The organism is Lactiplantibacillus sp. C232 (genome assembly GCF_023806725.1).
In the GTDB taxonomy this organism is placed as follows: Bacteria; Bacillota; Bacilli; order Lactobacillales; family Lactobacillaceae; genus Lactiplantibacillus; species Lactiplantibacillus plantarum.
Genome location: NZ_JAMSKZ010000014.1, coordinates 1 through 57,671 on the forward strand (window position 1 = coordinate 1; position 57,671 = coordinate 57,671).

Consider the following 57,671-nt stretch of genomic DNA (forward strand, 5'->3'; position numbering starts at 1 on the left):
CTCGCTTTCAATTGGTTTTGGTCGACTTGATTGTAGCACAGGACGATATGTCCTTTTGTTGTACATAAAAATAGTGTTGATGGATTTTATCCATCAACACTAAATATCATAGACCCCTAAATAATAGGTCATAATCAGCCAACCAAGGTCGGGACTATGCTACGATAAATTTAGATTGAATCAGCGAGGTGAGTGGATGGAGTGGCAACAATTATTAATGGAAAATACGGCGTTGATCAATGCACAGGTTGTTCAGATTGGGCTGGAACGGGAAGGCCAGCGGGTAACGGTGACCGGTCATTTGGCGGATACGGCATTATCACCAACACTTATCAGCGAGTTGTCCGGCCTGCAACGGGACTTTGCGGAGACACAGTTGGAGTTAGTCACCCAACCGCAAGCAAGTGCGGTTGCTGCGTTGCACGCCTTAACGATGCTCACACAACAAGTCCGGCAAAGGCTTCTGCCTGAACTGATTTGGCCGCTAAGCATGCCGCCCACACTTCCACGAGAAGACCGGGATATTCCAATCGCTAAGTTGGATGCGGCCGCTGTCGCCTATCGACAAGGACTTGCTCACCGCTATGGCCGACGACGTCAAATGTTGTCAGGTGTTCACTGTAATGTGAGCTTGGCGGCTAGTCTGATGATGGGATTGTATCAGGCCCAGACAGATAGTCGTGATTTCACCACCTTTCAAAATCACTGTTACCTGCACATTGCGCAGAATTATTTGCACTATCGCTGGCTACTGACGTATCTTTATGGCTGCTCACCATGCTGCTGGCCACAGTCTGGTCTTACGCCACCAGCCCAGCCCGTTCGAAGCTTACGCAACAGTTCTAGCGGGTATACCAATCGGCCGGGTGTTACGGTCTCGTACGCGTCGTTAAATGATTATTGTCAAACACTGCAAGCGGCCGTTGATAATGGAAAATTAAGTGCGACCAAGGAATTTTACGGTCAGGTTCGGTTGCGTCATGCTGGTGGTCATTCACAACTATGTCAGGATGGGATTCAATACTTGGAATTACGTAACTTAGATCTGAACCCATGGGCCGGTGCGGGCATCGATCTGTCCCAACTGACCTGCTTAACGTGGTTCGTTTTACTGATGCTCTGGTTACCAGTGCCAGCTAGTACGGATAATTGGATTCAGGCGGGTCAGCACGCCAACGAACAAGTTGCCATCGAAACCCCTATGCAAGTGACTCGACAGCTAACTGAAGGCGAACAACTAGCTGACGCGCTACAAACTATGGCTACCAGTTTACATCAACCACACGCGTTGCAAGTCGCCCAACATATTTTAACTAGTCTGCACGACCCGGCCAACACACTCGCTGCCCGCTGGGAACAACAAACAAACGATTCGCTCGAACGTGCAACCCAACTTGCACTCCAGCTGGCGACGACACCACATTTTAATGCTTGAATATACTGAAATCGGCGTACACACATGTTGGCACGTTAGGACGCACATCGGCTGACGAACAACAAACCAACTAATAAGCACGTTTAAACCATGACTAACGTCAAATAACGCGTCGCATGTCAAGAATGATAATTTTTGAGACGATTATTTGCGCGGAAACTGAAATTGCGTTAAATTTGAGCTATACTATTACTACCACAAATATTAGAAAACCATTAGTTATCGAAGGGGTGTTTTACGTGCAAGTATTATTTCATGATCAAGCGTTAGACTTAGTCGGTGAACCGTTACAAGATGGTGACCAGTTACCGAAGTTCAAAGTGTTCACTACCCATGATGAAAAGATTAAGACTAAGGACTTGCTAGGTAAGCCTGTCTTGTTAAGTGTGATGCCAGATATTGATACGCGAGTTTGTTCTATTCAAACAAAGAAGTTCAATCAACAGGCTGATAAGTACCCCCACGTTCAATTTTTAGCCATTTCCAATAACGCGGTTGCTGACCAAGCTGGTTGGTGCGCTAAGGAAGGCGTTAAGAACTTAACGGTGGCTTCCGATGAAGAACTATCCTTTGGTTACGCCACCAATCTATACTTGCCCAACAATGGGACGTTGACCCGGGCGATTTATGTCGCTGATGCGGCCGGTAAAATCGTTTATCATGAAATCGTGCCAGATGTTAGTCACGAGCCAAATTACGTTGCGGCACTGGATGCCTTAAAACAATTCGAATAAGGATTGACGGCACTCAGGAAATTCATTACAATAGTGACAACCAGCAATGAGCAAGAGAGTAGCGGTAAACAACGTCAACAGAGAGAGCGTGAACAGTGAAACACGCTTGTCGGTTTTAGCGTGAAGGTAGCTTGCGAGCTGCTATTCTGAACTGTTTTAGTAGGAATAGCCGGACGGGATACACCGTTCGTTAACAACGATGTTTAAGCTGTAAAGCGATCACTTGTGATGGCTTTAAAATTAGGTGGTACCGCGAAGTCCATTCGTCCTAGTCTAATAGGATGAGTGGGCTTTTTTAGTGCCAAAAGAAAGGATGTGCCCCAATGTCAGAAGAACCAACTACTGATATGCCAACTAAGTATGATCCGACCGCCGTGGAAGCGGGTCGTTATCAGACTTGGTTAGACCAAGATTTATTTAAGCCTTCGGGCGACAAGAAAGCTAAACCCTATTCAATCGTGATTCCACCGCCAAATGTTACGGGTAAGCTGCATTTAGGCCACGCTTGGGATACCACGTTACAAGATATTATTATTCGTCAGAAACGAATGCAAGGTTTTGATACTTTATGGTTACCAGGAATGGATCATGCCGGCATTGCCACGCAGGCAAAGGTTGAGGCCAAACTGCGCGAACAAGGGATCAGCCGTTACGATCTTGGTCGTGAGAAGTTTGTCCAACAAGTTTGGGATTGGAAAGACGAATACGCGTCGATTATCAAACAACAGTGGGCTAAGATGGGACTGTCATTGGATTATTCTCGTGAACGGTTCACCATGGATGATGGTCTGTCAGATGCGGTTAAGAAAGTCTTCGTTGATCTTTACAACAAGGGCTTGATTTATCGTGGTGAATACATCATCAACTGGGATCCTCAAGCACGGACGGCTTTGTCTGATATCGAAGTGATTCATAAGGATGACAAGGGTGCGTTCTACCACGTCAAGTACCCATTTGCTGACAAAGACTATACTTTCAATGGTAAGCATTACATTGAAATTGCCACGACTCGTCCTGAAACCATGATGGGCGATACCGCCGTTGCGGTTAATCCGAGTGATGACCGTTACAAGGAATTGGTTGGCAAAAAAGTCATCTTGCCATTAGCAGAACGTGAAATTCCAATTATCGCCGATGCGTACGTTGACCCTGAGTTTGGAACTGGAATGGTGAAAATCACGCCTGCTCATGACCCGAATGACTTTAAGGTCGGCAACCGGCATGATTTGAAACGGATTAACACCATGAATGATGACGCTTCAATGAACGCCAATGCGGGTAAATACGAAGGTATGGACCGTTTTGAAGCACGTAAAGCGATGGTCAAGGATCTTGAAGATCAAGATTTGATGATTAAAATCGACCCAATTGTGCATAGCGTTGGGCATTCTGAACGGACTGGCGTTCAGGTTGAAGCGCGGCTCTCAACTCAGTGGTTTGTTAAGATGAAGCCACTAGCTGAGCAAGCGTTGAAGAATCAAAAGACTGATAATAAAGTAGAATTTGTGCCTGATCGGTTTGAAGACACATTCAATCAATGGATGGAGAACGTCCACGATTGGGTTATCTCACGCCAACTCTGGTGGGGACATCGGATTCCAGCTTGGTATAACAAGACGACCGGCGAAACGTATGTCGGTGTTGATGGACCAAAAGATCCAGAAAACTGGGAACAGGATCCAGACGTGTTGGACACTTGGTTCTCAAGTGCACTTTGGCCATTTTCAACGATGGGCTGGCCAAACACTGATGCGGAAGACTTTAAGCGCTACTTCCCAACGGATACGCTGGTTACCGGCTACGACATTATCTTCTTCTGGGTATCACGGATGATGTTCCAGAGTTTGGAATTTACTGGCAAACGGCCATTCAAACACGTGCTTTTACACGGTTTAATTCGTGATGAACAGGGTCGCAAAATGAGCAAATCACTCGGTAACGGGATCGATCCAATGGATGTGATTGAAAAGTACGGGGCCGATGCATTACGGTGGTTCTTATCTAACGGGTCGACGGCTGGCCAAGATGTGCGGTTCAGCTATACGAAGATGGATGCTGCATGGAACTTTATTAACAAGATTTGGAACGCCAGCCGTTACGTTATCATGAACCTGGGCACCATGGACAAACCGGAATTACCAGCTGCAAGTGACTGGACGTTAGCAGATAAGTGGATCTTGAGTCGTTTGAACGCGACGGTCAAACAAGTGACGACTACCTTTGATAAGTTTGACTTTGGTGAAGCTGGTCGAGCCTTGTACAACTTTATCTGGAATGACTTCTGTGACTGGTATATCGAAATGAGTAAGGAAGTCTTGACCGGTGATGACGCTCAAGCCAAGGCCAATACCCAAAACGTGTTAGCCTATGTCTTGGATCAAATCTTACGGTTATTGCACCCAATCATGCCATTTGTGACCGAAAAGATTTGGTTATCAATGCCACACGTTGGTGAATCCTTAGTAGTCGCTGCTTATCCTGTTGACCATCCTGAATTTGATGACGAAACGGCGGAAAGTGATATGGCCTCACTTATTGAATTGATTACGGCCGTTCGGAGCATTCGAGCAGAAGCTAATGCGAAGATGTCATCAGCCGTGGATCTATTAATTAAGACGGACAACACTCGGTTACAAGCTGTTTTCAAAGCTAATGAAGATTATATTCAACGGTTTGCACATCCGAAGACACTGTCAATTGGCGCCGACGTGGTTGCACCGAAGTTAGCCATGACACAAGTGATTAGTGATGCGGAAGTTTACATTCCGTTAGCTGAACTTGTTGACCTCGATGAAGAAGTCAAAAAACTTGAAAAAGAACAAGCCAAGTTTGAAAGCGAAGTCGCACGGGCGACGAAGAAGTTAGGTAACGAACGCTTTGTTGCCAATGCCCCTGAAGACGTCGTTAATAGTGAAAAAGAGAAGTTAGCGGACAATCAGACAAAACTAGCTGCCTTAAAGCAACGTTTAGTTGATATTAAGGCTGAAGCTTAATTTGCGATAATAGTTAACTGAAATGTGTGTTACTGGTAAAATGGTAATCGTCCCGTTTTGGGATGGTTACCATTTTATTATTAAAACGTAAAATATAAGGGCTCATTAGCTAGAAGTATGGTGAGCAAACGGCCAAATGATGATTCGCGCGGTTTACAGGAAGGAAGACCAACATGATTGACACTTATTCAGCAGCATTAGCCTTTATTCACGGCCGGACTCAGTTCAAAAAAGCCCCGACACTCAGTCGTATGCGCCAATTCTTACATGAATTGGGTGATCCACAGTTAAAGGTGGCCGGCATTCACGTGGCGGGGACCAATGGCAAGGGGTCGACGGTTGCGAATTTACGCGAATTATTTATGGCAGATGGGCTAACGGTGGGAACTTTCACGTCGCCGTTCATTGTTCGCTTCAATGAACGGATCAGTGTTGACGGCACCCCCATCAGCGATGAAGAACTTGTTGGTCTGGTGCAACAGATTCAACCGATCGTTGCCAAGCTTGACGCGACATTGGCAAGTGGGGGCCCCACAGAATTTGAGATCATTACCGCAATGATGTTTCTTTACTTTGCTGCTCAGCCAATCGATATTGCCATTATTGAAGTTGGGTTGGGTGGGTTATACGATTCTACCAATGTTTGGACACCAGCCGTTAGTGTGATTACTACGATCGGTTATGATCATATGCAAATTCTAGGTAATACATTGACGGCGATTGCGACTCAAAAAGCAGGTATCATTAAGACGCAGGTGCCGGTAATTGTTGGTAAATTACCGGCTGAAGCACAGCAAGTGATGATTGATACCGCCATGAGCAAACGGGCGCCGTTGCGGACGTTGGGAGTTGATTTTACAACCAAATTATTACCGCCCCAAGGCTGGCAAGAACGGTTTAACTTTGACGGGTTAGAGGCGCATTTTAAAGACTTGACAACTCCGCTACTGGGAGACTATCAAGTTGATAATGCGGCCGTTGCAATAGCGGCGTACCTAACTTACCACCAAGCGACTCAGCTACCCGTGGTCACTAGCGACGTCAAAGCGGCTGTGGCAGCAACACAATGGCCTGGCCGTTTCGAACGCTTGAATCAGGACCCACTGATCATGATTGACGGTGCGCACAATGAGCCGGCAGTAACTGAATTAGCAGCTACTTTGAGTGAGCGATTTGGACAGCAAACCGTTTATGTCATCTTTGCGGTCTTAGCGGATAAGCAGCATCAACAAATGATTCAGACCTTGGGCGCATTACCTAATGTTCAATTACGGTTGACACAATTCGAAGGTCCGAACGCAAAACGTCCAGCGACCGACCCGACGATGTTGGCACATGAAATGCCAAATGGCCGGACCGCTGAAGTATTTGATAATTGGCAAGCTGCCTTGATGCAGACACTCCAAGAAATGTCGAGTGATGATGCGTTACTACTAACGGGGTCGCTGTACTTTATTAGTGACGTACGGGCTTATTTCAAGGATGGCAGCGACTCAGAAACTGATTAGGGGCTGACACGGATGCTTAGAAGACAATTGCGCAAGAAATAATACTGCGTCCCTGGTACTGATATTATCAAAGATGATTGTGAGTTAACTGAAAAAATTGCGTTAAAATGTCGGTGAATTAATGGTTAGCCGGTCACTTTACGAAACTACTAGGTAGAAAGGGTGGTTTCAATGACGATGATCAGCGAAGAACAAATACCGACAGCACAAGTTCGTGAATTAATGCAAGCCTACTTTGGGACGTTTTTACCCAACGACGCGGTGACTAGCGCGATGCAGGCCTTTGAGCGTGAGTACCCGATAGAGGACGCTATAGAGTGGTTACATGAGTCGTCTGAAAATCCGCGCTGGCAAGGTTTAATCGTGGCGCTCAGATGTGGGCAACTATTACCCCGGCCAAGTCGATTAATTTTGGGGCAGGTATATGGTAGTGAACAACTGGGAGCCGTTTTAGCACGGGACTTTGCCAACTTAGAGCAGGAACAGTTGCAATTGTTATGCTTAGATACGAAAAATCAAGTGATCAAACGCCAGGTCGTCTTTCAGGGCACGCTCAATAGTTGTCCGGCTCAACCGCGGGAAATTATTAAAGTTGCCCTAACGACACCGACTGCCCGGGTCGTTATTGCACATAATCATCCGAGTGGTGATGTGACGCCGTCAAAAAAAGACGTTGAATTTACCAAGCGGTTACAACTGGCTTGTGAACTGATGGGGTTACCGCTCTTGGATAGCTTTATTATCGGTGTAAACGATTACTTTAGTTTTGCCGAGCAGGGCGTGTTAAATTGTAATACGGATTCGTAACAGAATGTGGTAAAATAACGGGGTTAGGACCGATAATTTAATCGGCCTGATCGCGTTTTTTTGTTAAATTTTATCTAAGTTAAATAGTGGGACTGTATTTTTCATTAATTTACGGTATGCTAGGACTCAGGCAATGCTTTTTTAATGCAGTGCGACTATGCTATAATACTTACTATTATGACTAAATAAAAAATTAAATTTGTTAATGATGAAGGGATGAATGTAGTGTTCGGATTTGGGACAAAGAATATCGGGATCGATCTCGGTACGGCCAACACAATTGTGTACGTTGACGGCAAGGGCATCGTATTACGTGAACCATCCGTAGTTGCGAAGAACACGAAAACTGGTGAAATTGTATCAGTTGGTTCAGAAGCACGGGATATGATTGGGAGAACCCCAGCAAGCATTGTGGCGATTCGGCCAATGAAGGATGGCGTTATTGCGGACTACGATACGACCGTTGCGATGATGAAGTACTTTATTCAAAAGACACTCGGCCGCTCAAATGGTAAGCCATACGTCATGGTTTGTGTACCAAGTGGGGTTACCGAAGTTGAAAAGCGGGCCGTTATTGATGCAACACGGGTTGCAGGTGCGCGGGATGCATATGTCATTGAAGAACCATTTGCAGCCGCTATTGGTGCAGGGCTTCCAGTCATGGATCCAACTGGGAGCATGGTCGTTGATATTGGTGGTGGGACTACCGATGTTGCGACAATTTCCTTAGGTGGAATCGTATCAAGTCGTTCAATTCGAATGGCTGGCGATAAGATCGATGACTCAATCATTTACCATGTTCGCCAGAAGTTTAATCTTTTAATTGGTGAACGCACAGCCGAACAACTTAAAATCGACTGTGGCTCAGCTTCTTTGGAAGCCGCTGAAGACTTGGAAGGGTCAACGATTCGTGGACGAGATCTTTTGTCGGGCTTACCAAAGACGGTTGAAATCTCATCTGTAGATGTTTCAGAAGCCATCCAAGAAGTGGTCTCTGAAATTATTTCAGCCATTAAAGAAACCCTTGAAGAAACTTCCCCAGAAATTGCCTCTGACGTAATTGACCACGGGATTGTTTTGACCGGTGGTGGTGCCTTATTGAAGAATCTTTCCGAAGTGATTGCGGACGAAACCAAAGTACCGGTTTTCATCGCTAACGAACCGCTTGACTGTGTTGCAGTTGGGACCGGTGAATCACTCAAGAGCATCGACGTTATGAAAAAGCGATAACAGGTGAGCGGGAAGACGTCTTCCCGCTTATTTATTGTTAAATCATTGAATTTTCGACCGGGGGTTCATTATGCAAAAGTTTTTTTCTAACCGAAAACTAGTGATTGCGATTGTCGTGTTCATTATTAGTTTCGGCTTGATGAGTGTCTCAGTAGCCATTCGTGATAAGAAATCGACACCACCATTGATCCAACAATTCGGAAACGATGTGGCTGGTGCGGTTGACCGGGTGATTGCTTGGCCAGTCAATGGCTTACAGAGTGCGACCAACTCAGTTTCTGACTTGTTGAACACCTATCAAGAAAATCAAAAATTGAAGAAGCAAGTTGACCAACTGGCGCAGGCCAAGGTTAGTGCCCAGACGACGCGTGCGGAAAACAAGCAGTTACGCAAGCAGTTGAAATTAAATAATTCGTTATCTGATTATACGACGGTGACCGCCAATGTTTTGACGCGGACACCATCATCTTGGATGAACCAACTCGTGATCTCTAAGGGTGCGACATCCGGTGTAAAGAAGAATATGCCTGTCATGTCACAAAAGGGTTTAATTGGCCGGGTCGTGGAAGTTAACCAAACGAATTCTAAGGTTGAATTAATTTCTAATACGAGTTCGTCTTCGAATAAGTTTGCTATTCAGATTACGAATAGTGCTGGTAAGACTGTTAACGGGATTATTTCAGGTTATGATAAGAGCAATAATCTTTTAGAGATGGGTTCCGTGACGTCTAACGTTAAAATCAAAAAAGGCGATAAAGTCGTGACGAGTGGTTTAGGCGGCAATACGCCGAAGGGACTTTATGTCGGCACGGTTGCTAGTGTCAAGCAGGATGATTACGGGCTAGCATCCGAAGTGGAAATCACACCCGCAGCGGACCTTAGTGACTTAACAGTTGTGACGGTCGCTGAACAATAGGGAGGTGCAACGGTGCGTTACTCAAGATTAAAAATCATCTTTCCAATTGGGTTATTTGTTGCACTCTTTTTAGACGGCTCGGTGTCAAATGTTTTTGCCGGTAAACTATTTAGTTACCCGTACGCCAGTGTCTTACACCTAGTTTTACTGTGGATTGTCTTCGCTGTCTTTTTAGATGACCGTGATAATCTGTCGGTTGGAATTTGGTCTGCATTCGTGGGCTTGGTGTTTGACTGGTACTATACTGGGATTTTAGGCGTTTACATGATTGGCTTACCGTTGGTAGTCTATATATGTCGACAAATCAAGCCATGGATCGACCTGAACTTTTTAACGTTACTGATGATCTATATTATTAATTTGACCATTTTGGAAGCATTTACGTATATTTGGTACACGATGAGCCATGTGATCTCTAGTGGGTTAGCAGACTTTGCGGTGTACACGCTAGGACCGACGATTGCGGTCAACCTAGCCATCTTTGTCATATTATATTATCCAATGCGTCGGTTATATCTGAGTGTTAATTAGTCGGCAGAAAGGAATTCTAACATGCAACAGAGTGTAGTTTTAAAGGCCAGTAATGACGGCTATGAACTGATTTTACGGCAAGAAGCAAGTTTCGATGATATTATGATCGACTTGAAGGTCTTGTTGGATCGGTTGCAGGCTGATAATACGACTGATAAACAAATCTCGTTTGACCTGGATACGGCTAGTCGACTACTGACTGCGGAACAAAATCAAAAAGTGACACAGTTGATTCAACGATATCCGTTATTCAGTATTCATAAGCTAACGGCAGATGTTATTTTGACGGCGGATGCTTTAGCGATGATTGAACGTGATACGGTGCATCTGGTTAATCAGATTATTCGCAACGGTCAGGTCGTTGAGATTACGGGGGACGTGTTGTTCTTCGGTAAGATCCATGAAGGTGGGGTGCTCCGGGCGACGGGTAGTATCTTTGTGATGGGTGAGGTAAACGGTGCGCTTGAGGCCGGTTATCCCGATCACAATGATGCGGTGATCGTTAGCCCCTTAGCGACCGTCCCGCGGGTTCGAGTCGGTGAATTGTTAGAATTAGTGGACCTTGAAAAAGTTGTTGATGGGACGAACGTCGTCTATATTAATGACATTCAAGCGTTGGACTACCAGCCGCTCCAGCAATTAAAACGGGTACGACCGAAGCTATTTACTCGAAATGGAGGACGTGTTTGATGGGAAAAGCAATTGTCATCACCTCTGGTAAGGGTGGGGTCGGCAAAACGACCACTACGGCCAATTTAGGGACGGCCCTTGCTTTGATGGGCAAGAAAGTTTGCTTAGTTGATTTAGATATTGGATTGCGGAATTTAGACGTTATTTTGGGTCTCGATAACCGGATCCTTTATGATATTGTGGATGTAGTTGCCGGTCGTGCTCAAATACGGCAGGCGTTGGTCAAAGACAAGCGGTTTGATGACTTATTGTTTTTATTGCCAGCTGCACAAAATGCGGACAAGGATGCATTGAATCCTGACCAAGTTCGGGCAATCGTAGACGAGTTGAAACCAGATTTTGATTACGTTTTGCTCGACTGTCCCGCCGGAATTGAACAAGGTTTCATGAATGCGATTGCTGGTGCGGATGCGGCTATTATCGTCTCGACACCCGAGATTTCAGCAATTCGTGATGCGGATCGGGTCGTTGGCTTATTGGAACAATATCCGTTAGCCGAAGCACCTAAGTTAGTGATTAATCGAATCCGGACGCGCATGATGCAAGATGGTGAGACGATGGATATTGATGAAATTACGCATCACTTATCGATCGACTTGCTAGGAATCGTTTTCGATGACGATGCCGTCATTCGGACTTCAAATAACGGTGAACCGATCGTTCTTGATCCTAAGAATCCAGCCTCACAAGGCTACCGCAACATTGCCCGCCGAATCGAAGGTGAAACGGTGCCATTAATGAATTTGGATACACCTAAACCGGGTGTTTGGTCACGAATCGCCGGAATTTTTCATCGTGGCAAGTAAAAAAGGCTTGACGGTTGATTAATTTTCGATTAGTATGAACTCAACATTAAAAAACAGGGAACAGAAGAGTAGTTGTAAGGACCTTGCCGAGCGAGTTATCGATGATGGGAAGATGACCAAGGATTACAACGAACCACATCTGTGAGTTGGACAGCTGAAGTTAGTAAGCTGTTTCGGTTGGCCTCGTTAGCGGCGGAGTTTAGTGATAAACTCGTTGAGATTAGTTGTGTGAGCAACTAGTGAATATGAGGTGGAACCGCGATTAAATCGTCCTCTTAGGCATGCTGGCCTAAGGACGATTTTTTTATTATCACAAAACTCCCTGAGGTAATAACTGTGAAGTTATTACGAAGTGAGGTGGCACCACGGATAACCGTCCTCTTGAGTATTCGACTCAAGGGGACTTTTTTGTGTACTTGAGTCGTGACCGATTAGTGGACGCAGGACAATGTGACCTGTAAATTTGGGAGGGAAAGTACATGCAGTATATTTTAGAAATTTTGCCATCATTATTATCCGGTGCCGTTATGACACTGAAAATTTTCATTTGGACCCTGATTGGGTCGCTACCATTGGGGTTAGTTGTTGGTCTGGGATTAATGTCTAACTTCAAGCCGCTGCAATGGTTATTGCATTTCTACGTTTGGTTAATGCGTGGTACCCCGTTGTTACTGCAATTAATCTTTGTCTTTTACGGCTTACCGTTGATTGGGATTGTTTTTCCACGGTACTACGCCGCGTTATTCGCATTTATTCTGAACTACGCGGCCTACTTCGCGGAAATCTTCCGTGGTGGGTTACAGTCGATTGACAATGGTCAATATGAAAGTGCACGGGTCTTGCGGCTGAGCTACTGGCAGACGATTCGTAAAATCGTTATTCCCCAAGTGATCAAAATTGTTTTACCGTCAGTTGGCAATGAAGTCATCAACTTGGTCAAGGATTCATCGTTAGTTTATGTCATTGGTCTCGGCGACTTGTTACGTGCCGGTAACGTTGCGACAGCGCGCGATGTTACTTTGGTACCCTTAGTATTAGTCGGAATCATTTACTTAGCACTGACAGCCGTAACGACTTTTGTGCTTGGACGAATCGAAAAACACTACAGTTACTGGAAATAGGGAGGCCATCATATGTTAGAACTAAAAAATATTACAAAAAGCTTTGGTTCACGGACAATTATTAAGAATTTGAATTTAACCGTTAAGGATGGCGAGATTCTAAGTATTGTGGGCCCTTCAGGTGCTGGTAAGACAACGTTATTACGCTGTATTACGGGGCTTGAAAAGGTGAATGCCGGTGAGTTCTTAGTCGACGGCCAACCATTTGACCCCTATACTAATCGGAGTAACGATAGTGTGATTGGTGTTGTATTCCAAAATTTTGAATTGTTTCCCAATTTAACAGTCATGCAGAATATTACTTTAGCACCGACCACGGTCTTAAAGCAGTCTAGCGCAGAAGCAGAACAGCAGGCGCAGACTTTATTAGATCGTTTGAATCTCGGTGATCACGCTGACCAGTATCCTTTCGAATTATCAGGTGGTCAAAAGCAACGAGTGGCGATTGCCCGGGCATTAGCCATGAAACCGAATGTCTTATGCTATGATGAACCAACTTCAGCACTTGACCCGAACTTACGACAGGAAGTTGAAAAGTTGATTTTAGGCTTAAAGGCTGATGGCATGACTCAAATTGTGGTGACCCATGATTTAACCTTTGCTGAAAATATCGCGGATGAAATGTTCCACGTTGAACCAACCAAGAAGCAATAGGGGGCGTCAGAATGAAGAAAAGATTATTTGCACTCAGTTTGATCGTTGTGATGCTCCTGGGTATGGCAACGACGTTAAGTGGCTGTGGTCAAAATGTGACTAAACGCGCTGACACCCAAGATACTTGGTCTAAAATCAAGAAACGCGGTTACGTTGTCGTTGGTTTGGACGACAGTTTTGTCCCGATGGGCTTTCGCGAAAAGTCTGGGAAACTAGTTGGTTATGATATCGACCTCGCCCGGGCCGTCTTTAAGTTGTACGGTATTAAGATCAGCTTTCAAACGATTGACTGGTCCATGAATGCGACCGAATTGCGCAATGGCACAATTGATTTGATTTGGAACGGCTACACGAAAAATCCCCAACGTGAAAAAGTGGTGGCTTTCAGTAATACTTATTTGAAGAACAAGCAAGTCCTCGTTTCTTTAAAGAAAAATCATATTAACTCATTTGACGATATGACTGGTAAGACGTTGGGTGTTCAGTCAGGTTCTTCGGGCTATGAGTCATTGGAAAACAATCCGAAACTGCTGAAGGATAAGATTGCTAAGAAAACGCCAGTTCAATACGATACCTTCACGAATGCCTTCCTCGACTTGAATGCTGGACGAATTAAAGGGCTCTTGATTGATAGCGTCTACGCGAGCTATTATATTAAGCACGAAGCGAACTCTGCGGATTACCAAGAAACGCAAGGCACCTTTAAGTCGGAAGACTTCGCAGTTGGGATGCGTAAGGGTGACAAAACGATGAAACGCAAAATTAATGCCGGCCTAAAGACGTTGAAGGCTAACGGAACGTTAGATAAGATCAACAAGAAATGGTTTGGTAATCAAAAAGTTGAAAACTAACGTGACGTGGCAGGACTTGTCATTCAGTGACCCCAGTTATCGGTGAGCAACTAATCATAAATAGGCTTTCCAAGACGGACGATGTCTTGGAAAGCCTATTTATATTGGCACGCAGACAAACTGGGATTGAAGGCTTAAACTTATACACGAAAAATTGTTGAAAGGTGCCGCTATAAGGCCAAAAACAACCAGCTAAGGCCCGCTGGAAAAAGTTCGAGTTTTGCATAAACTTGCTTGGCTAGCGTCGTCCTAAGCCGACTTCCAGGCATTTCTGCCAATTGCTGGAACGCGGTGGACACAGATTTAAGCCGAAGACCACGTCTTAAATACTGGTCTTCCACTAACCAAGCAAAGAACGCTTGCTAAGTGGAATTTCACCGCTGAGCATTGGCCGAAATGCCTTCCAGTCGGGACAGTATTCGAATGGCGGACGAAGATGTACCTAACTTGTGATGGACTTGTCATTACTTTTTATAAACGATAACTTTGTCAAGCAACGGTCAGACAGAAAATGATATTGTTATGGTTCACTATTTCTGAACCAATGTAGCAATAATTGAACTTCTCGATAAACATAGAGATTTACACCTGACGCTTTATTTGAAGCTCCGGTATTAAAAGACCAATTACACCAAGTTAAGTGGCCGTTAATCAGCCATTCGAGCGGCTTAACGAAACGCGCGCGGTGACGCTGAATCCTGTGCTTGCTACGCCAACGGACTGATGCCCAAACCGCATTAATCCGTTGACTAGGCAATGCTTAAATTCAACCCGTGATCCCTCGCACACTTTAGACTGGAGGGGTTGGGTGACAATGCTCAGTAGCCAAATTATTCTTAGCTGAAAGTGGGTTGCTTTCGGCTTAGAATAAGACTCGTATTTGAGATGATGAGGGTTGGGCATTAGCTCAAATCGACGTCGGCCGCGTTCCAGCAATTGTCACCCAGCCCCGGAGGTCGGAATAGGATACGTACATGCTGACGAACGAGTATCCGGGGTCAATTGCCGGCACCTTTCAACAACAATTGATGAAAAACACGGCCATAAAAAATGCCCGACTAGTTGACTAGTCGGACGTATGGGTTAATCGAAAAATTCTTTATATAACGCAATAACGGCTTGATCGGCATCATTGTCGTGTACACCGAACATAATAGAAATTTCGGATGCGCCTTGATTGACCATGATTAATTTAATATTGTCGTTGGCTAATGCGGTGGCGGCACGTGACATGATGCCGACGCGGTTGCGCATGTTTTCGCCAACGAGCATTAAGATTGAGTAGTCGTGCGTAAAGTAAATTTCATCGGGATTGATGGCCGTTGAGATTTCTGCAACTAACGTTTTCTCTAATTCGGGCGTCAACTGATGTTCATCAAAGATGATGGTCAAATCATCGATCCCAGATGGCATGTGTTCATAACTAATATGATGATTTTCTAAAATCGTTAGAATTTTACGGCCCAGCCCAACTTCTTTGTTGAGCAGATACTTACGTAAGTATAGTGAACAAAAACTAGAAGAACTGGCAATCCCAGTCACCGGGTAGTGGGGATTGGGTTCGCGAGTTGACTGAATCAAAGTTCCCGGAGCCTCGGGATGGTTCGTATTCTTGACGTTGACGGTAATGTTGCCTTCGATTGCTGGAATCAACGCTTCGTCGTGAAAGACAGAAAAGCCAGCGTAAGAAAGTTCGCGCATCTCAGTAAACGTCATTTCACTAATGGCCGCTGGTTTTGCGACCAAACTAGGATTGACCGCGTAAATTGCATCGACATCGGTAAAGTTTTCATAACGTTCAGCATGGACACCCCGAGCGATGATCGCGCCAGTAATGTCGGAGCCACCGCGTGAAAAGGTACAAATTTGGCCGTTACGATTGTAGGCGAAAAATCCGGGGATAACTAGGATTTGTTCGCTGTTGGCCCACTTAGCGAGCTGGTCATAACTACTCTTGATAATCTGAGCGTCATCAGGAACGTCCGTAACGACCATTCCCGCATCTTTAGGGTCAAGGTAGCGAGCGTTGAGGCCGCTTTGTTGAAAAACAGCGGCGACCAGTTGCGCATTGAGACGTTCGCCGTGCGCTTTGAAAGCTGCCATCAAGTAGGTGTTGTCGGCGTATGATTGTTTTGGTAAGTTGCGAATCGTTTCAAAAATCGGAGTCAATTGTGCTTCGGGAACGTTAAACCCGTGACCGATTTCTGCATAACGGTCAATGATAGCTGCGGTAACGGCTTGCGTATCTTGATGATGGATCGTTTGACGGGCATATTGAATAAGTAAATCAGTGACTTTGGTGTCGCCATCGAACCGTTTACCAGGTGCCGATACAATCACATATTTACGTTTTTGATCAGCCTCAACGATCGCGAGGACTTTTTGCAGTTGCTGACTACTAGCAAGGGAACTGCCACCAAATTTAATTACTTTCACATTAACCGCTCCTTAATTTTATCAATAATGAAAAGAATAGCAGACAAATCGCGACTTGGCAATGTTAATTGCCACTCACGAGAATTTAATTTAATCGTGAAAATAATCATTTTGGCGACCATAATCTGAAAATAAAAAAAACAATAGGACGGAAAGTTGCGTCAATCCGGCCTTTCGCTTATTATTTATTACATATGCAAGGAGGAAACATGTTGCAAACTCAGTTAGCAAAAGGGGTCCAATTGACGACGGTTCAGAGTCATCAATTTAAAACCAACCAGATTATTATCAATTTTCGGGCACCGCTTGCACGTGAAACAATTACTCAGCGGTCGCTACTATCGAATTTATTAGAAACAAGTTCTCGTGATTATCCAGATCAGCGAGCGTTAGCCAACGCATTGGCTGCCATGTATGGTGCTGCGTTTGGTGCGGGTGTTAGTCGTAAGGGACCAACGCATAACTTGCAATTAGCCATCACCGTTGCGAATGAACGGTATTTGGCAACGGATCAGCCACTGACAAATCAGGCCATCCAGTTTTTACAACAAGTCGTTTTACAGCCGCTAGTGGCGGACGGTCAGTTTGATCAAGCGACGTTTGACCGCCAAAAAAAGAATTTGGAAGCGGCGATTATGTCGGTCGCTGATGATAAGCAATATTATGCTGCACAGCAGTTAAATACGGCGTTGTTTGCGGACGAACCTGCGCAACAAGTGCCAAGTTACGGTACGGCGAGTGATTTGGCAGCCCTCACTGCGGAAGGTTTGTACGACTATTATCAAATGATGATCCAAAATGATCAAATCGATATTATCGTGACGGGTGACGTTGATGAGGCGGCCGTTTTAGCTCAGTGGCAACAAGCTGGTTTTGAGGATCGACTGGCGGGGCGCCCACGGCCATTTTATCAACATCATAATACAAACCAGTACGTCGAAGTGAGTGAACAACAGGCACTCAGCCAAGCAAAGCTAAATTTAGGTTATGATTTGCCAGTCTTTTATCGTGGCAATCATTATTACGCGGCCTTGGTTTTCAACGAACTATTTGGTGGGTCACCGCTGTCTAAATTGTTTATGAATGTACGTGAAAAGGCGAGTCTGGCTTACTATGCCAGCAGCTCATTGGATACTTTCCGTGGGGTGCTTAAGGTGCAAGCTGGGATTGATGGCAAAAATCATGACCAAGTGTTAGCAATTATTGCGGCCCAATTAACGGCGATTCAAGCCGGTGATTTTACGGATGATTTAGTTGAACAGCTGAAGCTGGGCTTGATCAACGATTTTGAGTCCAGTTTGGATAGTCAACGGACATTCGCTGTGCAAGCCTTGATCGATGATTTAACGCAACAACGCGTTACGGATACTGAATGGCTACGGCAGATTCAAAGTGTGACGCGTGAACAGATCATTGCAGTCGCGAAGATGGTGACCCTTAATAATGGGTTCTTCTTGAGTGGGGTAACCGCATGAAAGTAAAAAAATATGATCAATTTAATGAAAGTTGTTATCAAGCTCAGTTGGATAATGGGCTGACGGTGACGTTGTTACCTAAGGCCGGTTATCACAAAACGTACGCAACGTTTACAACGAACTATGGCTCGATCGACAATACCTTTGTTCCAGCCGGAAGTACTGAAATGCAACGCTTCCCAGATGGAATTGCCCACTTTCTGGAACATAAAATGTTTGAGAAGGCTGACCATGATGCGTTTCAAATTTTTGGTCAGTACGGGGCGAGCGCGAACGCCTTCACTAGCTTCACGAAGACGAGCTATTTGTTCTCAGCTACCCGGCACCTGCAGGACAACCTCATGACCCTCTTAGATTTTGTTCAAGATCCGTATTTTACGCCAGCGACAGTTGACAAGGAGAAGGGCATTATTGGGCAAGAGATTGAGATGTACGATGATGATCCAAGTTGGCGCCTGTATTTCGGAATGATTGGTAATCTATATCCGAACCACCCACTACAATATGATATTGCGGGGACGACTGAGTCGATTGCTAAGATAACGGCTGATGACTTGTACGCCGCTTATCGGACGTTCTATCATCCTGAGAACATGACGTTATTTGTGGTTGGTAATTTTGATCCAGACGAAGTGTTAGGGTGGATTACGACTAATCAAGCAACTAAAAAATTTGCTGCCTTTCAACCGATTGAACGTAAGATTCCTGAAACCGCAACGGATGGACATGACATTATTCCTTATCGGACGATTGATATGCCAGTCAATCGGGCCAAATCAATCGTTGGTGTCAAAGGCTTGCTGCCGATTGAAGCGGGGGCTGCTGCTTTGAAGTACCGTGCAGCGGTTAACGTTTTATTAGAATTATTGTTTGGCGATACGTCAGCAGATTATTTGCGATTATATGATCAGGGTATCATCGATGATACGTTTGGTTATGATTTCGAATTACAGTCTGGATTTAATTTTGTCACTTTTAGTGGTGAAACGGATGATCCAGCCCAGTTTGATGCAGCCATCATTGATGTGCTAGAAAACTGGCGGACGGCTGTAGTTGGTCAGGAAGCAGCACTCGCATTAGTCAAGAAGGAAATGATTGGGCGGGTCGTCTTCATGGCGAACTCCTTGGAGGCAATCGCGAACCGGTATGATCAACGGCTATTCGGGACGGCGACAATCTTTGATGAACCGGGTATAATTGATCAGTTGACCCTTGCAGACTTGCAGACGGTTGCTGAACAATTATTGACTTCTCAGGCAATCAGTGAATACCAGATTCGACCACAAGCAAAGAGTTAAGGAAATCTGAAATTTAATGGTCATGGGGCTGCTAAATTTAGTTGCTGTGATATACTATTAACCGTAAGATTTTGAAAATAGACTTAGGGTGGAGAAAAAGTCAATGAGTGAAAATAACGAAGAAACAACAACGATTGGGGCGCGCTTAAAGGCTGCCCGGACAGCGAAAGGCCTCACAATTGATGATTTGCAACAAATCACCAAGATTCAGAAACGCTATTTGATTGCAATCGAAGATGAACAGTTCGATAAACTTCCCGGTGATTTTTACGTTCGGGCGTTTGTTAAGCAATATGCGGAAACTGTCGATTTAGATGGTAACGCGTTGTTAGAAGAATATCGAGACCAATTACCGAGTGTTCATACTGAAACCATCGTTGAAAATGTTGATGAAGTTCAACCTACCCGGGTTGCTAGTCGCGAACAACCTGCTTCACCAGCGAGTCGCGTACGTAACTATTTACCAACGATCATCGTCACTGCCATTGTGGTTTTGATTTTGTTATTTATTTGGTTTATGGCGGTTCGCACGCACGCTGGTTCAAGCTCTAGCACGAGTGCGGACAGTTCTTCTGTACAAGTTTCGAGTTCTAAGAAGCAATCGAGTTCGTCGAAAGCTAGTTCATCAGCAAAGTCTAGTTCTAAAGCGTCTTCTGCCAAGGAACAAACAATCAAGGCTAACGGCAGTAGCGATACGGCTTATACTTTGACGAATGGTGCGGATAAGAACAAAGTGGTCATCAAGTCTACTAAGGCTGCTTGGACTTCCGTTACGACTAACGGTACTCAGACTTGGCAAGGAACGCTAAAGGCGGATGGCTCACATACATTAACGTTACCAAGTAATGCTACGACGGTTAAGTTCCAGTTTGGAAACGCAACTGCCACGACCGTAACAATCAATGGTAAGGCGTTCAATTTTAATCCGAAGAACAGTACGTCACAAGTTCGGACGATTACCTTGACCATCAAATAACGTTGCGGAGGAGGCGGGTACTTTGAATTTACCTAATAAATTAACGGTGTTTCGGATTATTCTGATTCCAGTTTTCATTCTTATTATGGTGTTACCCCTTAGTTGGGGACAGGTTGTGTGGGCTGGAACAACAATTCCAGTCACCCAAGTGGTTGCAACTGTCATTTTTGCGGTTGCGTCATTAACTGACTTAGCGGACGGCAAGATTGCCCGGGGTCAACACTTGGTTACGAATTTTGGGAAGTTTGCGGATCCACTGGCAGATAAGATGTTAGTAATGACCGCGTTCATCATCTTAGTTCGGTTAAATGCGGCCCCTGATTGGGTCGTTGCCATTATCATGTGTCGTGAACTCGCGGTAACGGGGTTACGATTATTGATTGTTGAAAATAATGGTAAAGTGATGGCTGCTGCTATGCCCGGGAAGATTAAGACAACGACACAAATGATTGCCATCATCTTCCTGCTGCTGAACAATGTCTTATTTGCGGCAATCCACATTCCATTTGCGGCAATTATGTTATATATCTGCTTATTCTTCGTTATTTATTCTGGCATTGATTATTTTGTTCAGAATCGTGACGTGTTTGCAGATGGCTTCAAATAAAATTAATCATGAGCGTCTCACCGAGTCTTGCATTCGGTGAGACGTTTTTGTATACCATTAACGTGTTGCCCTTATTAATTAATCATGACTCCTGTCAGTCGATAATTTTAACGATGAGTCGCGTTGGCAGGTTATGTCAAATGAAGGTATTTGAAAATGCTAATCTTTTTAATGGGGTCGATCGTCATTTTCGTATATACTTAATGTAGGACGATAATCATCGCGCCCACACTGAGTGTAATCGATAGGATTACGGGGAGGCATATATGGCATGCAAGCAGAAATAATCGCGGTTGGTACCGAGATTTTACTGGGTCAGATTACGAACACGAACAGTACGTACATCGCACGTGGATTGGCCGAATTAGGAATTGATAGCTATTATCAAACGGTGGTTGGTGATAATCGGCAACGTTTGTCGACCGTCCTTGAAATTGCGGCCCAGCGGAATGACTTAGTTATTTTAACAGGTGGTTTGGGGCCGACCAAGGATGACTTGACGAAGCAGACACTCGCGCATTATTTGAATGTTGCCTTGGTTGAAGATCAGGCAGCAATGCAAAAAATTACGGCCTGGTTTGCCACTAATGACAAAGTAATGACGGCCAACAACCGATTGCAGGCATTGTATCCGGCAGGCGCGCAACCGTTGACTAATCATAACGGAATGGCTGTTGGTGCGTTTTATCAGTCAGAAAATAGTGCTGATTTCTTGTTATTGCCAGGTCCACCCCGTGAGTTAGCCGTAATGTTTGATTCTGAGGCAAAACCGAAATTGGCAGCTGCATATGGGGAACAAGCCCAAATCTATTCGCGAGTGATGCGTTTTTATGGCATCAGTGAGTCTGAATTGGCGACCCGGTTGCACCCCTTGATTGATGAACAGCAGGCGGTTACGATCGCACCCTATGCCAAGACTAACGAGGTTACCCTCAGATTGAGTGCCCAAGCTATGACGGAAACGGCTGCAAGGGGAATGATCGACAAAGTTGACCACCAGATCAAGGCTACCGTTGGGCCGTACTTTTACGGTTATGGAGACGATAACTCGTTAGTTACTACTGTTATTAATCAAATGATTGCGGCTAAGCTGAGTATTACAGCCGCGGAAAGCTTAACAGCTGGGCTGTTTCAGAGTACCATCGGCAGTGTGTCCGGGGTCTCCGCAATCTTTCCGGGCGGCTTTGTAACGTATGCGAATGAGGCCAAACATCAGCTAGTGAACGTTCCACAAGCAATTATTGACGCTGAGGGCGTGGTTTCAGAAGCGACCGCTAAGGCCATGGCGAGTGGTGCTAAGCAGCAGCTAAATACTGATGTTGGTATCAGTTTTACAGGCGTTGCCGGTCCAGGAACCTTGGAAGGTCAACCGGCTGGAACGGTATGGATTGGTCTTGCTTACCGTGATCGACCCGTGAAGGCCAAGCAGTACCATTTTGCTGGTAATCGACAACAAATTCGGGAACGCAGTGTGATGGCCGGGTTAGACCTATTGAGACATGCATTGAATGAAGATACGGACTTAAAAAAATAATACGAACTTTTGTTCGCTTTTTGCTTGCAATTCTAACTTTGAACAGCTATGATATTAAGAGTTAGAAACGAGCACCAAAGGAGGAAATAATTTGGCTGATGCACGGAAAGCAGCACTAGATACTGCCCTGAAAAAGATCGAAAAGAATTTCGGTAAAGGGGCGATTATGCGGATGGGTGACGCTGCCCAGACGACTATTTCAACGATTTCAAGTGGATCGTTGGCCTTAGATGACGCGTTGGGTGTCGGCGGCTACCCACGTGGTCGGATCGTGGAAATCTACGGTCCTGAAAGTTCAGGTAAAACGACCGTGGCACTACATGCGGTTGCTGAAGTTCAAAAGCAGGGTGGTACGGCGGCCTATATCGATGCTGAAAACGCACTAGACCCCGTTTATGCGGAACACCTAGGGGTCAACATTGATGACCTGTTACTTTCGCAACCAGATACTGGTGAACAAGGGCTTGAAATTGCAGATGCCTTAGTTTCCAGTGGTGCGGTCGATATTTTAGTTGTTGACTCGGTGGCGGCCTTAGTGCCACGTGCCGAAATTGAAGGTGAAATGGGTGACGCACACGTTGGGTTACAAGCGCGGCTGATGTCACAAGCGCTCCGGAAGTTATCAGGGACATTGAACAAAACCAAGACAATCGCGTTATTTATCAATCAAATTCGTGAAAAAGTTGGTGTGATGTTTGGTAATCCTGAAACGACTCCTGGTGGTCGGGCCTTGAAATTTTACGCCACGATTCGTTTGGAAGTACGGCGGGCAGAACAGATCAAGGAAGGAACCAATATTATTGGTAACCGTGTCCGGATCAAAGTCGTTAAGAACAAGGTTGCACCGCCATTTAAGCGTGCCGAAGTGGATATCATGTATGGTCAAGGTATCTCACAAACTGGTGAAATTGTTGATATGGCTGCTGAAAAGGATATTGTTAAGAAGAGTGGTTCTTGGTATTCATATGGTGACGATCGCATTGGTCAAGGCCGTGAAAATGCCAAGAAGTATTTGGACGAGCATCCTGATGTCATGACGGAGATTCGCCAAAAGGTTCGTGATGCATACGGTATGGATGCAACTGGTGAAGAAACGTCTGAAACTGATGATCAGGCCAAAGAAGCTAAGGATAAGGGAACTGCTAAGAATGGCAGTAAGGGTCAAAGTAAGTCCACTAAAGCGACACCAGCGGAAACTGCTCTCGATCTCGGCGACCAACCAACCGAAAAATAGACAGTTTGTTATGCAACGCCCAAAATATTTATTTTGGGCGTTTTTTGTACATACTTAGCTTGTTTGCACGACAAAAGTAGCCTGCAGAGAGCGGTTGCCATAAGACTTTAAGTTGACACTATTCGTTTCTAACATTAGAATAACAAGTGTGTAAATAATCAAAATATAACATCTGAAAATTTGTAGTTGATTTTATGTTAACTGGATTTTGGTGGTGCGGAGGTGGAAACATGAATGTTTTCGGTATAATCCTCGCAGTCATCGCAATTGTTGTCGGTTATGGGATTGGTTACTATGTACGCAAGAACGTCCATGAAAAAGAATTGGACGTTGCCAGGAACACAGCCGAAGGTATTATTTCTGAGGCCAAACGGGCAGCGGAGACTCATAAGAAAGAAAAAGTCCTTGAAGCTAAGGAAGAGAGTCATCGCTACCGGGCTGAAGTTGAAACGGAGTTAAAGCAACGTCGGAATGAAGTTCAAAAGCAAGAAGACCGGTTGCTTCAACGTGAAGAAACTTTAGATCACAAAGAGAATACTTTTGAAAAGCGCGAGGATGCTTTAGGTAAAAAAGAAGATAAGATTGCCAATGAGCAAAAACGCGTTGAACAACAGCAACAAAGTGCAGCTTCACTAATCACGCAACGTCAAGCTGAGTTAGAACGGGTCGCCGCCTTGTCGCAAGAACAAGCTCGCGATCAGATTTTGACCCAAACGCGCGAACAATTAACGCATGAACGGGCCGTGTTAATTAAAGAAAATACGGACGAAGTGAAAGCGCAGTCTGAAAAAGAAGCCAAAAACTTAATTGTCCAAGCGATTCAGCAAAGTGCTGCCGATATGGTTTCTGAAACCACGGTTTCGGTCGTTTCTTTGCCGAATGACGACATGAAAGGCCGGATTATTGGTCGGGAAGGTCGTAACATCCGAACGTTGGAAACGCTGACGGGAATTGATTTAATTATTGATGACACGCCAGAAGCCGTCGTTTTAAGTGGTTACGATCCGATTCGTCGTGAAATCGCAAAGATCGCGCTTGAAAAGCTGATTCAAGATGGGCGGATTCATCCAGCTCGAATTGAAGAAATGGTTGAAAAAGCGCGTAAGGAAATGGACGAAAAGATCCGTGAAACTGGTGAACAAGCTGTCTTTGATTTAGGATTGCACGGGATGCATCCTGACTTGATCAAGCTTGTTGGTCGGCTGAATTATCGGACCAGTTATGGTCAAAATGTTTTGAATCACTCAATTGAAGTTGCGAAGTTAGCGGGCGTTTTAGCCGCTGAACTTGGTGAAGATGTTACACTCGCGAAACGCGCAGGATTATTACACGATATTGGTAAGGCCGTCGATCATGAGGTCGAAGGTTCCCACGTTGAAATTGGCGTGGAATTAACAACGAAGTACAAAGAGAGCCCCGTCGTGATTAACACGATTGCCTCCCATCATGGTGATGTGGAAGCTAAGTCGATTATCGCGGTGTTGGTTGCGACGTCTGATTCAATTTCAGCCGCCCGGCCAGGTGCTCGGAGTGAGTCGCTGGAGAATTATATTCATCGGCTCGAGAAGCTGGAAGCGATCGCTAATAATGAGGATGGCGTCAAGAAGAGCTATGCGATTCAAGCTGGTCGTGAAATTCGAGTCATCGTTAAGCCAAACGAGATTTCTGATTTACAGGCAACGGTTTTGGCGCACGATGTCAAAAAGCAGATTGAAAATGAACTTGAATATCCCGGTCATATTAAGGTTACGGTTATTCGGGAAGTTCGAGCAGTGGATTACGCTAAATAACCGGGAAATGAGTTTAGGTCTTGACCTAAGCTCATTTTTTTAGTTGCCAGCAGAATTCAATCACGTTTTCAAGGCTAAATAATGCTAAAATAATTGGTATAACGTTAAAACAAGGGAGCAATCTATGCGAATTCTATTTGTTGGGGATGTCATGGGCAATGTCGGCCAAACGGCGGTCACCACGTACTTACCTAAGTTAAAACGGCGCTACAAGCCACAAGTTACTATTGTTAATGGGGAAAATGCCACCCGCGGCCGCGGCATTAATCAGGAAGTGTATAAGGACATCTTGACTGCGGGGGCTGATGTCATTACGATGGGCAACCACACCTGGGATAATAATGAAATCTTTGATTTTATTAATGGTGCTAAGAAGTTGATTCGACCGTTGAACTTTCCGCCAGCGACGACTCCGGGGGTTGGTTATACGATCGTGAAGGTCAATACGGTGAAGTTGGCCGTGATTAATCTTCAAGGAAACGTCTTTATGGGGCAAAATTTAGCGGATCCTTTTACGACTGTCCAACCATTGGTCGAGCAACTGCGGGAAGAGACACCTAACATCTTCATCGACTTTCACGCTGAAACGACAAGTGAAAAAGAAGCCATGGCGTGGTATTTGGATGGTCAGGTGAGTGCGGTAGTTGGCACCCATACCCATGTGCAGACGAGTGATGAACGCGTATTGCCTAATGGGACGGCCTTTTTAAGTGACGTTGGTTTTACGGGTCCGTATAATGGTATTTTAGGGATGACCCGTGAGAATGTTATTCAGCGTTTCTTGGAACAAATGCCGACCCGTTTCAACGTGCAAGAGGATAGTCCGGCAGTGTTGTCGGGTTGTGTGATCGACGTTGATGGTCAGAGTGGTCGGGCGAAAAAGATTGCCCGGATTTTGATTAATCCGGATCACCCATATTTTGATGACTAAGATTTACGATAGAAAGTAGGATTAAGCGTGCCACAGAAAACAAAAGATACACCGATGATGCGTCAATATTTTGCAGTTAAAAATCAATATCCCGATGCGTTTTTATTTTACCGACTTGGTGATTTTTATGAAATGTTTTTTGATGACGCGATTAAAGGTGCTCAGTTATTAGAGTTGACCTTAACGACGCGGAATCATTCGGCGGAAAACCCCATACCGATGTGTGGGGTTCCCCATCGAGCCGTGCAAAATTATATTGATATTTTAGTAGATAAAGGTTACAAAGTCGCTATTTGTGAACAGATGGAAGATCCCAAATTAGCCAAGGGCATGGTCAAACGCGAAGTGATTCAGCTCGTGACACCTGGTACGACGTTGGAACGGGGCGCGGAACAAGCTAAGACGAACAATTACTTGACTGCGCTGATTCAGCGTGATCAACAATATGGTTTTGCGTACGCCGACTTGTCGACTGGGGAACTAAAAACGAGTGTCTTAACGACTAACGATACCCTAATTAACGAGTTGACCAGCTTGCAAACTAAAGAAATTGTGGTCGACGACTCTGTTGCTAGCGATTTGCGCGATCAAATTAAGACGCTAGGAATTCTAATTTCAGAACAGAATAACGTCACCCCCCAGGCTGAATTGAGCTACTTGACTCAGGACTTGACGGTCGATTTGGAACAACAGGTCGTGGAACGGTTATTGATGTATATTACGGTGACTCAAAAGCGGAGCCTCGCGCACTTACAAAAGGCGATCGCTTATGAGCCGTCATACTTCCTGAAACTCGATCATAATTCCAAGTATAATCTGGAATTAATGAAGTCCATCCGAACTGGTAAAAAGCAGGGAACTCTCCTGTGGCTATTAGATGAAACTAAGACGGCGATGGGCGGACGACTATTAAAGCAGTGGATCGACCGGCCATTGATTGTGAAGGCCGATATTGAAACGCGTCAAAATAAGGTTGCGACGTTATTAGATCATTATTTTGAACGTAGTAACTTACAAGAAGAGTTGACTAAAGTTTATGACTTGGAGCGTTTAGCTGGCCGGGTGGCTTTTGGTAGCGTGAATGGGCGTGACTTAGTGCAACTCAAGACATCCTTGCGTCAGATTCCAAAGATTCGGTATATCTTATCGGAATTAGATACGCAGGTATTTAATGATGAAGTTAATCAGCTGGATCCAGTCGAAGACGTTGCGGATTTGATTGACGCGGCAATCGTTGAAGACGCGCCTTTGTCAGTAACGGACGGTGGTGTGATCAAGGATGGTTATAACGAGCAACTCGATCAATATCGGGATGCTATGAATAATGGGAAAAAATGGATTGCTGAGTTGGAAGCCCAGGAACGGGCGACAACCGGTATCAAGAATCTTAAGATAGGGTTTAACCGGGTCTTCGGCTATTATATTGAAGTCACGAAGGCCAACTTGGCCCAATTACCGAAGGACCGCTATGAACGTAAGCAAACGTTAACGAATGCTGAACGCTTTAGTACTCCTGAACTGAAATCGCATGAAAGCCTAATTTTAGAAGCTGAGAGCCATTCTACGGATCTTGAGTATCAACTCTTCACAAAGGTTCGTGAAACGGTTAAAAAGGCAATTCAGCGGCTACAAACATTGGCGAAGGCGGTCGCAGCAATTGATGTCTTGCAAAGTTTCGCCGTCGTTAGTGAAGATTACCACTTTGTTCGACCGAAATTAACTAAATCACATGATTTGAAGATCGTTGATGGTCGTCATCCGGTCGTTGAAAAAGTGATGGGCAACCAGAGTTACGTCCCAAATAACGTGACAATGTCACCTGATGAGACGGTCCTTTTGATTACTGGTCCTAACATGTCCGGTAAAAGTACGTACATGCGTCAATTAGCATTGACGGTCATCATGGCGCAAATTGGTTGTTTTGTACCGGCTAAATCAGCGCAACTTCCAATTTTTGACCAAATTTTTACACGTATCGGTGCCACGGATGACTTAATTTCCGGTCAAAGTACGTTTATGGTGGAGATGCAGGAAGCCAATAATGCCTTGCAACATGCGACAGCCAATAGTCTAGTGTTGTTTGACGAGATTGGCCGGGGGACGGCGACTTACGATGGCATGGCGCTTGCCCAAGCAATTATTGAGTTTGTGCATAACCATATTCATGCCAAGACACTGTTCTCGACGCATTATCATGAGTTGACCGCGTTAGATCAAGAATTATCCGGGTTACGAAACGTGCATGTGGGTGCGACTGAACAGGATGGCGAGCTCGTCTTCTTGCATAAAGTTGAGCCCGGGGCCGCCGATAAGTCCTACGGGGTGCACGTTGCCAAGTTGGCTGGGATGCCAACGAGTTTATTGGAACGGGCCAATAAGATTTTAACGAGTTTGGAAAATCAAACGAGTACGGTATCGACGACAGCGGCTTCGATTGCTGCTAGTGATGCTGCTAATAGCGTGGCACCTAACACAGCGGCTTCAATGCCGGTTGAGGCCGCCGATGAGTCACAGCCAGTAGAATCGGAGACCCCGGTTGCCGAAGCTCCGGTCGCTGAAGCCGGTGATGAACAGCTGTCGTTATTTGCTGAGCCGGCGGTGACGGATGCGAAGGGTGAAAAGGTTTTACAACAGCTGAAGACGTTGAACTTGATGGCGATGACTCCGATGGATGTAATGAACCAGCTGTATAAATGGCAACAAAAATTAGGCAAGTAGGCGCATTTTAACTCATCATAAATGAGCGCAATAAGCTGTTATTATGATGAGCTATTGGTGCGTCTGACGGACAGGTAGGTCGACACTAGTCAGTTATTGCTAGTTGTGGTAATCGAAAATGTTCGTGCAGGACACGAGCTTAATTATTTTATGTGAAAGGACCGATGGAAATGGGAAAAATTCATGAGTTATCTTCTGTGCTGGCCGACCAGATTGCTGCCGGCGAAGTTGTGGAGCGGCCCGCCTCGGTCGTTAAAGAACTGGTTGAAAATGCTGTTGATGCGCACGCGACGCAGGTTGATATTTTGGTGCAAGAGTCGGGTGTTCAGTCAATTCGGGTTATCGATGACGGTGACGGTATTGATGACGCTGAAGTCCTGACCGCTTTTAAACGGCATGCGACGAGTAAGATCACATCACGTGAAGATTTGTTTCGCGTCCATTCTTTAGGTTTTCGCGGTGAGGCGTTGCCAAGTATTGCGTCAGTAGCGGACGTGGTGATGAATACGAGTACCGGCGCCACTGGGACGAGTATTCATTATCGCGGCGGTAAGCTATTACAACAATCGCCCGCTCCATTGCGGCAAGGGACGGACATTACCGTCACTGATTTGTTTTTTAATACACCTGCGCGACTAAAATATTTGAAGTCCCCCCAAACGGAATTAGCGAATATTTTAGACGTGGTTAACCGCATCGCACTTAGCTATCCAGCGGTGGCATTTCGGTTAGTTCATAATGCGAAAGAGCTACTAAAAACGGCTGGTCGCGGTGACTTACAACAAGTCATTGCTGGTATTTACGGTGTCCAAAATGCGCGCAAGATGGTTGCCATTCAAGGATCGACCACTGATTTTAAATTGAGTGGCTTTGTGGCTTTACCTGAGCTGACGCGGGCCAGTCGCCAGTATATTACTGTTCTGATTAATGGTCGTGCTATCAAGAACCAGCAATTGACCAAAGCCGTCATCAAAGGTTACGGTTCTAAGTTGATGGTCGGCCGTTATCCAATCGCGGTGATCGCTTTAACAATGGATCCTTTATTGGTGGACGTCAATGTTCATCCCACGAAACAAGAAGTCCGTTTGAGTAAGGAACCAGAATTAGCCAAACTGGTCAGCACCACGATTACGGACCGGTTAGTGGATGTGAACTTGATTCCGTCAGCATTGACCAATCTTGGCAGCCATCGGCGTGAACATCTAAATACAGACCAGCTGGCGATGGATTTGAACGCCGTTTCGTCACAGTATCAAGTAGCGGATAAGACAACGCCGGCATCGACTGAGCAGTTTGCAGCCTCGCTGGCAGCGGCAACCATGCAGCCCAGCTCGGCAACGACCATGGTAAGTACTACTTCAGCACAGCCATCAGCGGTAAACCGTGCAGCAGTTAGTGCGGTTGTTCCGTCAGAATCAGCGGCAAGTTCTGCCAACCAGCCGATTATGATTAGCCATCGCGACGAACTGACAGCTACTCCAGTTCAAGCATTTGACCAGCGTTACCAGTCAGAATCAGGCGCTTTACCCTTTGGTGAAACTGCTGAACCGTTAGAAACCAGCACGGCTGCAAGCGCGCCGACTAGTGAAGCGCCGGATACGGAACGTTTTCCACAGTTACGCTATCTTGGTCAGATGCACGGGACTTATCTGTTAGCTGAGGCGGATGACGGTATGTACATTTTGGATCAGCATGCGGCCCAGGAGCGAATCAACTATGAATATTATCGCCAAGCGATAGGTGAGGTTAGTGCGGATCAACAAAATTTATTGGTTCCGATTATTTTAGATTACCCGACGAGCGATGTTTTAAAGATCAAGGAAAAATTGCCGTTACTAGCAGAATTAGGGATTCATCTGGAATCATTCGGCGGCAACAGCTTCATTGTTCATGCCCATCCGACCTGGTTCAAAGCTGGGCAAGAAGAAGATACGATTCGTGAAATGATTGATTGGCTCTTACAGGATGATAAGTTGACGGTCGCCCAATTTCGGGAAAAGTCAGCTATCATGATGTCCTGTAAACGGGCAATCAAGGCCAATCACCATTTGGATGATCAGCAGGCCCGCGCGTTATTAGCCAAGTTACCGACCTGCGAGAATCCGTTCAATTGCCCACATGGCCGTCCGGTGACGGTACACTTCACGAATTCAGACATGGAACGGATGTTCAAACGAATTCAGGATAGTCATGAAGCACGTGATTAAAGTGATTATTGGCGGCGTACTCGTTACTTTAGTATGATTCGTAATCGATCCGCATTGTGCAAGTAAATATTTCATGAATTATGATTAAAACGTGCCAAGTTTAGATTGTTGTTCGTCAGCCGGTGTGCGTCCTATGCCGACCTCCGGGGCTGGGTGACAATTGCTGGAACGCAGCCGACGTCGATTTGAGCTAACGCATAACCCGCGTCATCTCAAATACGAGTCTTATTCTAAGCCGGAAGCAGACCACTTCCAGCTAAGAATAATTTGGCTACTGAGCATTGTCCACCCAGCCCCTCCGGTCGGGAAACTGCTCGAATGGCTGATGAACGACCACCTAATTTGGTACAATTAGTCGCTGACTATTTTGATGCTGGAAGTTTAAACAAAGCGCTAGGTGCATTAAGCACTCTGTAAAGAGATTAAATCCTACTATACCGATTCAGGATTAGTGAGCCATCTCAATATTATTTTTAGTCTGACAGTTGATTGACAAAATTACCGTTTATGAAAAGCAACGACCAATTCATCAAAAGTTGGGTACCTCACCGTCTGCCATTCGAATACTGTCCCGACTGGAAGGCGTTTCGGCCAATGCTCAGTGGTGAAATTTCACTTAGCAAGCGTCTTGTGCTTGGTTAGTGAAAGGCCAGTATTTGAGACGTGATTTTTCGGCTCAAATCTGTGCCCACCACGTTCCGGCAATTGGCAGAAATGCCTGGAAGTCGGTGTAAGGCGCACACACCAAGCAAGTCTACGCTAGTCCGAACTTTTTCCAGCGGTCTTAAGCTGGTTGCTTTTGAACTTAAGAAATGGCACGTTTTAATCATGACTGATACTGAATAATCACGAACCGAATGTGTTATCGAATAAAAATAGCAATGTTGAGTAGTCCCTGGGTTAAAAAACCTAGGGACACTTTTATTGTCGCCAGTATTGCGGTCTAAAAAACAACTTTAAGATTGGGGAAGTGGCGTTTGTGACACTAATTTGAGTTGTAAAATTTCAGATTGAATTGGTTTAAATAGTTAGCTATCATTGATTAAAATGAGTGGTGAGCGCGTATCGGGTGCTTGGACCACTCAACATGATTGGGAGTTGATTGTTTTGGATATGACCAAACTTTATTATCGCCAGGTTTATTCGGCATATTGTTTTTTGGCAGATTTACCAGAGGCCACGCCCGCGTTCGTGGCCGGGCGCAAGACGCTGTGGGAATTAAATGCGCATCCAAGTGCGCGGGACGCCAAATTGATTACGCTGAATTTATATGAGCAAGTTGCTGCTTTTGAGCTCGATCCTAACCGTCATGATCAAGCGGCAATCGCTACGATCAACTTACAACGTGATAATGCTGTGAGTGGCTTACAACCTTTAGTACAGTTGTTTGGGAGTTATCCGGCGACTACTAAGATTGAAACTTTAGATAACTGGGATTGGCGTTAGTTGTTGATGGGACAGTTGTGAATCACGAATTTATTAAGATTCAAACTGAACATCACGAGACGAAATTGTTCATGGTAAAATAGAAACATTGTTTGAGATGGCAAAATATGGGGATTGCGTTGTCGACGTAATTACAAGATAGGGGCACCTGATTTGAAGACAGTACGGAAGATACCACTAGTCGTCTGGTATACGGCGATGTTTGTGGTTATTGCGACGATTACTTACAGTGGGCTTTTCTTAGCCGGCCGGACATTGATTTGGGAAGTGGATGGCATCGCCCAACACTTCCCGATTTTATTGGAATTTCAGCGGATCTTACAGCACCACCCACAACAATTATTCAGTTGGTCATGGAATCTCGGCTTGGGGGCCGATCAACTGACGACTTTTTCCTACTACGTGGTCGGTGATCCGTTTAATTATTTAGTGGCGTTTGTTTCGCGCGCTCATTTGGAATGGGCCTACCAAGCGTTGATCTTGCTGCGATTGTACTTCGTTGGACTTGCTTTTCTAGGTTTCAGTCGGCAGTTCAAGTTCAAACGTGTCAGTCAATTGATTGGAGCTTTGACGTATACGTTTACCGCGTATACGTTCTATGTTGGGATGCACCACCCGTTTTTCTTGTTACCAATGATTTGGTTTCCGCTACTGTGTTGGGCGATTGAACGGGTCTTACGAGGCCGACATTGGTTACCACTCAGTCTGATTACCGCCGTTGTAATTTTGAGTAACTTCTATTTTGCTTACTTACTCGCATTGGGCGGCTTAGTCTATGCTTTGGTGCGTTTCTGGTCACGTCGTCGTGATCATTTAACGATGCGGTCGTTTGGACAGTTATTTTGGCGGTTACTAGTGGCGGTTGGTCTTGGTGTCACGATGGCAGGCATCTTACTAGTGCCCACGCTGCTCGCGATGTTGACGGCAACGCGTGCGAGTTTTAACTTTGCGAATGGCTTGACAAGTTATCCCATCAATTATTACGTTAATTTACCCAATCGACTGTTGACCAATGGTGGCAGTGTCCAATACTGGGTGACCCTCGGGCTGAGTAGCATTAGCTTTATTGCAATTATTTATACACTACGTCATTTCAGACGCTATTGGGTGCTTAATTGGGTACTGGTCGTGATGATGTTGGGTATTTTGTTGCCTCAATTTGCGGCCGTATTCAACGTTTTTTCAACACCTTCTAATCGATGGTTGTTGATGGCAACCCTCGTGTTTGCTTATGCGACGATGGCATTTATGGACCAAGTCACTGCTCTGACAGCGGCTGATTTAAAATGGTTGGCTGGTATTAGTGGCGGTCTGCTTGTCATTATTTGGCTGATCAATGGATTCTATCTCAATATCCGCAAACATGATATTGCGACATATCTCATCTTGTTAGCGTTAATTGGGGTCCTGCTGGCCAAACAATCCTTAAAATTGACCAATCGGCAATTTTATGTGTTATTACTGGGAATTGTCACGCTGAACCTGGCGAATAACGGACTGGGCTGGTTGAGTATCAATACTAATTCTAATAGTACTGAGCAGTTGCGGCAGGGCGCGGCAATGAAATGGGTCAAAAATTATTTTGATGGCGCGCAAAAAAGTTTAACCACGACTAGCCAATTTTATCGAACGGCTTTGGCACCCAACTACTATACGATGCGTTCGGCTGAGAGTGATGTGCCGATGGTGTTAGGAACTCACACGGTTGGATCGTATTTTTCAGTTCAAAATGGTTACGTGGGGGCATTTAGTCAGGCCTTAGGCAACTCAGAGTATGCGATGAACTCGCCACTCGGTTCGTTGGACGGTCGGACGACGATGTATAACTTATTAGGTGTTAAATATTTATTTGCACGTGAGGACCAGTTGAAGAAACAAGCCTTACCAGCCGGATATGAGGTTGTTAAGATGAAAACTGGCGAACCGAAGATTTTTGCGGACAAGTTTATTTATGGCATGAGTAATCATACCGGCACGATCTTGTTAAAATCCAAGAATGCGTTGCCGTTAGTTTATACACAGCAGCATCAAATTAGTCAACGCCAATTTAATCGCTTGAACGCAGTTGACCGCGAGCAAGCCTTGTTACAAGGTGCGGTCACTACGCAGCAGGTTAGTGGTGTTAAGACTGTCAAGCCAACCGTTACCGGAAAAAACGTCGCTTATACGGTTCAAGCGGATACGACGAATGTTTTGGATACGTTGGACAAGGTGATTATTTACCGCAATCAACATGCAACGGGAGCGTCGAACAACGCGTTGACTAAGTTACCGGCAGATACGATCACATTAACGCCGGAACAACGAGAAAGTTTGACGCCGGCAACTGGCCTGACGACACCGTCAAACCGCGTGTTGAACTTGATTGCAGCTAATCAAAAGTTAGTCCAGAAAAATCAGGAAAACAATGCCGACGAGTTAACGAGCATGGTCAGTGATGTGCAGGGGCACCAGATACCGTACCAATTGACCATTCAACACCCTAAGAAGTATCGAAATACGGAACTCTATCTTGTGCTAGATGGCATCAGTTATCGGCGTTCCTCAATCAAGCACGCCTTGACAACGAGTCAAAATACCAACGTGTTCACGGCCCGTCCGTATACCAAAGTCGATTATCTAGATGATGTTCGCGATGGTCTGAAGGGCAATTTGAGCGCTAGTGGGTATTCTTTAACTGCTCAGACAACGGATAACTTGACGAGCTTTAGTCAGTTGGGTACCACGAATATGTCAGATTATGAGCCCCGGACATCAGCAGTAATCAACTTAGGGTATAGCAAGTACGCGCGTAAGATGATTACGTTGAACTTTACGAGCATTCGTAGTTTGCATTTTAAGTCCGCTAAACTGATCGCTGTACCGCTTGGGAAGACTTATCGTCAACGGACGCGGCAACTACAGACGAGTGGGCTGAAGCATCAACAAGTGACGAACAACCAGATTACGGGAACCACGCTGACTAAGACAGCAACCGTGTTAACAACGTCAATTCCGTATTCGACTGGTTGGCAGCTACGAGTTGACGGTCAAACCGTTAGGACTCAAGTTGTCAACAAAGGGTTTGTGGGGGCCAAGTTGACAGCCGGCCGGCACCAGATTCGATTGACGTATCACACACCTGGACTAAAAATCGGCATATGGTCGAGTATTATTGGTGGTGTGATTAGCATACTGATTGCCTGCTGGTGGTGGCTTCACAAACGTGTCAGACAATCTTAATTGAGTAAATCGGTATTAAAATAGGCTTCTTAGGAATTAACTTTGATTCCTAAGAAGCCTATTTAACGTTAGATGGAACACAAACGAATGTATGCCATAGCGAAATTCACAATTAACAGCCACGACTGGTTAATTATGAGGTTGTCGCTAACGCAATTAACTGTTCGGGAATGACTGGTGCGGTGGCTAATTTTTGCCATTCACTGGTTGAGACTAACATGACGAGTGGCGTGCTGACCGTTGTCAACCACGTTTTCTGCGGAGTAACGGGTGCCATGGCCGTTGTGATGTCGGTATTGACCTCAGACTCAGTAATCTGCCAAAGTCGATGTGTGACGTGCGCGGTATCCGTCACCTCGACGACCGGGGCAAAATGACCGACCCAGTCGTCAATCAACATCTCGATAACGGGTTGCTGTGGGTAAAGGACTGTGTTGATCATGCCGGGAACCATGGTCGTCACGGTTTGATCCACCGGCCAGCTGCCAATTAAGCGCCACTGGTGAACACCGTTGAGTGTGAGTTCGTACCAGTAATAGCTGGCTTCGGTTGTCGTCATTGTATCCTGGCTGTCCCAATTGGTCGCAGCTGTTTGAATTTTAGTTTGACCAGTTGTGGTCGGTAACACCGCTTTAAACGGTTTGAGTTGCATAGCGAGACCTCCCTAGGACTTTGAGCATAGCATGACGTTAACGTGGCGGCAAGCATTTCTTGCCACGAAATCCGTCAATCGAGGTGAAATTGATTTAACATTAAAATTTGGTTTTTATCGGTGCACCAGTGTTAAGCCACTGTGAAAATGTGGTACAATTTAGCAAGCAAACATACGTTTTATTTAAAGGAGTTTTTTCGGTGTACGAATATTTTCTCGGTCAAGTGACCGATGTAACCCCCGGTTATGTGGTGATTGAGGTCAGCGGCATTGGTTATAAAGTGCTAACGGCTAATCCATACCGTTACCAGGTGGGCCCAACAGCAGTTAAGATGTATATCCATCAAGCCGTCAGCGAAAATGGCATGAGCCTATTTGGCTTTTTTGATGCTGACGAGAAGGCGTTGTTCGAAAAGTTGCTCGGGGTTTCGGGAATTGGTCCGAAGTCGGCCCTCGCGATTTTGGCCAACAACGACCATGCAGGTCTGATCCAAGCCATCAATCAAGAGAATGCGACTTATCTGACGAGTTTTCCTGGCGTGGGCAAGAAGACAGCTCAGCAAATCGTGCTGGACTTGAAAGGTAAATTAAACGATCTAAACGTTGATGTTACTGGTCAAACTGCGCTCGATGTGGATGCTCCTGCTGTTGATGGCGCGTTAGCGGACGCGTTGGCGGCTCTGGAAGCTCTTGGCTATTCGAAAGCGGATGTCAAGAAGGTCACTAAGAAGTTGGAGACGTTTAGTCAGACACAAGGGGCCGATACGAACACCTTGTTGAGTGAAGGACTACGACTATTGATGAAGAAGTAGATGGGAGGGGTAACTAAATGGACGATGACAAGTTATTATCCGGTGACAAAGCCGATGACGAAGAGGCGTCATTAGAAAAATCGCTCCGTCCGCAAACGTTAGCCCAGTATATTGGTCAGGCCCGGGTCAAGCACGAATTAGGAGTGTATATTGAAGCGGCCCGCAAGCGTGAGGAATCCTTGGATCACGTTTTGCTGTATGGTCCACCGGGATTAGGGAAGACCACGCTAGCGATGGTAATCGCCAACGAGATGCAGGTCAATATCCGCACGACCAGTGGCCCTGCAATCGAAAAGCCAGGTGATTTGGTTGCGCTCTTGAATGAACTGGAGCCGGGTGATATCTTATTTATTGACGAAATTCACCGGTTACCGAAAATCGTTGAAGAAATGTTGTATTCGGCCATGGAAGATTTTTTTGTCGATATCGTGGTCGGACAGGGGCCAACCGCCCATCCCGTGCACTTTCCACTGCCGCCGTTTACGCTGATTGGCGCGACCACCCGGGCTGGTATGCTGTCAGCTCCGTTACGTGACCGATTTGGAATCGTCGAACATATGGCGTACTATGAAGTTGCTGATTTGGAAGATATCGTTAAGCGGACTGCAGATATTTTTCAAACGAGTATCAAACCATCGGGTGCCCACGAAATTGCGCGTCGCTCACGGGGAACGCCCCGCATTGCTAATCGCTTGTTCAAGCGAATTCGTGATTTTGCAGAAGTGGCGGATCAAGACGCCATTGATGAGGCCATCGTGGCGCGATCACTGACATATTTACGCGTAGATGATGCCGGCTTGGACGAGACTGACAATAAGCTCTTACGAACGATGCTAGAGTATTATGACGGGGGTCCGGTCGGGCTTGCTACGATTGCGGCCAATATTGGTGAAGAAACGGATACAATCGCGGAAGTGGTCGAACCGTACTTACTCCAGATTGGGTTCTTGAAGCGAACACAACGTGGACGCGTTGTTACAATTAAAGGTTATCAGCATTTGGGATTCCCATACCCAGAAAATAAATAAAGATAAGAGGTCACAACATGAGTTTAACACTTGAAGATTTTGATTATGATTTACCACATGAACTGATTGCCCAGACACCAATCAAAAAACGGGATAGTTCACGGTTGTTGGAATTGGATCGCCAAACGGGCGAAATGCAAGATAAGCATTTCTACGATATTATTGATCAACTCAATCCAGGCGATGCGGTCGTTATGAATAATTCCCGCGTTATGCCAGCTCGTTTGTATGGTGTTAAACCTGAAACTGGTGGTCACGCTGAAGTCCTATTATTGCATAATACGGAAGGTGATGAATGGGAGACACTCATGAAACCTGCCAAGCGTGCCAAGGTCGGTACCGTGATTTCATTTGGCGATGGTAAGTTGACGGCGACCGTAACGGCCGAAAAGGAAGATGGCATTCGAATGATCGAGTTTCATTACGATGGGATCTTCATGGAAATTTTGGAGAGCCTGGGTGAAACGCCATTGCCACCATATATTAAAGAAAAACTCGATGATCCAGACCGTTATCAAACTGTTTATGCCAAGGAAAATGGCTCGGCAGCTGCGCCAACAGCTGGTTTACACTGGACGAAGGAACTCTTACAAAAAGTTCAAGACAAGGGTATTAAGTTGGTTTACTTGACGCTGCATGTCGGACTAGGGACGTTCCGGCCAGTTGAAGAAGATAATATCGATGATCATAAGATGCACAGTGAATTTTATCGATTGGACGAAGATGCTGCTAAGACGTTGAATGAAGTACGGCAAAATGGTGGGCGCATCATTGCAACCGGGACAACGTCAATCCGGACGTTAGAGACCATTGGTAGTAAGTTTGATGGTGAAATCAAGCCGGATTCGGGTTGGACGGATATCTTTATCAAACCTGGTTATCAATGGAAAGTCGTTGATGCGTTCATCACGAACTTTCATTTACCGAAGTCGACCTTGGTCATGTTAGTGGCTGCCTTTACGGGCCGTGATATGATTTTGAAGGCTTATCAACATGCGATTGATGAAAAGTATCGCTTCTTCAGTTTTGGCGATGCGATGTTTATTCACTAGTATAACTGGCTTTAAACGCGATCGCTTATTTTGAAACGGATGACGGTTGAATATTAAAATGCCGTATTATACGAGGCGTATCGCTAATTTCAAGCTGCCGTTTTAGCTCTGGAGATAATAAAGATTGTCAATAGTCGCTTCAAGAAGTTAAAATGCATTCTTGAGGCGACTATTTGACGTTTGAACGCTTTGTTAACAGACTGACTAAAGCCACGTGGGTGCCCACGCCAATTGCCGCGACTGGTTCACGGCTGGATTTCGTGCTATCATTATTTGAGTTTAGCAACATTTTAATACGGAGGAACAGATATGGAACCGGCAATTAAATACCGATTAATTAAGAAAGAAAAACACACAGGAGCCCGCCTTGGCGAATTGATTACGCCACACGGGACCTTTCCAACACCGATGTTTATGCCCGTTGGGACGCAAGCCAGTGTTAAGTCACTGGCACCCGAAGAATTAGACGCGATGGGTGCGGGTGTTATCTTATCGAATACGTACCATCTGTGGTTACGGCCAGGCGAGCAAATCGTGAAAGAAGCTGGCGGGTTACATCAGTTTATGAATTGGAAAAAGGGAATCTTGACGGATTCAGGTGGGTTTCAAGTCTTTTCCCTGGCTAAAAACCGTGATATTACGGAAGAAGGGGTCCACTTTAAGAATCATCTGAATGGCTCAAAGATGTTCTTATCTCCTGAAAAGGCTATTCAAATCGAAAATGATCTTGGCCCAGATATCATGATGAGTTTGGATGAATGCCCACCATTCTTTGAAAGTTACGACTATGTTAGCAAGTCAGTTGCCCGGACAAGTCGCTGGGCAGAGCGGGGGTTGAAGGTTCATCAACACCCTGATTACCAAGGCTTATTTGGGATTGTTCAAGGTGCGGGCTTTAAAGACTTGCGTGAACAGAGTGCCAAAGATCTTGTTAGCTTGGACTTTCCAGGCTACTCGATTGGGGGCTTATCAGTGGGTGAATCGAAGGCTGAGATGAATCATGTTTTAGACTTCACGACGCCACTATTGCCAGAAAATAAACCCCGTTACTTGATGGGAGTTGGCTCTGCGGATGCCTTGATCGACGGTGCAATTCGTGGGGTCGATATGTTTGACTGTGTCTTACCGACTCGGATTGCCCGTAATGGCACTTGCATGACGTCCCATGGGCGTTTAGTTGTCAAAAATGCGGCCTACGCTCACGATTTCACCCCGTTAGATGATAATTGTGATTGTTATACCTGTCGTAATTTCACGCGTGCTTATATTCGTCATTTGATTAAGGCGGACGAGACGTTTGGTTTGCGTTTGACGAGTTATCATAACTTATATTTCTTGTTACACTTAATGAAGCAAGTTCGTCAAGCCATTATGGATGATAATTTACTGGAGTTTCGCCAGAACTTCTTTGAAATGTACGGTTTTAACGATAAAAACCCGAAAAACTTTTAGTGCTACTGGTATTTCAGACTGTAATTTGTTAAAGTTAAAGATAGTCAAACTTTTAATTAGAGTAGGAGCGATATTAAATGGGTCAAATGGCATCAATTCTGTTTATCGTGGTCATGTTCGCATTCTTATACTTCTTCATGATCCGTCCACAACGGAAACAACAACAACAACATCAACAAATGTTAAGCAAAATCAAACGTGGTGACAAGGTTACGACAATTGGTCGCTTGCACGGGGTCGTTGATGAAGTTAACGAAACCGAAAAAACAGTTACTTTAGACTGTGATGGCATCTACTTGGTTTTTGATTTGAACGCTGTTGCTAAGATTTCTCCAGCCGAAGATGCACAAGCTAAGACAGTTGCACCAGAATCTGGGGCAGCGGCTGAATCAGCTGCTACTTCTGAAGTTGAATCGGCAAGCTCAGCCGCCGACGATAATGCTGATTCTGAAGCAAAATAGGTTTACACCATAAGTGGTCGATCATTACTGATGACCGCTTATTTTTTTTGCTTATTTTTTGGTCTTGAAACGCGCTTTTGAACGTATGTTCGTGTATAATGAAAGTACTAAGGATTGGAGGGGCGGCGGATGGCACAGTCAATTGTTGAAGCGCCTATTCGGGTGGATACGAGTCGGAAAATTATTCATGTGGACATGGACGCGTTTTATGCGTCGATCGAAGAGCGGGAGCATCCAGCCTACAAGACGCAGCCGTTAGTGATCGCGCATGATCCTCGGCAGACAGGTGGGCGAGGCGTTGTGACGACGGCTAACTATGTTGCCCGCCAATTTGGTGTTCACTCGGCGATGCCAGCTGCTAAAGCATTAGAACTCTGCCCAACAGCAGTATTTAAGACGCCCAACTTTCCGTTGTACCGCGAAGTTTCGGCGCAGATTCATCGTATTTTCCATGAGTATACAGAGATGATTGAGCCAATTGCCTTTGATGAGGCTTACTTGGATGTGACTACGAATAAGAAACACATCCATAGTGCGGTCGAACTGGCGCACCGATTACAACAAGAAATTTGGCATCAAACACATTTAACTTGTTCAACGGGAATCTCCTACAACAAATTCATTGCCAAACTAGCATCAGATTATCGAAAACCAGCGGGTGTGACGATCGTATTACCACAGGATGCAGAACCATTTTTGTTACGTGAACCCATCGAGAAATTTCGGGGTGTCGGTAAAAAGACGGTACCTAAAATGCACGATTTAGGAATCAAGACTGGACAGGATTTATACGCACAGTCTGAATTAGACCTAATCAAACAATTTGGCAAGTTGGGCTATATTTTATACCGGCGAGTGCGCGGCAGTGATGATCGGCCAGTCGAGTATTTACGTGAACGGAAATCAATCGGCAAAGAGCGGACGTTTGGACCGTTTCTCCAATCGACGACGGAAGTTAATACGCACTTGAAGGCCATCGCTAAGTTGGTAGCAGCTAGCATGCAATCGCATCAGCGCCACGGTAAAACACTCGTTCTCAAGTTGCGTTACGGTGACTTTGTCACAATTACCAAGCGGCGAACGTTCGGTGAATTCATACCTAATGACGCGGCCTTGTTTGAGCAGTACGCCGAAGAGATTTTTGAAGAGGTGGTCGATGATCATTTTAACTCTGGCATCCGCCTGTTAGGGATCACGCTAACTGGCTTGGCACCACTGGCGTTTGAGAACTTAACGTTACCACTTTATCCAAATGATAATTAATTTATTTGGCGCGACGCGGATTCTTCGGTATACTGGAGTACTGTGACAGTTTAATCGCCACCAGTAAATTATGAGAGTAAGAAGGTTCATTTATGACCGTCCAAACAGCAATTTTTGACTTAATTAAACAAGCAAAAACAATCATCATTCATCGTCATCAGCGACCTGACCCAGACGCCATCGGAAGCCAGTTAGGGTTAGCAGCTATCATTAAAGCTAGCTTTCCTGCGAAGCGGGTATTGACACCTGGAAAACAGTACCATGGTTTTGACTGGTTAGGACAAATGGATGAGGTTACCGAAGCGGACTATCAAGACGCACTAGTATTAATTCTTGATACCGCTAATCAGCCCCGAATTGATGGTGAACTTTGGAATCAAGGTAAGACAATTGTTAAAATCGATCATCACCCAAACGATGACGCTTTCGGTGACCCACAGTGGGTCGACGTTGATGCTTCCAGTACGAGTGAGATGATTTATAATTGGTACGCACCCCTTGCGGCGGAGTTAACGCTAACGGCTAACGCCGCTCGGTTGTTGTATGCCGGCATCGTTGGGGACACCGGTCGCTTTCTATACTCTGCGACCAAGCCTAGTACCATGCGAGCAGCAGCGGCCTTAATGGAAGCCGGTGCGGATGCTGAAGCTGTCAATCGTATTGAAGATACCATCACGTTACCAGTCGCACGGTTGTCGGCCTACGTTTATGAACATCTGACACAGTTGGATTCGGGTGCAGCTTACGTTATTTTAACAAATGCGATTCTCGATTCATTTGCAATCGGTGATGCTAGTACTGCTGGGGTTGTCCCATTACCTGGGCGTATTGATACGGTTAAGTGCTGGGCGATTTTTGTTCAACAAAAGGAAGGTGACTTCCGTATTCGGTTACGTTCAAAGGGACCGTCAATCAACGGTGTGGCCAAGAACCATGATGGTGGGGGCCACGCATTAGCGAGCGGTGCCAAGGCTAAAGACCAACAAGAAATTGAAACGGTAGTGCGAGAACTCGACCAAGTCGCTAGCCATTATGAGAAAGAGGTTTAAATATGACCGCAAGTTTTGAAGATTTTAAATTGCAGCCGTTCTTGATGCAGGCACTGACTGACATCAATTTCCGCAAACCGACTGCGGTACAGGAAAAGTTGATTCCAGTGATTGCTGCTGGCCGCAGCGTCATCGGTCAGTCAGCAACTGGGAGTGGTAAGACGCATACGTTTTTACTGCCAATGATCAATCAACTGAATGCTGATGAACGTTACGTGCAGGCAGTTATCACAACGCCCAGCCGTGAATTAGCTTATCAGATTCAGACTGCTGCTAAACAGTTGATCCAACACAGCCCGAAAGCCATTCACATTGGACTCTATGTCGGTGGGACTGATAAGCAGGAACAGATTGAAAAGCTAAATCGGCACCAACCACAGTTGATTATTGGGACCCCAGGACGGATTCTGGACTTAATGCGCTCCCAGGCACTCGATGTGCATCGTGCGACTCAGCTAGTAGTTGATGAAGCCGATATGACGCTAGACTTGGGCTTTTTGAACGTGGTTGACCAGATTGCTGGCCGAATGCCTGCTGATTTACAAATGTTGGTGTTCTCAGCCACGATGCCACAAAAATTAACGCCATTTTTGCGCAAGTACATGAACAATCCAGTTATGGAAGAAATTCCAGTAGAATCTGTGATTAGTCCGACTATTGATAACTGGCTGATTTCCACCAAGAGTCACGATAAAAACAGTATTATTTATCGCTTGCTGACGATTGGTGAACCGTATCTCGTGTTGATTTTTGCTAACACGAAGGAACGAGTTCAAGAGTTGACCCATTATTTGCGCCAACAAGGTTTAACGATCGCAATGATCCATGGAGATATTCAACCACGTGAACGAAAGCGGGTTATGCGCGACGTCCAACAATTGAAGTATCAATTTGTTGTTGCCACTGATCTAGCTGCCCGTGGGATTGATATTGAAGGTGTTTCACACGTCATCAATGATGATATTCCGAATGACTTAGAATTCTTCATTCACCGTGTTGGCCGGACCGGCCGGAATGGAATGGCGGGGACTGCGATTACGTTATATAGCCCAGGCGAAGAAGCCAAGGTCAGTGCAGTTGAAGCAATGGGGATCAAGTTCAAACCGAAGGCGATTCGTGATGGTGAGATTGTGGATTCATATGACCGTAATCGTCGGGCTAAACGGGGGCCAAAACAGGAAAAACTGGACCCAACCTTGATTGGTTACGTCAAAAAGTCCAAGAAAAAGATCAAGCCGGGTTACAAACGCCGCATTCGTAAAAAGATCAGCGATAAGGCGCGGATGGACCGCCGCATCGAACAACGAGCGGCTGCCCGCAAGGAACGCAAGGATCGTAAGTCTTAATTGACGTGCATCCGGATAGATTAATGCAAAATAACTGAGTGGTGTATTGACAAGTCGCCGCAAGTTTTCTATACTTTGCAAAGTAAGGACATATCTATCTCACATATCGGTCAAGAAACACTTTGGTTGCTGGAAAAAGTGCGGTGTGGGGTAGATGCTACCTAGAAGTAATGACTAGCAAACTAGTCCGTGTCTCAGCGTTAATGAGCTTAAGAGGTAAACGAACACATCGTTGCAAGCAGAGTGGTACCGCGTTAACAGCGTCTTTGCTAGCAACGGTGTTTTTTTGCCTTAAATTAAGAATGATAGAGAGGATGCCAGAATTAAATGAAAAAATTAAGTAGTAGTGAAATTCGGCAAATGTACTTGGACTTTTTTCATGAAAAAGGTCATACGATTGTCCCTAGTGCATCACTAGTTCCCGTGGATGACCCAACGTTATTATGGATCAACTCCGGTGTTGCAACGATGAAGAAGTACTTTGATGGCTCCGTTGTGCCGGATAACCCCCGCATGACGAGTTCACAGAAGAGTATTCGGACGAATGATATTGAGAATGTTGGGCGGACGGCGCGGCACCACACGTTGTTTGAAATGCTTGGTAATTTCTCAGTTGGTGACTACTTCAAAAAAGAAGCAATTAGTTGGGCCTGGGAACTCTTGACCTCACCAAAATGGTTTGGCTGGGATCCTGACAAGTTATACATGACTGTTTATCCCAAGGACACGGATGCCGCGAAATTCTGGGAAGCAACTGGCGTGAAACCAGACCACATCATTAAAGTCGAAGATAACTTCTGGGACATTGGTCAAGGCCCATCTGGCCCCGATTCAGAAATTTTTTATGATCGTGGCGAAGCTTTCAATAATTTAGCTGATGATGACCCGGAAAACTATCCTGGTGGCGAAAATGAACGTTACTTGGAAGTTTGGAACATTGTCTTTTCGCAATTTAACCACACTCCTGAAGGTACTTACGAACCACTCCCGCGTAAGAATATTGATACGGGGATGGGGCTAGAACGGGTCGTTTCGGTCTTTCAAAATGCGAAAACCAATTTTGAAACTGACCTATTCCTCCCAATTATTCATAAGACGGAAGAATTAAGTGATGGCAAGCACTACGGTGATAACGCCCAGGACGATGTGTCCTTCAAAGTGATTGCCGATCACGCTCGGGCCATTACGTTTGCTATTAGTGACGGGGCCTTACCTTCCAACGAAGGTCGTGGCTATGTCATTCGGCGGTTGATTCGGCGGGCAATCCTACATGGTCAAAAATTAGGTTTGAAAGAAGCTTTCTTGGACCAATTAGTACCGATTGTTGGCAAGATCATGGCTTCACACTATCCCGACGTGCTCAAAAATAGTGCGTATATCGAAAAGATCGTGGCTTCAGAAGAAAGTCGCTTCAATGAGACCTTGAATGATGGGTTGAATCTGTTAAATAACTTGATCGCGGAAACCAAGCAGGCTGGTCACGATACACTAGCTGGTAAGGATGCATTTAAGTTATATGACACTTATGGCTTCCCGTTCGAACTAACTAAGGAATACGCTGGCGACGAAGATTTAGATGTCGACGAAGCTGGTTTTGAAGTTGAAATGAAGGCTCAACGTGACCGCGCACGCAATGCACGTAGCAGTGCCAAGTCCATGGGCGTCCAACGGAGTCTCTTGATCGACATCAAAACGCCAAGTGAATACGTGGGATATGACGAATTAACGAATGTGCAGGGGACTTTGAACGACATTATTGTTGACGAGACCCTGGTTGATCACGTCGACAGTGGTCAAGCTGAGATGATTTTCAGCAAGACACCGTTTTATGCTGAAATGGGTGGTCAGGTTGCCGACCGTGGTGTGATCTTAGATGATGCCGGTGAAATGGTGGCTAAAGTGACTGACGTACAAAATGCACCCAACAAGCAGCATTTACACACCGTTGAAGTGTTGAAACCAATGCGAAAAGACGCGACTTATACGCTGAACGTTGACTTGGCATTCCACAACAAAGTCGAAAAGAATCATACCGCCACCCACTTGTTAGACCAGGCGCTTCGTGACGTTCTCGGTGAACATACGAAACAAGCTGGTTCACTTGTAGAACCTGATTATTTACGGTTTGACTTTACTCACTTTGGTCAAGTGACTGACGAAGAGTTAGCTAAAGTTGAACAAATCGTCAATGATAAGATCTGGGCAGCGTTACCAGTCAGTGCTATTCAAACGGACCAAGAAACTGGTCACAAGATGGGCGCAATTGCGGTTTTCACTGAAAAGTATGGCAAAATTGTGCGGGTTGTTTCAATTGGTGATTATTCTATCGAATTCGATGGTGGGACCCACGTTAAGAACAGTAGTGAATTGGGGCTATTTAAGATTGTTTCCGAAACAGGGATTGGCGCTGGAACGCGGCGGATTGAAGCCGTTACTTCGAAGGAAGCTTTCGAACTGCTTGCCGGCGAAGAACAAACCTTGAAGCAAGTTGCTGCTCAAGTCAAGGCACCGAAGTTAGCTGATACGCCAGCCAAGGTTAGTCAGTTACAAGCCGATCTCAAAGCGGAACAACAGAACCGGGCCAGCCTCGAAAGTCGCTTAGCCAAACAGCAGGCTGGGGCAGTCTTTGATCAAGTTGACGATGTGAACGGTACGACGTTGATCGCCCAACAAATTGAAGTCTCTGGCATGGATCAACTCCGTCAATTGGCCGATACTTGGAAGACCAAGCAGTATTCTGACGTACTGGTACTTGGAACAGTCATTGGCGAAAAGGTCAACTTATTAGTTGCTGTTAGTGATGACAAGGTCAAGGCAGGTATCAAAGCTGGTGACTTGATCAAAGCCATTGCACCAAAAGTTGGTGGTGGCGGCGGTGGCCGCCCAACCTTAGCCCAAGCTGGCGGGAAGAAGCCTGCTGGACTACCAGCGGCGCTGAAAGCTGCGCATGAGTGGCTTGCCGAACAATAAGACTGATTGCTTTGGTTGCACATCCTGTTTTTTATGTTGGTTAGCTATGTTAAAGCTATCAAAATAACAATTAAATCAGTGCTGTTAGGACGAGACCGTTCTAACGGTACTGATTTTTTAATGTTATGGCACCTTGTGACCGGCTTAACTCGTAGAAGATTGGGTTACAAAGGGTGTGCCTGTTTTGAATTTCAACTATTCGAACATTCGAAACAGGGGTATGTCAGCATATGAAAAAACAGTGTAAATCGGGATGAATTTGCAGAAAACGTCTGCATTCTCCGGGTTATTATTACGAATGTGTTACATCAAAGTGGATTGATTGTACTTCATATGGGCATTTAGTAAAATAGATTAGAAGCGGAAACTAGCGGGAGGTGCTTGATATGAGTTCATTAGACAAAACAATGTACTTTGACTTCGATAATGACAGCGTTAAGGATGTCCACGACACGTTAACGACAGTTTATGAAGCGTTACAAGAAAAGGGCTACAATCCGATTAATCAAATCGTGGGTTACTTACTATCCGGTGATCCGGCGTATATCCCGCGCTTAAAGGATGCTCGGAACTTAATTCGGAAGCATCAGCGCGATGAGATTATCGAGGAACTTGTCAAGTCTTACTTAAAGGCAGATAAGGATGTTGATGCATGAAGTTGATGGGGTTAGATGTAGGTTCCAGAACTGTTGGCGTTGCCATTAGTGATGCTTTTGGATGGACGGCGCAGGGCGTTGAAATTATTCGAATCAATGAGGATGCTGAGGAATTCGGAATCGACCGGGTTGCTGAACTCGTTGAAGAATTGGATGCTGGGGGCTTTGTCCTAGGGCTACCAAAGAATATGAATAATACCTTGGGACCACGGGCTGAGGCGGCGCAACATTACGGCGAGTTACTGACAGCCCGGTTTCATTTGCCGGTAGACTTTGAAGATGAACGTCTGACGACCGTTGAAGCTGAACGGATGTTGGTTGAAGAAGCTAACACCTCACGTAAGAAACGCAAAAAGGTGATCGACAAGCTAGCTGCAAGTTTAATCTTGCAAAACTACTTGGATCGCCACGGCAAACTCACACAAGAATAGCGAGGAACTAACATGAGCCAAAACCAAGATCGTAAAGACAATGATGTGATCACATTAGTTGATGACGAAGGTAACGAAACCTTATTTAATATTTTGTTCACGTTTGATTCAGAAGATTTCGGTCACTCCTATATTTTATTATATCCAGCTGATGCTGCGGCCGATGATGAAGTTGATATTCAAGCCTACATCTTTAATCCTGAAGATGGCGACAATGGCGAATTACAACTGATCGAGTCGGACGACGAATGGGATATGGTTGAGCAAGTTTTGAATACCTTCTTAGCCGATGACGGTGGCATGCAATAGTCGAAAGTAGATTAAGCTCGTGGGCGCATGTCCGCGGGCTTTTTTAGAAATTATGAGACGGTTCTAACTGTCGCATAATTGTGATAACCATGCTAGAATATTAATTGTTATTGAAAGGAAGCGGGATGTTGATGACTGCTAACAAGCGCCGCTTTAAAGCGGAAATTGATGGTCGTACTTACACGATCATTGGCACGGCATCTGACCGTCACATGCAAACGGTGACGCGGATGATGAATGAGCAAGTGGCACAATTAAAAAAATTAGCCCCCGATTTGTCTGATACGGAGATTGCGACGTTGCTCGCATTCAATGCGATTTCAGATCAGGTTGACAAACAAGCTGAATTATTGAAAATGCAAACGGATGATGCCGACAAGTAATTGCATTGTCCGTTTTTTTGCGGCTTTTCGTAATTCATTGGAACTTCGGAGGGATATCAGTGAATTCCAAAGTATTGAATACGTTAGAGTACCAACAAGTAAAACAACAATTAGCACCATACTTAGTCTCGGCAACGGGCCAACAAGCACTCAATGAACTACACCCAATGACCAGCGTTGCGGATATTCAACGGGCCTTAGATGAAACCAACGACGGGGCAGAAGTGTATCGTTTAAAGGGTGGCATTCCGGTCGCTCGTTTAGCGGATATAAAACCGCATATGAAACGGTTAGCTATCGGTGCGACCCTGAATGGGAGTGAACTCGGGCAAGTTGGGCGGGTGTTACGGACAACGCGCGCAATCACGCGCTTTTTTGCCGAGTTGCTAGAAGATGCCCCTGAGAATGATATTCGACACCTGTTTGATGAAGTTGCAGAATTAGTTACTTTACCAGATGTGACGAAGCGCCTCGCTACTGCCATTGAAGGTGACGGTCATATCACGGATGAGGCGTCACCAGAACTGAGCCGGATTCGGAGCAATATCCGTCGTACTGAAACGGAGATTCGTAACCAAATGGGTCATTATACCCGTGGCCATGATGCCAAGTATTTAAGCGACCCAATCATCACGATTAGAAACGACCGTTACGTTATCCCGGTCAAGGCCGAGAATCGCAGTCGGTTTGGTGGCATCGTGCATGATCAATCAGCGAGTGGGCAGACGCTCTTTATCGAACCCCAGGCTGTCATGGCGATGAATGACCGGTTACGGCAAAATCAAGTTGCGGAAAAGCAAGAAGAACAGCGTATCTTGGAGGAACTCTCCAACTTGATTGCGCCTTACCAGGACGAAATCATTAATAATGCGGCGATTCTTGGACATTTCGACTTTATCAATGCCAAGGCGCGTTATGCGCATGATATGAAGGCGACTGAACCGGCCGTTTCACCCAAAAATGAAGTCTATCTACGGCAAGCACGCCACCCCCTGATTGATCCTCGCAAAGTCGTTGCCAATGATATTAGTTTAGGTACTGATTATCAGGCGATGGTCATTACGGGGCCTAACACTGGTGGGAAGACGATTACGTTGAAGACGCTGGGATTACTACAATTGATGGCCCAGTCAGGATTATTTATTCCTGTTGAAGCCGGAAGTCGCGTTGGCGTTTATAATGAGATCTTTGCGGATATTGGTGATGAACAGTCGATCGAACAGAATTTAAGTACGTTCTCATCCCATATGGAAAATATTGAAAGTTTCTTAGCGCAGATCGACGCTCACAGTTTAGTACTCGTTGATGAATTGGGTGCCGGGACTGATCCGCAAGAAGGTGCGGCACTGGCAATCGCAATTCTGGATGCCATTGGGGCCAAGGGAACCCAAGTCGTTGCGACGACTCACTACCCAGAACTTAAGGCGTATGGGTTTAACCGACCTGATACGATCAATGCTAGTATGGAGTTTGACGAAGAAACACTCAAGCCGACGTACCGGCTATTGGTCGGGATTCCTGGTCGAAGTAATGCGCTCGATATCGCACAGCGGTTGGGCATCCCGCAAGCGATTGTTGATCAAGCTCGGTCGTTGACGGATACGGATAGTCAAGACCTCAACGCAATGATTGCGGATTTGGTGACGAAGCGCAAACAGGTTGAAGATGAACAACTGCATCTGAAAACCCAAGTGGCAGATTCTGAAAAATTGCACCGGCAGTTGAAGAGCGAATTCAATGCGTATCAACAGCGTAAAGATCAGTTGATCGAAGATGCCAAAGTGCAGGCGAACACCATTGTTGAGCAAAGTAAGACTAAGGCCGATGCTATCATTAGTGATTTGCGTAAGAAACAATTAGCGAGTGGTACGGCGACTGTCAAAGAAAACGAGTTGATTGATGCGAAGGGCGCGTTGAATGCATTGGAGCAACAGCCTAAGCTCAAGAAAAACCGTGTATTACGGCGTGCCAAAGCCCAACATGATTTTCATGAAGGTGATGACGTGCTGGTCAAATCGTATGGTCAACGTGGTGTGTTGATGCGTCAGATGGGTAAACACGAGTGGGAAGTCCAACTCGGCATCTTGAAGATGAAGATTAGTGACGGTGACTTGGAACGCGTTAAGCCAGAAGAGCCAAAACGCGCGCGTGCTACTGTTCAGAGTGCCCACGCGAGTCACGTTTCGCCGAACTTGGACCTGCGGGGTGTGCGTTATGAAGACGCGATGACTCAAGTTGATCGCTATATTGATGCTGCGTTGTTGGCCGGGTATCCTTCCGTCACAATCGTACACGGGAAGGGAACTGGTGCTCTACGAGAAGGCATTACCAACTATCTCAAGTCTAATCGGCAAGTCAAGTCGTTTCACTTTGCTGCGCCAAATCATGGCGGCAATGGTGCGACTGAGGTGCAGTTCAAATAACCAGTGACGAGTGCCAGGTGCAGATCAGTGATGACGCGAATTCATGGCTGTGCACGATATCGGCGCTTTGATTGCAGGCAAATTGTTTGTGTTCCACCCGGTTACTGGTATACTTACTATTAGTAACAGATAAAGCTTAAAGGAGGCCGATTATAATGGTCGCAGCAACTACTGATAAAACTTTTACAACGGATACGGCTTCAGGAGTAACGTTAACTGACTTCTGGGCGACATGGTGTGGTCCTTGCCGGATGCAGTCACCAGTGGTCGAACAATTAGCTGACGAGATGGGTGACAAGGTGACGTTCAATAAGATGGATGTCGACGCCAACCCTGAAACGGCCAGCAACTTTGGTATCATGAGCATTCCAACCTTATTAGTTAAGAAGGATGGCGAAGTGGTTGATACCTTAGTTGGCTACCATTCCAAGGAACAGATCCAACAAACTTTAGCTCAATATCTATAATAAGCTGGGCCATTATTTCATTAATGGTTCGCTAGCGAACGCGCCTTCTTAAGTGAACGGCGCGTTTTTTTGCGCTCTTTTTTAAGACCGGGGACAACCGTTAATAATGACTATATAAGGAAAACTATTTAACGTTGCAAAAAAGGGCGACCACGTGGCCGTCCTTTTTACTGTGCTTCTTCAGGTTGTTCGTCATCAAGTTCAACTTGAGGCCGCACGATTTCGATTGGTGTTGCGGGATCGTGATTGACGATTGGTTGATTGTGATCAATCGTAACTGAGATGCGCAGTCGCATGCGATTTTGGAACGTAATTTTAGCTTCACTCACACAGTTGGTGCGGAGCGCCGACTGCTCAGCTAGAAAGCCAGTTTCAAGCATAAAGTCTGGTGATTTGATCGTGGCGCTACGCCGAGCGACCGGCTCACCAGTCAATTCATACGTGATTAGATCATCCGTCGTTGTAATCACGACAAGGTGACCCCAGCCGGTTTGCTCAAAAAAGGTAACAAGATCATCATCACTAGCGACAGGAAACTGGCGTGCCAAGTCTTTACCCGCCCAGTAAAGGATGCCACTACTGTCATCACCCAATAACTTTGGTATTAAGGCATCTCGCAAGATTTCCACACTGAGGATGGAAGCTTTGATCGAGTTGCCCGCAAATTGAGAATAAAAGTCGTTCGTCATGATAATTCCTTTCCATGCAAAAAATCGTGGTACTCTAGCCACTGTATAATCATTATTATACCCCGTTTCCACTAATGTGTCGGTTTTTTTCAATTTATCAACGGAAACTTTACAATTTCGTCGCAATTGGTCTGGCTTGAAATCAATTTCAAAAAAGACCATAATAAAGTTTCAGAATTCAGTGAACGGAGATTTTAAAATGGCAAATGAACATGCAATTGGCTTCATGGATTCGGGGGTTGGCGGGTTGACTGTCGTCAAGCAAGCTTTGAAACAACTCCCGCGCGAAACAGTTTATTTTATTGGTGATCAGGCACGTTTGCCATACGGTCCGCGACCAGCTGAACAAGTGCGAACTTTTTCTTTTCAGATGGCGGATTTCTTAATAGCAAAGCAGATCAAAATGCTCGTGATAGCTTGTAATACTGCGACCGCAGCGGCATTGCCGGCGTTGCGGCAGCAGTTGTCAATTCCCGTTATTGGGGTGATTGCGCCTGGTTCGCGGGCTGCGTTAAAAGCTTCTCATCGTAATCGAATCGGTGTGATTGCGACTGAGGGGACGATTCGTAGTAATGCTTATCGAGATGCTATCTTAACCAAAGATCCTACTGCGACGGTCGTTTCGCAGGCGTGCCCAAAGTTTGTGCCGTTGGTTGAATCGAATGAGTATCAATCAACGGTTGCCAAGCGGGTGGTTGCGGAAACGTTGAAACAACTAAAAAAACAAGACGTTGATACGCTTGTTTTGGGCTGCACACACTATCCATTATTGCGGCCACTTATTCAAAATGTGATGGGGCCTGGGGTGACCTTGATTGATTCTGGTGCCGAAACGGTGAACGATGTCTCGGCGGTACTCGATTACTTGGATATTGCTAACGATCGTTCTACTAAGCGTTATCCGGATGAGTACTACACGACGGGGGCGGCTGATCAATTCGAAGCAATCGCGCGGAACTGGTTGGGCCAACCGGACTTTCACGCACAACATATTGATTTAGGGAGTGAAGCGAATGACTAAACCACAAACATTGATCATTGCGACTAACAATGCCAATAAGGCGCGCGAGTTTAGCGCGATGTTGGCACCGTATGATATTACCATCAAAACGTTGGCTGATTTTCCAAATATTCCTGAAATTAAGGAGAACGGTATCACGTTTGAAGAAAATGCCACTAAAAAGGCGACGGTTGTGGTCGAAGCAACCGGATTACCGGCAATTGCGGATGATTCCGGCTTGATGGTCAAGGCGTTGCACGGTGATCCGGGAGTGTTTTCGGCACGGTATGCTGGTGATCATGATGATGCTGCGAATAATGCCAAGTTGTTAGCCAACCTTGGTGGCGTTCCTGAAGCGGAGCGGACCGCGACTTTTCATACGACCCTGGTTGCCCTTAAACCCAGTGGTGAGAAACTTGTCGTTAACGGTGAGTTAGCCGGCCGTATTCTGATTGCCCCCCGTGGTGACAATGGGTTTGGTTATGATCCGTTATTTTGGTCAAGTAAGTTTCAAAAATCCTTGGCGGAATTGACGCCAGCACAAAAAAATCAAATCAGTCATCGGGGTGCAGCCTTGCGACAACTGATGACTAAATTCGATGAATGGTGGGCGAAAGCATGAAATGTTTAGTAGTGAGTGATAGCCATGGCGATCGTGACGTGTTAGTTCGATTGCTTGATAAGTACCGCGGTCAGGTTGACGCCTTTTTTCACTGTGGTGATTCTGAATTACCGCATGATGACGCGGTTTTTCAAGAGATATTCACGGTTCAAGGAAATATGGATTTCGATGACGTGATTCCAAATGAAGTGAATCCAACTATTGATGAGGTGACAGTCTACATGACGCACGGTCACTTAGTCGGTGTGAACATGGGATTGGACCATCTATTAGCTAATGCTGAGGTGCACAATGCGACGCTGGCTTTCTTTGGTCACACGCATCAACTGGGTGTTGAACGACGAGGCGGCGTGGTCGTGCTTAATCCTGGTAGTATTACTTATCCGCGTGGTGAATTTGCACGTATCGGTGGCACCTACGCCATCGTGACAACGTCAGCCGCAGGTATCGACGTCCAATATTATGATCGGCAACTACAAGCGGTGCCAGAACTAAAATTTCATTTTGCTGATTAAAATGTGGTAAAAAAACTGATTTTTAGGGCTGTGCAAAGTGCTTTTGCGGTTAAAATAAAGGGATGGGCTTAGTGAAGGAGGCGCTGTATGTTAATTCAACCAGTTGAGGACTTATTGTCACGTAACGCCGACCATTATTTGATTCCGGCGGACGTGGTTGCCAACGTTCAAACTGATAATAATTTGTATCACGCGTTTTTAGTACTAACGAAGGTCAAGTATTCCAAAATTCCAGTACTTGATCATGGTGGTCACTTTGAAGGTTTAGTATCGTTGCCACTGATTACTGAACAAATGTTAGGTTTTGATCAACTGAATACTGAAATATTACTGCAAAAACGTGTCTGTGACGTAATGGAGACACAAGTTAAGACGGTTCATGATGTGGATGACGTTGAAGAGACGTTACACTTGATGATTGATAATCCGTTTGTTCCAGTCGTTGATGAACAGCAAATTTTTCAAGGAATTGTCACTCGTCGTGAATTCATGAAGAGTTTTAACTTTCTGACCCATGAAATCGGCAAACAATATGATATGATTGAGAAGGATTTTTCCACTAGTGAAAAAGCTAAATAAATTTTTGGAGGGTCTCCGATGGCAAAATTAGATGCACAATCAATTATTAACTACATTGGCAGTGCGAAAAAGAAAACACCCGTAAAAGTATACGTGAAGGGTGCTTTAGACCAATTAAACGTTCCAGCAGGCATCAAAACTTTCTTCAGTGGCAACGCTGGGGTATTATTTGGTGACTGGGCGGATGTTGAACCGTTCTTAAAGGCTAACGCTGCAAATATCGAAGATTATGAATTAGAAAATGACGCGCGCAATTCAGCCGTACCAATGGCAGATTTGAAGCAATACAATGCGCGGATCGAACCCGGTGCGATTATTCGTGACCAAGTATTGATTGGTGATAATGCCGTTATCATGATGGGTGCGGTGATCAACATTGGTGCCGAAATCGGTGAAGGCTCGATGATTGACATGGGTGCCATTCTTGGTGGTCGCGCAATTGTTGGTAAGAACTGTCATATTGGCGCTGGTACTGTGTTAGCTGGCGTGGTAGAGCCACCTTCGGCTAAACCAGTTCAAATCGATGACGACGTGCTGATCGGTGCCAATGCGGCCGTACTTGAAGGCGTGCATGTTGGTAAGGGTGCCGTTGTGGCTGCGGGTGCGATCGTCATTGAAGACGTCGCTCCTAACACCGTAGTCGGTGGGGTTCCTGCTCGTAAGTTGAAAGATATTGATGATAAGACTAAGAGCAAGACTGAATTAATGGCAGAATTACGGAATCTTTAATGGTGGAGGGATAAACAATGGTCTTACGGGAAACCGATCTAATTCCAATTTATCAACACTTACACCAAATTCCGGAAATCGGCTTACAAGAACATGAAACACAGGCTTATTTATTGTCGATTATTGGTAAGATGCCTCAAGAGTGGCTGACAATCAAAACCATTCCTACTTTGGATACGGCGATTTTAGTGAAAGTCAGTGGTTTAAAGCATGATTATCGAATCGGTTATCGAACTGACATCGATGCGTTACCAGTTACTGAAAATACGGGCTTACCATTTGCATCGACCCATCCAGGTGTCATGCACGCGTGTGGCCATGATATTCATATGTCAGTCGCGCTAGGAATCCTAAGCTACTTTGCAGAGAACCGACCTGCGACCGACATGGTTTTCATGTTCCAGCCGGCTGAGGAAAATGCCTCGGGTGGGCAACGCTTGTACGAAAGTGGTGCGCTAGATGGTGATTGGATGCCAGATGAGATTTTTGCATTCCATGACAATCCTAATTTACCAACTGGAGCGATCGGTTGCCGGATGGGCACGTTATTTGCGGGGACTTGTGAGATCCACGCACACTTAAGTGGTAAAAGTGGACACGCGGCTTACCCACATCAAGCAAACGACATGGTCG

Annotated in this window: 49 protein-coding genes and 2 other annotated features (1 of these 51 running past the window's edge); of the genes, 46 read left to right on the forward strand and 3 right to left on the reverse strand. The window is 45.5% G+C overall.

The features are described 5' to 3' along the window. Positions 1–196 precede the first annotated feature (196 nt). The 13 genes from MZO41_RS12450 to MZO41_RS12510 all read left to right on the forward strand — a co-directional run bounded on the left by MZO41_RS12450 (position 197) and on the right by MZO41_RS12510 (position 14,276). Entirely contained in the window at positions 197–1,435 is a 1,239-nt protein-coding gene (locus tag MZO41_RS12450) for a glutamate--cysteine ligase (RefSeq protein ID WP_003644644.1), read from the forward strand. A 239-nt stretch (positions 1,436–1,674) separates the two neighbouring features. Beyond that, positions 1,675–2,169: a thiol peroxidase gene (gene tpx, locus MZO41_RS12455; protein WP_003644643.1), complete on the forward strand. Its 495-nt coding sequence runs from the start codon at positions 1,675–1,677 to the stop codon at positions 2,167–2,169. 37 nt (positions 2,170–2,206) lie between these two features. Further along, positions 2,207–2,443: a binding site (T-box leader), on the forward strand. A 49-nt stretch (positions 2,444–2,492) separates the two neighbouring features. Then, a complete protein-coding gene (locus MZO41_RS12460) occupies positions 2,493–5,162 on the forward strand; it encodes a valine--tRNA ligase (RefSeq protein WP_003641484.1) in 2,670 nt (889 codons plus the stop codon). A 173-nt stretch (positions 5,163–5,335) separates the two neighbouring features. Beyond that, the gene (locus tag MZO41_RS12465; protein ID WP_003641485.1) at positions 5,336–6,670 is read left to right on the forward strand and encodes a bifunctional folylpolyglutamate synthase/dihydrofolate synthase; all 1,335 of its coding nucleotides are present in this window, start codon (positions 5,336–5,338) and stop codon (positions 6,668–6,670) included. Positions 6,671–6,841: 171 nt separating this feature from the next. Next, positions 6,842–7,477, forward strand: a complete 636-nt coding sequence (locus MZO41_RS12470; protein ID WP_003641486.1) for a JAB domain-containing protein — start codon at positions 6,842–6,844, stop codon at positions 7,475–7,477. A gap of 225 nt (positions 7,478–7,702) precedes the next feature. Next, positions 7,703–8,707, forward strand: coding sequence for a rod shape-determining protein (locus MZO41_RS12475; RefSeq protein WP_003644642.1), 1,005 nt, complete (start codon positions 7,703–7,705; stop codon positions 8,705–8,707). A 70-nt stretch (positions 8,708–8,777) separates the two neighbouring features. Continuing rightward, on the forward strand, positions 8,778–9,623 hold the full coding sequence (gene mreC / locus MZO41_RS12480) for a rod shape-determining protein MreC (RefSeq protein ID WP_003641488.1): 846 nt from the start codon (positions 8,778–8,780) through the stop codon (positions 9,621–9,623). Positions 9,624–9,635: 12 nt separating this feature from the next. Next, positions 9,636–10,154: a rod shape-determining protein MreD gene (mreD, locus tag MZO41_RS12485; protein ID WP_003641489.1), complete on the forward strand. Its 519-nt coding sequence runs from the start codon at positions 9,636–9,638 to the stop codon at positions 10,152–10,154. A gap of 21 nt (positions 10,155–10,175) precedes the next feature. Then, positions 10,176–10,844, forward strand: coding sequence for a septum site-determining protein MinC (locus tag MZO41_RS12490; RefSeq protein ID WP_003641490.1), 669 nt, complete (start codon positions 10,176–10,178; stop codon positions 10,842–10,844). Further along, positions 10,844–11,650: a septum site-determining protein MinD gene (gene minD, locus MZO41_RS12495; RefSeq protein ID WP_003641491.1), complete on the forward strand. Its 807-nt coding sequence runs from the start codon at positions 10,844–10,846 to the stop codon at positions 11,648–11,650. Before MZO41_RS12490 ends, minD begins: the two co-directional genes overlap by 1 nt. Positions 11,651–11,697: 47 nt before the next feature. Continuing rightward, positions 11,698–11,928: a binding site (T-box leader), on the forward strand. A 201-nt stretch (positions 11,929–12,129) separates the two neighbouring features. Further along, positions 12,130–12,771, forward strand: a complete 642-nt coding sequence (locus tag MZO41_RS12500) for an amino acid ABC transporter permease (RefSeq protein ID WP_003641492.1) — start codon at positions 12,130–12,132, stop codon at positions 12,769–12,771. A gap of 12 nt (positions 12,772–12,783) precedes the next feature. Then, positions 12,784–13,425, forward strand: coding sequence for an amino acid ABC transporter ATP-binding protein (locus MZO41_RS12505; RefSeq protein ID WP_003641493.1), 642 nt, complete (start codon positions 12,784–12,786; stop codon positions 13,423–13,425). Positions 13,426–13,436: 11 nt separating this feature from the next. Beyond that, entirely contained in the window at positions 13,437–14,276 is an 840-nt protein-coding gene (locus MZO41_RS12510; protein WP_003641494.1) for an amino acid ABC transporter substrate-binding protein, read from the forward strand. A gap of 1,083 nt (positions 14,277–15,359) precedes the next feature. On the opposite strand, the gene MZO41_RS12515 is transcribed toward MZO41_RS12510, so the two are convergent. After that, entirely contained in the window at positions 15,360–16,712 is a 1,353-nt protein-coding gene (locus MZO41_RS12515) for an aspartate kinase (RefSeq protein WP_003641497.1), read from the reverse strand. 209 nt (positions 16,713–16,921) lie between these two features. On the opposite strand from MZO41_RS12515, the gene yfmF reads away from it, so the two are divergent. The 12 genes from yfmF to MZO41_RS12575 all read left to right on the forward strand — a co-directional run bounded on the left by yfmF (position 16,922) and on the right by MZO41_RS12575 (position 36,150). Beyond that, on the forward strand, positions 16,922–18,187 hold the full coding sequence (gene yfmF, locus MZO41_RS12520) for an EF-P 5-aminopentanol modification-associated protein YfmF (RefSeq protein ID WP_003644641.1): 1,266 nt from the start codon (positions 16,922–16,924) through the stop codon (positions 18,185–18,187). Then, positions 18,184–19,485, forward strand: a complete 1,302-nt coding sequence (gene yfmH / locus MZO41_RS12525; protein ID WP_003644640.1) for an EF-P 5-aminopentanol modification-associated protein YfmH — start codon at positions 18,184–18,186, stop codon at positions 19,483–19,485. The genes yfmF and yfmH overlap by 4 nt, the downstream gene beginning before the upstream one ends. A 103-nt stretch (positions 19,486–19,588) precedes the next feature. Next, a complete protein-coding gene (locus tag MZO41_RS12530; protein WP_003641501.1) occupies positions 19,589–20,461 on the forward strand; it encodes a helix-turn-helix domain-containing protein in 873 nt (290 codons plus the stop codon). A 22-nt stretch (positions 20,462–20,483) separates the two neighbouring features. Next, positions 20,484–21,068 (forward strand): CDP-diacylglycerol--glycerol-3-phosphate 3-phosphatidyltransferase, encoded by a 585-nt coding sequence (gene pgsA / locus MZO41_RS12535; RefSeq protein ID WP_003641502.1) that lies wholly within the window; start codon positions 20,484–20,486, stop codon positions 21,066–21,068. A gap of 271 nt (positions 21,069–21,339) precedes the next feature. Beyond that, positions 21,340–22,602 carry a competence/damage-inducible protein A gene (locus tag MZO41_RS12540; RefSeq protein ID WP_013355708.1) on the forward strand — a complete coding sequence of 421 codons (1,263 nt, stop codon included), beginning with the start codon at positions 21,340–21,342 and terminating at the stop codon, positions 22,600–22,602. Positions 22,603–22,693: 91 nt separating this feature from the next. Next, positions 22,694–23,836 carry a recombinase RecA gene (gene recA, locus MZO41_RS12545; RefSeq protein WP_003641504.1) on the forward strand — a complete coding sequence of 381 codons (1,143 nt, stop codon included), beginning with the start codon at positions 22,694–22,696 and terminating at the stop codon, positions 23,834–23,836. 230 nt (positions 23,837–24,066) lie between these two features. Then, entirely contained in the window at positions 24,067–25,626 is a 1,560-nt protein-coding gene (gene rny, locus MZO41_RS12550; protein ID WP_003644638.1) for a ribonuclease Y, read from the forward strand. Between the two features lie 124 nt (positions 25,627–25,750). After that, entirely contained in the window at positions 25,751–26,557 is an 807-nt protein-coding gene (locus tag MZO41_RS12555) for a TIGR00282 family metallophosphoesterase (RefSeq protein ID WP_003641506.1), read from the forward strand. Between the two features lie 27 nt (positions 26,558–26,584). Continuing rightward, positions 26,585–29,275: a DNA mismatch repair protein MutS gene (gene mutS, locus MZO41_RS12560; protein WP_003641507.1), complete on the forward strand. Its 2,691-nt coding sequence runs from the start codon at positions 26,585–26,587 to the stop codon at positions 29,273–29,275. 170 nt (positions 29,276–29,445) lie between these two features. Beyond that, entirely contained in the window at positions 29,446–31,482 is a 2,037-nt protein-coding gene (mutL, locus tag MZO41_RS12565) for a DNA mismatch repair endonuclease MutL (protein WP_011101707.1), read from the forward strand. Positions 31,483–32,529: 1,047 nt separating this feature from the next. Next, a complete protein-coding gene (locus tag MZO41_RS12570; protein WP_003641510.1) occupies positions 32,530–32,928 on the forward strand; it encodes a hypothetical protein in 399 nt (132 codons plus the stop codon). Positions 32,929–33,081: 153 nt separating this feature from the next. Then, positions 33,082–36,150, forward strand: coding sequence for a YfhO family protein (locus MZO41_RS12575; protein WP_013355706.1), 3,069 nt, complete (start codon positions 33,082–33,084; stop codon positions 36,148–36,150). A 133-nt stretch (positions 36,151–36,283) separates the two neighbouring features. Here the strand turns inward: MZO41_RS12575 and MZO41_RS12580 are convergent, their stop codons facing one another. Continuing rightward, a complete protein-coding gene (locus MZO41_RS12580) occupies positions 36,284–36,802 on the reverse strand; it encodes a hypothetical protein (protein WP_003641512.1) in 519 nt (172 codons plus the stop codon). A gap of 200 nt (positions 36,803–37,002) precedes the next feature. Here MZO41_RS12580 and ruvA point away from each other — a divergent pair, with 200 nt between their 5' ends. From ruvA to trxA, 15 genes are all read left to right on the forward strand, one after another. Next, positions 37,003–37,614, forward strand: coding sequence for a Holliday junction branch migration protein RuvA (gene ruvA / locus MZO41_RS12585; RefSeq protein WP_003644635.1), 612 nt, complete (start codon positions 37,003–37,005; stop codon positions 37,612–37,614). Between the two features lie 17 nt (positions 37,615–37,631). Further along, positions 37,632–38,642, forward strand: coding sequence for a Holliday junction branch migration DNA helicase RuvB (ruvB, locus tag MZO41_RS12590; RefSeq protein WP_003641514.1), 1,011 nt, complete (start codon positions 37,632–37,634; stop codon positions 38,640–38,642). Positions 38,643–38,659: 17 nt separating this feature from the next. Then, a complete protein-coding gene (gene queA, locus MZO41_RS12595) occupies positions 38,660–39,694 on the forward strand; it encodes a tRNA preQ1(34) S-adenosylmethionine ribosyltransferase-isomerase QueA (protein ID WP_003641515.1) in 1,035 nt (344 codons plus the stop codon). A 309-nt stretch (positions 39,695–40,003) separates the two neighbouring features. Then, entirely contained in the window at positions 40,004–41,146 is a 1,143-nt protein-coding gene (tgt, locus tag MZO41_RS12600; protein ID WP_003641516.1) for a tRNA guanosine(34) transglycosylase Tgt, read from the forward strand. A gap of 77 nt (positions 41,147–41,223) precedes the next feature. Then, positions 41,224–41,607, forward strand: coding sequence for a preprotein translocase subunit YajC (gene yajC, locus MZO41_RS12605; RefSeq protein WP_003645451.1), 384 nt, complete (start codon positions 41,224–41,226; stop codon positions 41,605–41,607). Positions 41,608–41,736: 129 nt separating this feature from the next. Then, complete coding sequence (gene dinB, locus MZO41_RS12610; protein WP_003641518.1) at positions 41,737–42,870, forward strand: DNA polymerase IV; 1,134 nt, start codon at positions 41,737–41,739, stop codon at positions 42,868–42,870. Between the two features lie 92 nt (positions 42,871–42,962). Then, positions 42,963–43,919, forward strand: coding sequence for a DHH family phosphoesterase (locus tag MZO41_RS12615; RefSeq protein ID WP_003641519.1), 957 nt, complete (start codon positions 42,963–42,965; stop codon positions 43,917–43,919). A gap of 2 nt (positions 43,920–43,921) precedes the next feature. After that, on the forward strand, positions 43,922–45,265 hold the full coding sequence (locus MZO41_RS12620) for a DEAD/DEAH box helicase (RefSeq protein WP_013355705.1): 1,344 nt from the start codon (positions 43,922–43,924) through the stop codon (positions 45,263–45,265). Between the two features lie 327 nt (positions 45,266–45,592). Then, positions 45,593–48,235 (forward strand): alanine--tRNA ligase, encoded by a 2,643-nt coding sequence (gene alaS, locus MZO41_RS12625; RefSeq protein ID WP_003641521.1) that lies wholly within the window; start codon positions 45,593–45,595, stop codon positions 48,233–48,235. Between the two features lie 386 nt (positions 48,236–48,621). Then, the gene (locus tag MZO41_RS12630) at positions 48,622–48,891 is read left to right on the forward strand and encodes an IreB family regulatory phosphoprotein (RefSeq protein ID WP_003641523.1); all 270 of its coding nucleotides are present in this window, start codon (positions 48,622–48,624) and stop codon (positions 48,889–48,891) included. Next, positions 48,888–49,322: a Holliday junction resolvase RuvX gene (ruvX, locus tag MZO41_RS12635; protein ID WP_003641524.1), complete on the forward strand. Its 435-nt coding sequence runs from the start codon at positions 48,888–48,890 to the stop codon at positions 49,320–49,322. The genes MZO41_RS12630 and ruvX overlap by 4 nt, the downstream gene beginning before the upstream one ends. 12 nt (positions 49,323–49,334) lie before the next feature. Further along, positions 49,335–49,631 (forward strand): DUF1292 domain-containing protein, encoded by a 297-nt coding sequence (locus tag MZO41_RS12640; protein ID WP_003641525.1) that lies wholly within the window; start codon positions 49,335–49,337, stop codon positions 49,629–49,631. A 131-nt stretch (positions 49,632–49,762) separates the two neighbouring features. Continuing rightward, on the forward strand, positions 49,763–50,014 hold the full coding sequence (locus tag MZO41_RS12645) for a cell division protein ZapA (protein ID WP_003645448.1): 252 nt from the start codon (positions 49,763–49,765) through the stop codon (positions 50,012–50,014). A 59-nt stretch (positions 50,015–50,073) separates the two neighbouring features. After that, positions 50,074–52,437: an endonuclease MutS2 gene (locus tag MZO41_RS12650; RefSeq protein ID WP_003641527.1), complete on the forward strand. Its 2,364-nt coding sequence runs from the start codon at positions 50,074–50,076 to the stop codon at positions 52,435–52,437. A gap of 155 nt (positions 52,438–52,592) precedes the next feature. Then, positions 52,593–52,904: a thioredoxin gene (gene trxA, locus MZO41_RS12655; RefSeq protein ID WP_003641528.1), complete on the forward strand. Its 312-nt coding sequence runs from the start codon at positions 52,593–52,595 to the stop codon at positions 52,902–52,904. A gap of 167 nt (positions 52,905–53,071) precedes the next feature. Here the strand turns inward: trxA and MZO41_RS12660 are convergent, their stop codons facing one another. After that, complete coding sequence (locus MZO41_RS12660; RefSeq protein ID WP_033099034.1) at positions 53,072–53,593, reverse strand: YslB family protein; 522 nt, start codon at positions 53,591–53,593, stop codon at positions 53,072–53,074. Between the two features lie 199 nt (positions 53,594–53,792). On the opposite strand from MZO41_RS12660, the gene racE reads away from it, so the two are divergent. The 6 genes from racE to MZO41_RS12690 form a co-directional block, all read left to right on the forward strand. Then, positions 53,793–54,614 (forward strand): glutamate racemase, encoded by an 822-nt coding sequence (racE, locus tag MZO41_RS12665; RefSeq protein WP_003645446.1) that lies wholly within the window; start codon positions 53,793–53,795, stop codon positions 54,612–54,614. Beyond that, the gene (locus tag MZO41_RS12670; protein WP_003641531.1) at positions 54,607–55,215 is read left to right on the forward strand and encodes an XTP/dITP diphosphatase; all 609 of its coding nucleotides are present in this window, start codon (positions 54,607–54,609) and stop codon (positions 55,213–55,215) included. Before racE ends, MZO41_RS12670 begins: the two co-directional genes overlap by 8 nt. Next, positions 55,212–55,730, forward strand: coding sequence for a metallophosphoesterase (locus tag MZO41_RS12675; protein ID WP_003641532.1), 519 nt, complete (start codon positions 55,212–55,214; stop codon positions 55,728–55,730). The genes MZO41_RS12670 and MZO41_RS12675 overlap by 4 nt, the downstream gene beginning before the upstream one ends. A gap of 87 nt (positions 55,731–55,817) precedes the next feature. Beyond that, positions 55,818–56,309, forward strand: a complete 492-nt coding sequence (gene cbpB, locus MZO41_RS12680) for a cyclic-di-AMP-binding protein CbpB (RefSeq protein ID WP_003641533.1) — start codon at positions 55,818–55,820, stop codon at positions 56,307–56,309. 18 nt (positions 56,310–56,327) lie between these two features. Further along, positions 56,328–57,038 carry a 2,3,4,5-tetrahydropyridine-2,6-dicarboxylate N-acetyltransferase gene (gene dapD / locus MZO41_RS12685; RefSeq protein ID WP_003641534.1) on the forward strand — a complete coding sequence of 237 codons (711 nt, stop codon included), beginning with the start codon at positions 56,328–56,330 and terminating at the stop codon, positions 57,036–57,038. Between the two features lie 17 nt (positions 57,039–57,055). Then, positions 57,056–57,671: the 5' portion of an N-acetyldiaminopimelate deacetylase gene (locus MZO41_RS12690; RefSeq protein WP_003641535.1), read on the forward strand. It continues 539 nt past the right edge of the window; 616 of the gene's 1,155 nt are visible here — the first part of the coding sequence; its start codon is at positions 57,056–57,058; its stop codon lies off the right edge, out of view.

Bases quoted from the DNA above. Each gene is read 5' to 3' on its own strand.
- MZO41_RS12450 (WP_003644644.1), top strand. From the start codon at position 197: ATGGAGTGGCAACAATTATTAATGGAAAATACGGCGTTGATCAATGCA.
- MZO41_RS12460 (WP_003641484.1), top strand. From the start codon at position 2,493: ATGTCAGAAGAACCAACTACTGATATGCCAACTAAGTATGATCCGACC.
- MZO41_RS12465 (WP_003641485.1), top strand. From the start codon at position 5,336: ATGATTGACACTTATTCAGCAGCATTAGCCTTTATTCACGGCCGGACT.
- MZO41_RS12470 (WP_003641486.1), top strand. From the start codon at position 6,842: ATGACGATGATCAGCGAAGAACAAATACCGACAGCACAAGTTCGTGAA.
- mreC (WP_003641488.1), top strand. From the start codon at position 8,778: ATGCAAAAGTTTTTTTCTAACCGAAAACTAGTGATTGCGATTGTCGTG.
- MZO41_RS12490 (WP_003641490.1), top strand. From the start codon at position 10,176: ATGCAACAGAGTGTAGTTTTAAAGGCCAGTAATGACGGCTATGAACTG.
- minD (WP_003641491.1), top strand. From the start codon at position 10,844: ATGGGAAAAGCAATTGTCATCACCTCTGGTAAGGGTGGGGTCGGCAAA.
- MZO41_RS12500 (WP_003641492.1), top strand. From the start codon at position 12,130: ATGCAGTATATTTTAGAAATTTTGCCATCATTATTATCCGGTGCCGTT.
- MZO41_RS12505 (WP_003641493.1), top strand. From the start codon at position 12,784: ATGTTAGAACTAAAAAATATTACAAAAAGCTTTGGTTCACGGACAATT.
- MZO41_RS12510 (WP_003641494.1), top strand. From the start codon at position 13,437: ATGAAGAAAAGATTATTTGCACTCAGTTTGATCGTTGTGATGCTCCTG.
- yfmF (WP_003644641.1), top strand. From the start codon at position 16,922: ATGTTGCAAACTCAGTTAGCAAAAGGGGTCCAATTGACGACGGTTCAG.
- yfmH (WP_003644640.1), top strand. From the start codon at position 18,184: ATGAAAGTAAAAAAATATGATCAATTTAATGAAAGTTGTTATCAAGCT.
- MZO41_RS12530 (WP_003641501.1), top strand. From the start codon at position 19,589: ATGAGTGAAAATAACGAAGAAACAACAACGATTGGGGCGCGCTTAAAG.
- MZO41_RS12540 (WP_013355708.1), top strand. From the start codon at position 21,340: ATGCAAGCAGAAATAATCGCGGTTGGTACCGAGATTTTACTGGGTCAG.
- rny (WP_003644638.1), top strand. From the start codon at position 24,067: ATGAATGTTTTCGGTATAATCCTCGCAGTCATCGCAATTGTTGTCGGT.
- MZO41_RS12555 (WP_003641506.1), top strand. From the start codon at position 25,751: ATGCGAATTCTATTTGTTGGGGATGTCATGGGCAATGTCGGCCAAACG.
- mutL (WP_011101707.1), top strand. From the start codon at position 29,446: ATGGGAAAAATTCATGAGTTATCTTCTGTGCTGGCCGACCAGATTGCT.
- MZO41_RS12570 (WP_003641510.1), top strand. From the start codon at position 32,530: ATGAGTGGTGAGCGCGTATCGGGTGCTTGGACCACTCAACATGATTGG.
- MZO41_RS12580 (WP_003641512.1), bottom strand. From the start codon at position 36,802: ATGCAACTCAAACCGTTTAAAGCGGTGTTACCGACCACAACTGGTCAA.
- ruvB (WP_003641514.1), top strand. From the start codon at position 37,632: ATGGACGATGACAAGTTATTATCCGGTGACAAAGCCGATGACGAAGAG.
- queA (WP_003641515.1), top strand. From the start codon at position 38,660: ATGAGTTTAACACTTGAAGATTTTGATTATGATTTACCACATGAACTG.
- tgt (WP_003641516.1), top strand. From the start codon at position 40,004: ATGGAACCGGCAATTAAATACCGATTAATTAAGAAAGAAAAACACACA.
- yajC (WP_003645451.1), top strand. From the start codon at position 41,224: ATGGGTCAAATGGCATCAATTCTGTTTATCGTGGTCATGTTCGCATTC.
- dinB (WP_003641518.1), top strand. From the start codon at position 41,737: ATGGCACAGTCAATTGTTGAAGCGCCTATTCGGGTGGATACGAGTCGG.
- MZO41_RS12615 (WP_003641519.1), top strand. From the start codon at position 42,963: ATGACCGTCCAAACAGCAATTTTTGACTTAATTAAACAAGCAAAAACA.
- MZO41_RS12620 (WP_013355705.1), top strand. From the start codon at position 43,922: ATGACCGCAAGTTTTGAAGATTTTAAATTGCAGCCGTTCTTGATGCAG.
- alaS (WP_003641521.1), top strand. From the start codon at position 45,593: ATGAAAAAATTAAGTAGTAGTGAAATTCGGCAAATGTACTTGGACTTT.
- MZO41_RS12630 (WP_003641523.1), top strand. From the start codon at position 48,622: ATGAGTTCATTAGACAAAACAATGTACTTTGACTTCGATAATGACAGC.
- ruvX (WP_003641524.1), top strand. From the start codon at position 48,888: ATGAAGTTGATGGGGTTAGATGTAGGTTCCAGAACTGTTGGCGTTGCC.
- MZO41_RS12640 (WP_003641525.1), top strand. From the start codon at position 49,335: ATGAGCCAAAACCAAGATCGTAAAGACAATGATGTGATCACATTAGTT.
- MZO41_RS12645 (WP_003645448.1), top strand. From the start codon at position 49,763: ATGACTGCTAACAAGCGCCGCTTTAAAGCGGAAATTGATGGTCGTACT.
- trxA (WP_003641528.1), top strand. From the start codon at position 52,593: ATGGTCGCAGCAACTACTGATAAAACTTTTACAACGGATACGGCTTCA.
- MZO41_RS12660 (WP_033099034.1), bottom strand. From the start codon at position 53,593: ATGACGAACGACTTTTATTCTCAATTTGCGGGCAACTCGATCAAAGCT.
- racE (WP_003645446.1), top strand. From the start codon at position 53,793: ATGGCAAATGAACATGCAATTGGCTTCATGGATTCGGGGGTTGGCGGG.
- MZO41_RS12670 (WP_003641531.1), top strand. From the start codon at position 54,607: ATGACTAAACCACAAACATTGATCATTGCGACTAACAATGCCAATAAG.
- MZO41_RS12675 (WP_003641532.1), top strand. From the start codon at position 55,212: ATGAAATGTTTAGTAGTGAGTGATAGCCATGGCGATCGTGACGTGTTA.
- cbpB (WP_003641533.1), top strand. From the start codon at position 55,818: ATGTTAATTCAACCAGTTGAGGACTTATTGTCACGTAACGCCGACCAT.
- dapD (WP_003641534.1), top strand. From the start codon at position 56,328: ATGGCAAAATTAGATGCACAATCAATTATTAACTACATTGGCAGTGCG.